Source organism: Salmonella sp. SJTUF15591 (assembly GCF_043356435.1).
Taxonomy (GTDB): Bacteria; Pseudomonadota; Gammaproteobacteria; order Enterobacterales; family Enterobacteriaceae; genus Salmonella; species Salmonella enterica.
This window is the reverse complement of the sequence record NZ_JBEUJO010000001.1, coordinates 571951-628221: the sequence shown is the minus strand read 5'-3', so window position 1 is coordinate 628221 and position 56271 is coordinate 571951. Positions and strand designations below refer to the sequence as shown.

The following is a 56271-nucleotide window of genomic DNA, read 5'->3' as shown; positions in this document are numbered from 1 at the left end:
TCGAGTTCTCCTTCATGTTCGTGGCGCCGATCCTGTACATCATTCACGCGATTCTGGCAGGTCTGGCATTCCCGATCTGTATCCTGCTGGGGATGCGTGATGGTACGTCGTTCTCCCACGGTCTGATCGACTTTATCGTGCTGTCCGGTAACAGCAGCAAATTGTGGCTGTTCCCGATTGTTGGCGCCGGTTATGCGATTGTGTACTACACCGTGTTCCGCGTGCTGATCAAAGCGCTGGATCTGAAAACGCCGGGTCGTGAAGACACTACTGATGACGCAAAAGCGGGCGCGACCAGCGAAATGGCGCCGGCTTTGGTTGCGGCGTTTGGCGGTAAAGAGAACATCACTAACCTGGATGCCTGTATCACGCGTCTGCGCGTGAGCGTAGCCGATGTAGCGAAAGTGGATCAGGCTGGCCTGAAGAAACTGGGCGCGGCAGGCGTTGTCGTCGCGGGTTCCGGCGTTCAGGCTATTTTCGGTACGAAATCCGATAACCTGAAAACGGAAATGGATGAGTACATCCGTAACAGCTAAGCAGTAATGATGTTGGGGAGAATTAAGGCAGCCATTCGGCTGCCTTTTTTAATGGCGCTTTACATGCCGCTCTCCGACAGTCTGTCAGAACTGATAATTGGCGGTGAGGCTGACGTTACGCGGCGCGCCGTAAACAATGGAACCATCAATATTGGTGTCGTAGGTTTTATCAAACAGGTTGTTGATGTTTCCCTGTACGGAGAAATTTTTCGTCACCTGATAGCGGGTAAACAGATCGACCAGCGCATAGCTGCCCTGTTCGGCGCGGAAAGTGCCGTACGGCGTCGTGGTATCTTTGTAAACCCGATTCTGCCAGTTCACGCCGCCGCCGACCGTCAGCTCCGGTATCGCCGGCAGACGATAGCGGGTGAATAACTTCACGCTGGTGCGCGGAAGATTAGGGTTCACGGCGTTACCTTCATTGTCCTCGGCAACATACCGGGTAGCCCCGAAAGTCATCTGCCAGTTATCGGTAATTGCGCCGTTTACTTCAAATTCGACGCCTTTGCTCACCGTTCCGTCAGTAGACTTCCAGGCAAACTCCCCATTACTGCCAGGGATGGGAATAGTGGTTGCCTGAGCGACGTTATTCTGCTCAATGCGGAACACGGACAACGTGGTGGTGAGGCGGCTGTTCATCCAGTCGGACTTCAGACCCGCTTCATAGTTATTACCGGTAATCGGAGCCAGATATTGACCCGCTTTGTCGCGTTTATTCTGCGGCTGAAAGATAGAGGTATAACTGGCATAAGCGGACCAGTTGTCGTTGATATCATAAATCAGCCCGGCATACGGCGTGGTATGGTTTTTCTCCATGCTGTAGGTCAGTGTATCAACACGCCAGTTGGTATAACGAGCGCCAAGAATCAGATGCAGCGGGTCGGCCAGCGAAATGCGCGTAGCGGCATACAGCGATTTCATATGCGTGGTATCGTCCTGCGCCAGATTTTGTGGCGCCCAGTGGGTTTGGGGGAAATTACCGTTAAAGGCGCTGAAGTTGCCAATGTCGTCCGGAAAGACGTTCGCCCAGGCGCTAAAATAGCGGTTATTCTGTTTACTATAACTGCCGCCAAACATCATATTGTGCTGACGGCCAAACAGCTCATAAGCGCCATCGGCAAAGAGATCTATGGCATCTACTTTGCGCTTGCCGCTGTTCCAGCCAGTACCGCCGACCACGGGGTAGCTTGCGCCATAAGGACTCACCAGCGTACCTGTCTCTTTATCGACTAACGCATCGATATACATCATTTTACTGTCGAATTTGACCTCAGTATGGGTCGCATTCAGAGTCGCCTGCCAGCTTTCGGCAAAACGCTGTTTAAGCGTGACGAAGAATTTATTTATCTCTTTGTTGTTATAAGCCCAGTCCGGGGCGGTACTACGCGCGCGGTCATAGCTATTTTTGCTGCCATCGGTGTTCCAGCGCGGCAGACCGCCCCAGGTCGGGCTGTTGACATCAATTTTTTGATATTCATAACCGGCTGAAAGGCTGGTAGTTGCACCCAGATCGGCATCGACAATTCCGGAAAAGAACGCTTTCTCACTGTTATAGCGGTCCAGCCAGGAATCATTATTCTGATAACCCGCCACGATGCGCCCACGGACATTGCCGTCCGCGGTGAGCGGACTTTGCAGATCCATGACGTAACGCTGCTTATTCCAGCTACCGTATTCTGTGGAGACGTTACCTTTGAACTCCCGACTGGTGGCGTGTTTACGGATCATATTAATTGAGGCAGAAGGATTGCCGGTTCCGGTCATCAGCCCATTCGCGCCGCGAACCACCTCCACGCGCTCATACAGCGCGGTATCCGTTAGCGCATCGCCCAGATTCCAGCGGGACTCAAAATACGTTGGAATACCGTCAACCATATAGTTGTCAATTTCAAACCCGCGCGAGTAATAGCTGATGCGATCGGAGTCAGCCTGGCTTCCACTGATTCCCAGCGTATTGGTCATCACCTCGCCCAGGGTTTGCAACTGCTGGTCTTCCATACGCTGTTGGCTGACAATACTGACCGACTGCGGGATATCGCGCTGAGTCATCGGCATTTTGGTGCCCGCTGCGGTCGTTTTCACGCTGTAATCCTGTTCTTCGCGGTTTACGGCGTCAGCGGTCGTCGCGCCTTCGACAATAACGGTATCCTCAGCCGCGAAGGCGGCAGGCATAAATGCCATCGCCATACCCATAGCTAACAGCGACGGTGCGGCGGTGGACGGAAGGTGTTTGTCCCGGCGGTATTGAATGAAAGACATCTGAAAATCCTTGCTTGTTATTGGGGTAAGTTCAGGACGTATGACGTTGAACCTTTTCATTCTTTGCTAGTTAATGCGCATAAAAATGCAAATGAGAAATATACGCATTTGTATTAAATGTGTAAAACGGTATAACCAAGGAAACTAGAAATATTTTTTAAGCGTACAAAGGCGTCATGGCAGGGGGATATGGCGGTAAGTCCAGCATGTAGTCATTTTTCGCTTAATAAATCGTGGGTTAAAGTTGAAAGAGCGTCGGTAACTCGCTCATACTCTATACTCGCAGTATGGCTCGGCGTAGCATGTGCGCTGCAAGGGCTATTATGAAAAAGGAAAACGTCGTGGCAGAAGAAACTATATTCAGCAAAATTATTCGTCGTGAAATCCCTTCGGATATCGTTTATCAGGATGAGCTGGTCACCGCCTTTCGTGATATTTCACCGCAGGCGCCGACGCATATCTTGATTATTCCCAATATCCTGATCCCAACCGTCAATGACGTGACGGCGGAACATGAACAGGCGTTAGGTCGGATGATCACCGTGGCGGCGAAAATCGCCGAACAAGAAGGCATTGCCGAAGATGGGTATCGTTTAATCATGAATACCAACCGTCATGGGGGCCAGGAGGTTTATCATATCCATATGCACCTACTGGGCGGCCGCCCGCTAGGCCCGATGCTGGCGCATAAAGGCTTGTAAGTATGATCAAAGGATGCATCGCGGTTTCTCTGGGCTTGCTGCTGCTTACCGGCTGCCGGTCACACCCTGAAATTCCGGTAAGCGACGCGCAGTCGCTGGTGATGGAGTCCACGGTTCTGGCGGCGGGCGTCACCGCAGAGCCGCCTGAACTGACGGCGTCTGATATCCAGCCATCAGCCTCTTCCCGCGTCTATAACGAAAGGCAAGAGCCCATAACCGTTCATTATCGGTTTTACTGGTATGACGCGCGGGGGCTGGAGATGCATCCGCTGGAGGCGCCGCGTAGCGTAACCATACCCGCGCGTTCGTCGGTAACGCTATTTGGCAGCGCCAATTATCTGGGGGCGCATAAGGTCAGGCTTTATCTTTATTTGTGAGGAGTGAATTTTGATGACAAAAATGCATCGCTACGCTGCCATTGCTGCGCTGGCGATATTTCTCTCCGGGTGTATGGCGCAACGTCAACCTGCGCCAGTTGAAGAGGTAAAACCAGCGCCAGAACAACCCGCGCAGCCACCACAGCCTCCTGTTGTGCCGTCTGTGCCAACCATTCCACAGCAACCGGGGCCGATCGAACATGAAGATCAAACGGGCCAGCCAGCGCCTAAGGTGCGCCACTATGACTGGAACGGCGCGATGCAACCGCTGGTCAGCAAAATGTTGCAGGCTGATGGCGTGACGGCCGGAAGCGTATTGCTTGTCGACAGCGTGAATAACCGGACGAATGGGTCGTTAAATGCGAACGAGGCAACGGAAACGTTACGTAATGCGCTGGCAAACAACGGTAAATTTACGCTGGTCTCCGTACAGCAACTCGCGATGGCAAAACAGCAGTTAGGGTTGTCTCCGCAGGATAGTCTGGGAACGCGCAGTAAAGCTATTGGCATTGCGCGCAATGTCGGGGCGCAATATGTACTTTACTCCAGCGCATCCGGTAACGTTAACGCGCCTGCATTACAGATGCAGTTAATGCTGGTGCAAACTGGCGAGATAATCTGGTCAGGTAAAGGTGCGGTCCAACAACAATAATCCCTTAACGCGCGACGAGATCCTGTCGCGCTATTTTCCCCAGTATCGTCCCGCCGTCGCCGCATCGCAGGGGCTAAGCGGCGGGAGCTGTATTATTGCTCACGATACTCACCGTATCGTGCTGCGCCGTCATCACGACCCCGACGCTCCACCAGCCCATTTTTTACGTCATCACCGCGCCTTATCCCAATTGCCGGCCAGTCTGGCGCCGCGAGCGCTTTTTTATACGCCGGGCTGGATGGCGGTAGAATATCTGCATGGTGTAGTAAATTCCGCTCTGCCAGATGCCGACGAACTGGCGGCCTTACTGTATCATTTGCATCAACAGCCGCGTTTTGGCTGGCGTATCGCGCTATCGCCACTATTGGCGCAGTACTGGTCGTGTTGCGATCCGGCAAGGCGTACGCCGTTTTGGTTGCGGCGGCTCAAACAGTTGCAAAAAAACGGTGAACCTCGCCCGCTGCGGCTCGCGCCTTTGCATATGGATGTCCATGGCGACAATATAGTATTAACGTCCGCCGGGTTGAGACTGATTGACTGGGAGTATGCCGGCGACGGCGATATTGCGTTGGAGCTGGCGGCAGTATGGGTTGAGGATGAACGCCAGCACCGACAACTGGCAGACGCTTATGCAGCGCGCGCGCGAATCGACGCCCGGCAGCTATGGCGACAGATACGATTATGGCACCCCTGGGTCATTATGCTAAAAGCAGGGTGGTTCGAATACCGCTGGCGACAAACCGGCGAGCAACAATTTATCAGGCTGGCCGATGAAACCTGGCGCCAGCTACGTATGAAAGGATAAGGAGAACAGTGTGGGCCCAGTAATGTTGAATGTCGAAGGATGTGAGCTGGATGCGGAGGAGCGCGAGATACTGGCGCATCCGCTGGTTGGCGGGCTTATTCTGTTCACGCGTAATTACCATGACCCGGAACAGCTGCGCGAATTAGTGCGCCAGATTCGGGCGGCATCGCGTAACCATCTGGTGGTGGCCGTCGATCAGGAAGGCGGGCGCGTACAGCGTTTCCGTGAAGGGTTTACCCGCCTGCCTGCGGCGCAATCTTTTTTTGCGCTACATGGGCTGGAAGAGGGGGGACGACTGGCGCAGGAGGCAGGGTGGCTGATGGCCAGCGAAATGATCGCGATGGATATTGATATCAGTTTTGCGCCAGTGCTGGACGTCGGGCATATCAGCGCGGCAATTGGCGAGCGCTCCTATCATGCCGATCCCGCAAAAGCGTTGGCAATGGCAACGCGCTTTATTGACGGCATGCATGACGCCGGGATGAAAACGACCGGTAAGCATTTCCCCGGCCACGGCGCGGTCACGGCGGACTCCCACAAAGAGACGCCGTGCGATCCACGTCCTGAAACGGACATTCGTGGTAAAGATATGTCGGTGTTCCGCACGCTGATTAGCGAGAATAAACTGGATGCGATTATGCCTGCCCACGTGATCTACCGCGCTATCGATCCGCGTCCGGCAAGCGGTTCGCCGTACTGGCTGAAAACGGTGCTGCGTCAGGAGTTAGGCTTTGACGGCGTCATTTTCTCCGACGATCTGTCGATGGAGGGCGCGGCGATTATGGGCAGCTATGCTGAGCGCGCTCAGGCGTCGCTGGATGCGGGTTGCGATATGATTCTGGTCTGCAATAATCGTAAAGGCGCAGTCAGCGTGTTGGATAATCTGTCGCCGATCAAAGCAGAACGTGTTACACGTTTGTATCATAAAGGTTCATTTTCACGCCGGGAGCTCATGGACTCAGCACGCTGGAAAACAGCCAGCGCCCAGCTCAACCAGTTACATGAACGCTGGCAGGAAGAAAAAGCAGGTCATTAACTCGAGTTTTCGTGAGGGTGCCAGATGATTATTTATTTACACGGTTTTGATTCAAATAGTCCGGGCAACCATGAAAAAGTGTTGCAATTACAGTTTATCGACCCGGATGTTCGGCTGGTAAGCTACAGTACGCGGCATCCTAAGCACGATATGCAGCATCTGCTGAAAGAAGTGGACAAAATGTTGCAGTTGAATGTGGACGAGCGCCCTTTAATCTGTGGCGTGGGGCTGGGCGGTTACTGGGCGGAGCGGATTGGCTTTTTGTGCGATATCCGTCAGGTGGTTTTTAACCCGAACCTGTTCCCCTATGAAAACATGGAGGGGAAAATCGATCGCCCGGAAGAATATGCGGACATCGCTACAAAGTGCGTGACCAACTTTCGCGAAAAAAATCGCGATCGTTGTCTGGTGATCCTCTCGCGTCATGACGAAGCGCTGGACAGCCAACGCTCAGCGCAAGCGCTTCACCCGTATTATGAAATTGTGTGGGATGAGGAACAGACTCACAAATTCAAAAATATTTCGCCGCACTTGCAACGTATCAAAGCGTTTAAAACGCTGGGGTAACGCCCCCGGCAATATGGCGTTATCAGTGACCGGATAACCAGCCTTGCGGCTGGTTTTTTTATGCTCAATTCTCGCAAACTGTCTATCTTTTCAGCATGAAAACTTGATGCACATCAATTTTGGTATGACCAATGCACCGTTCATGCTATTCTCATATCAGAAGCTTATTCTCATTAACGTAACTTGTTGTTAATTAAAGGCTATACTAATAACTTTTAATTAACAATTGGTTAATAAATTTAAGGGGGTCACGTTGACTACACCATTAAAAAAGATCGTGATTGTCGGCGGCGGCGCTGGCGGGCTGGAAATGGCAACGCAGTTAGGCCATAAACTGGGGCGCAAGAAAAAAGCGAAAATCACGCTGGTAGACAGAAATCACAGCCATCTGTGGAAACCATTGCTGCACGAAGTGGCGACTGGCTCTCTGGACGAAGGCGTGGATGCGCTGAGCTATCTGGCCCATGCGCGCAATCATGGTTTCCAGTTCCAGCTGGGGTCGGTGATGGATATCGATCGCGAAGCGAAAACCATCACTATTGCCGAGTTGCGTGATGAAAAGGGCGAACTGCTGGTGCCGGAGCGCAAAATCGCGTATGACACGCTGGTGATGGCGCTGGGCAGCACCTCTAATGATTTCAACACGCCGGGCGTGAAAGAGCACTGTATCTTCCTCGATAATCCGCATCAGGCGCGCCGTTTTCACCAGGAGATGCTGAACCTGTTCCTCAAGTATTCGGCTAACCTGGGCGCGAACGGTAAGGTCAATATCGCCATCGTTGGCGGCGGTGCGACGGGGGTTGAGCTGTCGGCTGAACTGCATAATGCGGTAAAACAGCTGCATAGCTATGGTTATAAGGGGCTGACCAACGACGCGCTGAACGTGACGTTGGTTGAGGCTGGCGAGCGTATTCTGCCTGCGTTGCCGCCGCGTATCTCCAGCGCCGCGCATAATGAATTGACCAAACTGGGCGTTCGCGTGCTGACGCAAACTATGGTCACCAGCGCCGACGAAGGCGGTCTGCATACGAAAGAAGGTGAATATATTCAGGCCGATCTGATGGTGTGGGCGGCGGGTATCAAAGCGCCAGATTTTATGAAAGAGATTGGTGGTCTGGAAACGAACCGCATTAACCAACTGGTGGTGGAACCGACGCTGCAAACCACGCGCGATCCTGATATTTATGCGATTGGCGACTGCGCTTCCTGCGCACGTCCGGAGGGAGGTTTTGTGCCGCCTCGCGCTCAGGCGGCGCATCAGATGGCTACCTGCGCGATGAATAACATTCTGGCGCAGATGAATGGCAAACCGCTGAAAGCTTACCAGTATAAAGATCATGGATCGCTGGTCTCTCTGTCCAACTTCTCTACCGTGGGTAGTCTGATGGGGAACCTGACCCGCGGTTCAATGATGATTGAAGGACGTATCGCCCGCTTCGTGTATATCTCGCTATACCGTATGCACCAGATAGCGCTGCATGGATACTTTAAAACCGGCCTGATGATGCTGGTGGGCAGTATTAACCGCGTCATTCGTCCGCGCCTGAAACTGCATTAATTTCTCTGCGCCTCACCGGCTGCTCGCGCCGGTGAGCGCTTCTCCATCTCTTGCTTCGGAGTTGTCCGAATCCTTCAGCTTTACCGCCTCATCCCGCATTTTTCATCCTCATTCCGATTGGCTTTGTTCGCATACTGGTTGCAAAATTGTTACCAATAGCAACGAAGGAGGAACTCCCGTGAATAAATCAATGTTGGCGGGTATAGGGATTGGCGTAGCGGCTGCGCTGGGTGTGGCGGCAGTGGCCAGTCTCAACGTATTTGATCGTGGTCCGCAGTATGCGCAGGTGATATCGGCTAAACCGATTAAAGAGACGGTAAAAACGCCGCGTCAGGAGTGCCGTAATGTCACGGTCACGCATCGCAGACCGGTTCAGGACGAAAACCGTATTGCCGGCTCGGTGCTTGGCGCAGTAGCAGGCGGCGTGATTGGACATCAATTTGGCGGCGGTCGTGGTAAAGATGTGGCGACGGTCGTCGGGGCGCTGGGCGGCGGTTATGCTGGCAATCAAATCCAGGGGTCAATGCAGGAAAGTGATACTTACACTACCACGCAGCAACGCTGTAAGACGGTGTATGACAAATCTGAAAAGATGCTTGGCTACGACGTGACCTACAAAATTGGCGATCAGCAGGGCAAAATCCGCATGGATAAAGACCCCGGAACGCAAATTCCCCTCGACGGCAATGGCCAACTGGTTCTGAATAACAAAGCATAAAAAAGCTGTACTCTGCAAGTTAGCCCCTCATTCGCTCAGGCTGAGGGGCTTTTTTTTATCCGAAGCCGCGTCGTTCAGGACTTGAGCAGTTCAGGCCAGATGCGCAGAGTCGTACGCGTAATTTGCATCAGTTGTTCGAAGGTGGCACCTTCACGGGCGCTGATCGACATTCCCTGTAAAATACAGTTTATATATTCTGCGAGCGCCTGCGGGTTACAGTGCGCCGGAATTTCACCGCGCTCCTGACGTTGGCGCAGAAACTGGATGAGCGTCTGTTCCTGCATGGCGTGGCGTGATTTTACCGTGCGGGCGATATCGCGCGAGGAGGCGGCCAGGGTGGCGGACGTATTAATCATAAAGCAGCCAGCCGGCGTGTCCGTACTGGTAAAGCAGGCGGCAATTTCTGTGAAGTAATCTTCCAGCGCCGATTCCACGCTTTTCTCTTCACAAAAGAGCTGGGCTTCGTGCTTTGAGGCAAAGCGAGTGATGTAGCGATCCAGGACAGCGCGAAATAATCCTTCTTTGTTAGTGAATTCCGCATAGAGAGTAGGCGCTTTCGCCCCGGTAGCCTCTACGAGATCGGCAAGCGAAGTTGCTTCATAGCCGTGCTGCCAGAAGAGAGTCATGGCCTTATCAAGCGCAGCTTCCCTGTCGAACACTTTTGGTCGGCCACGGCTTTTCTTCGCGCAACTCGTGGTATCCGTTGTCATGATGCCGTTGTACCTGTTTAAAGAGCGGTCTCTCTATTATAAAAACAAACCACTTCTGGCTCCAGAGTATTCATTAGAAAAATAAATCAATTCTATTCACATGAAAAATAACATCTTTATAAATTATATAACAATCATTATAAAAAGAAGTTGACGTGTGATGTAGATCACATCTATGATTAATTTATCGATCGTTAAGTTAATGCTTACGACACCCATTCATCTGCTAAAGGTCATCATTATGAAAAACGTAAAAACCCTCATCGCTGCTGCGGTACTGAGTTCGCTCTCATTCGCCAGCTTCGCCGCCGTTGAAGTTCAGGCAACGCCAGAAGGTCAACAGAAGTTTGGCACCATTTCCGCGAATGGCGGCACGAATCTGGGCTCGCTGGAAGATCAGCTGGCGCAAAAAGCGCAGGAGATGGGGGCGAAGTCTTTCCGTATTACCTCTGTTACCGGCCCGAATACCCTCCACGGTACGGCGGTAATCTATAAGTAAGCATTAACCCTCATTAATGCCGCTGCGATTGCCACAATAAAAAGAGAAAGCCTCGCGATGCATCGCGAGGCTTTTTTGTCAGTCAGCTATTCACGCTTACAGCGACTGCGGTTTCGCCTCTGATTGACGGGTTACATCCACCGGCATTCCGGAGCGCACTTCCATAACATGTTCCATCACCGCGGCGTCGGTCTGCGGCGCGTCCTTAAAGGCCTGCATCGGGCCATTCAGCACAATCGGCAGCACCTGCGGATCGTCGCCTATATTTTTAGACAGCGGCTGATGAACTTCCACCAGTCGCACGCCGCCTGGCTCCACCGAGGCTTTAATCGGCGTATTGATAATATTCACTTTGGTTCCCGGCGTGACCTGACGGAACAATGTCTCTATATCACCGTCGCGCAGACGGATACAGCCGGAACTGACGCGCATACCAATGCCAAAATCGGCATTCGTGCCATGTAACAGATAGACGCCGCCGTAGGCCGCTAAACGAATCGCGTGATGCCCCATTGGGTTATCGGGACCGGCAGGCACCACGGCGGGGAGATCGATGCCTTGCGCTTTATAACGGGCGCGAATATTGGCGGTCGGCGTCCAGGTTGGATTGGCGCGTTTATCCGAAATGGTCGTCACCATCGTTGGCGTCAGGGTATCGCCGCCCAGTTGGCCAATCCCGATAGGGTAGACCGTGACCGTATTTTTCCCCGGTTGATAATAGTAAAGCCGTAATTCCGCGAGGTTAATGACGATACCTTCACGTGGCGCGTCCGGTAGCAGCGTTTGCAGCGGAATCGTCAGCACGCTGCCTGCGCGTGGCACGTAAGGATCAATGCCAGGGTTGGCCTGTAACAGGGCTAAAAAGCCCACGTTATATTTTTTGGCGATCGCCTCCAGCGAGCCGCCGTCGTCTTCAACGACATGGAATTTATTTTCTCCCACCAGTCGACTGCCGGGGGGCGGAAGAGGCCACGTATTCGCCTGCGCGGGAAGGGCAAGCATGATGGTCGCGGTAAGCGCAAACAACGCCCACCAGCGAGAGAGTCGCGTATTGTTGAACATTATAATAAACCCATGATTATTATGTGGTTATTTTTATAAAAGAGGAAATAAGAATTATGGCGGCTGGCTGTGTCTGGAACTGCAGGGAAGTGCAAAGAATTTGTAAAGATTAGGCCGGACGCAGAGTAATGACGCCCGGCCTGACGCTTATGCAATAGCGTTTTCTTCCAGTTGCTGCATGAACTGGCGTACCCAGTCTATACGCGTTTTACGTTCGCTTAAATCCTGAATAAACTTGAGGCGCGTCGGGCCATCCAGACGGAAATGCTGCGGCTGTTTTTGCAGCAACCCGATAAGCCAGGCGGGGTCAACGTGGTTTTTCTCGGCGAACTCAATCGTTCCGCCTTTCTCGTTACCCTCCAGTTTTCGGATGCCGAGCTTTTGCGCCTGTTGGCGCAGGCGGGCGATATCCAGCAGATTACGCGCCGGATCGGGCAGCAGGCCGAAGCGATCGATCAATTCCACTTTGATCTCTTCCAGCTCGTTTTCGTTCTTCGCGCTGGCAATGCGTTTATAGAATGACAGCCGGGTATTAACATCCGGAATAAAATCATCCGGCAGTAACGACGGCATTCGCAGCTCGACTTCCGTTTGCTGACTGGTGAGATCTTCCAGCGAGGGTTCGCGACCTGCTTTCAGCGCATCGACGGCGTTTTCCAGCAGTTCCATGTAGAGTGAGAAGCCAATGGTTTCCATTGAGCCGCTTTGCTCTTCGCCAAGCAGTTCGCCCGCGCCGCGGATCTCCAGATCGTGGGTCGCCAGCGCAAACCCGGCGCCTAAATCCTCCAGCGACGCAATCGCCTCCAGCCGTTTTTGCGCATCGGTGGTCATGGCCTTAGGATGTGGCGTCAACAGCCAGGCGTAGGCCTGGTGGTGCGAGCGCCCAACGCGGCCACGCAGCTGGTGCAACTGCGCGAGGCCGAAATGATCCGCGCGTTCAATGATGATCGTGTTCGCGGTGGGGATATCAATCCCCGTTTCGATAATGGTAGTACACACCAGCACGTTAAAACGTTGATGGTGGAAATCGTTCATGACCCGTTCCAGCTCACGTTCGCGCATCTGCCCGTGGCCTATAGCGATTCGCGCTTCCGGCACCAGTTCCGCCAGCCGCTCTGCGGCTTTCTGAATATTTTCGACGTCATTGTACAAATAGTAAACCTGACCGCCGCGCAGGATTTCACGCAGAATCGCTTCCCTTACTACCAGGCTATCATACTCGCGGACAAAGGTTTTTACCGCCAGACGACGGGCAGGGGGGGTGGCGATAATGGAGAGATCGCGCATACCGCTCATCGCCATATTCAGCGTCCGCGGGATCGGCGTCGCCGTGAGCGTCAGAATATCGACATCGGCGCGCATCGCCTTAATTCGCTCTTTGTGGCGCACGCCGAAACGGTGCTCTTCATCGACAATCAGCAGGCCGAGGTCGCGCAGCTTCACATCGCTTTGTAGCAGTTTATGCGTACCGATCAGAATATCGATCTTACCCTCGGCGGCTTCCGCCAGGATTTGTGTCTGCTCTTTGGCGCTGCGAAAGCGGGACAGCATCTCAATGCGTACCGGCCAGTTGGCGAAACGGTCGCGGAAGTTATCATAGTGTTGCTGCGCCAGCAGCGTGGTCGGCACCAGTACCGCTACTTGTTTATGGTTTTCCACTGCCAGGAACGCGGCGCGCATCGCCACTTCGGTTTTGCCGAAGCCGACGTCGCCGCACACCAGCCTGTCCATCGCCAGCGGTTGGCACATATCGCTCAATACGGCGTTAATCGCCTGTGCCTGATCGGGCGTCGTTTCAAACGGGAAGCTGTCGCAGAATAACTGATACTGCTCACGATCATGCTTAAAGGCAAAACCCTCTTTTGCCGCCCGTTGCGCATAAATATCCAACAGTTCCGCTGCGACATCGCGCACTTTTTCCGCCGCTTTCTGCCGGGCGCGCGACCAGGCGTCGCCGCCCAGTTTATGCAGCGGCGCACTTTCTTCCGCGCCGCCGGCATAGCGGCTAATCAGATGCAATGAGGAAACCGGCACATACAGTTTGGCGTCATTGGCGTAGGTGAGCATCAGATACTCACCCTTGATGCCGCCAGCCTCCAGCGTGGTCATGCCGGCATAGCGTCCGACGCCGTGCTCCAGATGCACTACCGGTTGACCGACGTGGAGCTCCGCCAGGTTACGAATCAACGTATCCGGGTTGATCGTACGACGGGAATCCAGGCGGCGACGCGCGACCCGTTCACCCAGGAGATCGCTTTCACAAATCAGCGCCAGATTGCGTTGGGTGTCGATAAAGCCATGTTCTGCGGCGCCAATCATCAGATAGCGTCCCGCATCCTGCGCCTCGTCCAGGCGTAATATCCGCTTCGGCGCGATTTTTATGCGGGCCAGGAGCTCCCCCAGTGCTTCGCGGCGTCCTTCGCTTTCTACCGAAAAAATCACCGGACCGCTGAAAGATTCGAGGAACTTACGCAGCGCGTCCAGCGGCGCTTTCTGCTGTGCCTGGATAGCCAAATCCGGTAATTTCTGGAAACCGAGATTGGTATTGGCGGCTTTTTCCAGCAGATGGTCGGTTTTAAGCTGGAGGCGAGGCCAGCGTTTAAGCTCGGAAAAGAGCTCATCTACCCGTAGCCAGAGGGCTTCCGGCGGCAAAAGCGGGCGCATAGGATCGACGCCGCGATTTTCAAAACGCGCCAGCGTATCGGCCTGAAAGCGTTCGGCGCTGGTTTCCAGCGAGCCGGTATTCACCACCAGAGTATTGGCGGGGAAGTAGCTAAATAATGGCGGTAACGGTTCGCTGAAAAAGAGCGGCTGCCAGTATTCGATCCCGGCGGGCAGGGTGCCTTTGCTAACCTGCTGATAGATGTGCTCGGCGTCGCGTTTTACCTCAAAGGTATCGCGCCACTGGCTACGGAAAAGCTCAATAGCGGCTTTGTCGGTAGGAAATTCGTGCGCGGGCAACAAATTGATGGCCTCGACCTCCTCCAGCGTACGTTGGGTATCCGCGTCAAACAGACGCAGGCTGTCGATTTCATCATCAAAAAAGTCGAGGCGATAAGGTTGTTCGCTGCCCATCGGAAAGAGATCCAACAGCGCGCCGCGCGTCGCGTATTCGCCATGCTCCATCACCTGATCGACATGCCGATAACCGGCGCTGTCAAGCTGCGCGCGCAGAGCGTCGCGGGACAGCCGCTGGCCTTTTTTCATCACCAGCGCATGACCATGCAGATAGCTATGCGGACAAACGCGCTGCATCAGGGTGTTTACCGGTACAATCAAGACGCCGCGCTGCATCGACGGCAACTGGTAGAGCGTGGACAGGCGCGAAGAGATAATTTCCTGATGCGGGGAGAAGCTGTCATACGGTAGCGTTTCCCAGTCCGCCAGGTTCATCACCATCTGATCGGTAAACTGGCGGATTTCATCATGCAATCGCAGAGCATTTTGCATGTCAGGCGCTATGAGTACCACCGGACCGGCATGGCGTTCAGCTATCTCCGCCACCAGCGTAGCGCAGGCGGCGCCGGTAAGTTCGCCCAACTGGCGCTGATCGCCCGCTTTTGTCGGCAGCGTGTAACGTTGTTTTTCAGGCATAACGGTTGTCAGTATCTCTTTTTGTTTTACGCCGCACTCTACGCGTCACCCTTCAGGCTGCTTCATGGTTGGCTGCACGCCAGGACAGCATGAAGGACTCAGGTATTCAGGGGCATATGACTGATAAGCAATGTTCTTTATTATCCGCGATCGTTGTTTATTAGCAAATTGAATCCGCCGGATAACACGCCGAACAGGTAAAGTATGAACATGTAAGTGACTTGATTTGTCGGCCTTTTTCAGAATAACGCTGACGAACTCTTACGGTTCAGACATTTACGCATTCCGCTTTCGCTTATATACTCGGGACTTTGCTAACAGCAACCAGACGGATTACATGTATCAACCTGTCGCTCTATTCATCGGCCTGCGTTACATGCGCGGGCGTGCAGCAGATCGCTTCGGTCGCTTCGTTTCCTGGCTTTCCACTATCGGCATTACCCTGGGGGTGATGGCGCTGGTCACGGTATTGTCGGTGATGAACGGTTTTGAGCGCGAACTGCAAAATAACATTCTTGGTTTGATGCCTCAGGCCATCCTCTCTGCTGAACATGGTTCTCTTAACCCGAATCAGATGCCGGAAAAAGCGGTGAATCTGCAAGGCGTTAACCGTATTGCGCCGCTGACGACGGGCGATGTCGTACTGCAAAGCGCGCGTAGCGTTGCGGTTGGCGTGATGTTGGGTATCGATCCGGCGCAAAAAGATCCGTTAACGCCGTATCTGGTCAATGTGAAGCAAAGCGAATTACAGCCGGGTAAGTATAATGTCATCCTCGGCGAGCAGCTCGCCGGACAGTTAGGGGTCAACCGCGGCGATCAGATTCGGCTAATGGTGCCATCTGCCAGCCAGTTTACGCCAATGGGACGTCTGCCCAGCCAGCGTCTGTTTACGGTGATTGGCACATTTGCCGCCAATAGCGAGGTCGATGGCTATGAAATGCTGGTCAATATTCAGGACGCGTCGCGTTTAATGCGCTATCCGGCAGGCAATATTACCGGCTGGCGTCTGTGGCTGGATGAACCTCTGCAAGTCGATACCCTCAGCCAACAGACGCTGCCGCAAGGCACTAAGTGGCAGGACTGGCGCGAACGTAAAGGCGAGTTGTTCCAGGCTGTGCGCATGGAAAAGAACATGATGGGATTGTTGCTGAGCCTCATCGTGGCGGTCGCGGCTTTTAACATTATTACTTCGTTGGGTCTGATGGTCATGGAGAAGCAGGGCGAAGTGGCGATTTTACAAACTCAAGGGCTGACGCCGCGACAAATTATGATGGTCTTTATGGTGCAGGGCGCCAGCGCCGGGATTATCGGCGCGCTGTTGGGCGCCGCGCTGGGCGCATTGCTTGCCAGCCAACTGAATAACCTGATGCCGATCATCGGCGCGTTTCTGGATGGCGCTGCGTTGCCCGTGGCGATAGAGCCGTTACAGGTGATCGTTATCGCGCTGGTGGCAATGGCCATCGCGCTGCTTTCTACGCTTTATCCTTCCTGGCGCGCTGCCGCCACTCAACCCGCTGAGGCTTTACGTTATGAATAAGATCCTGTTGCAATGCGACAACCTGTGCAAACGCTATCAGGAAGGCACCGTACAAACCGACGTGTTGCACGATGTCAGCTTCAGTATCGGCGAAGGCGAAATGATGGCGATCGTCGGCAGTTCCGGTTCGGGTAAAAGTACGTTGCTGCATCTGTTAGGCGGGCTGGATACGCCTACCTCCGGCGATGTGATTTTTAGCGGCCAGCCGATGAGCAAACTCTCTTCTGCGGCAAAAGCGGAATTACGTAACCAGAAACTGGGGTTTATCTATCAGTTTCATCATCTCCTGCCGGATTTTACGGCGCTGGAAAACGTGGCGATGCCATTATTGATTGGCAAAAAGAAACCGGCGGAGATTGACGCTCGGGCGCGAGAAATGTTGCATGCTGTAGGGCTGGAGCATCGCGCAACCCATCGACCTTCGGAACTTTCCGGCGGTGAGCGCCAGCGTGTCGCGATAGCGCGCGCGTTGGTGAATAACCCGCGTCTGGTACTGGCGGATGAGCCGACCGGTAATCTGGATGCGCGTAATGCCGACAGTATTTTTGAGCTTCTGGGCGAGTTAAATCGTCTGCAGGGAACCGCGTTTCTGGTTGTGACTCACGATTTGCAACTGGCGAAACGTATGAGCCGCCAGCTTGAGATGCGCGATGGCCGCCTGACGGCGGAACTGAGCCTGATGGGGGCTGAGTAATGGCGTCGCCTTTATCATTGTTAATTGGCTTGCGTTTCAGCCGTGGACGGCGGCGCGGCGGTATGGTTTCGCTCATTTCCGTCATTTCTACCATCGGTATCGCGCTGGGCGTGGCGGTATTGATTGTCGGTTTAAGCGCGATGAACGGTTTCGAACGCGAGTTGAATAACCGTATTCTGGCGGTGGTTCCGCACGGGGAGATTGAAGCGGTCAATCAGCCGTGGACCAACTGGCGTGAAGCGCTGGCAAAAGTGCAGAAGGTGCCGGGCATTGCCGCCGCCGCGCCGTATATCAATTTTACCGGCCTGGTAGAGAGCGGGGCGAATTTGCGCGCCATTCAGGTTAAAGGCGTCGACCCTAAGCAAGAGCAGCAGCTTAGCGCGTTACCGTCATTTGTGCAAAATCACGCCTGGGATCATTTCAAAGCGGGCGAACAGCAGATCATTATCGGCAAAGGCGTCGCCGATGCGCTGAACGTGAAACAGGGCGACTGGGTGTCCATCATGATCCCCAATGCGAATGCCGACCATAAGCTGCTCCAGCCCAAACGCGTGCGTTTGCATGTCATCGGGATTCTGCAACTGAGCGGCCAGCTCGATCACAGCTTCGCCATGATCCCGCTTGAGGATGCGCAGCAGTATCTGGATATGGGGTCCAGCGTTTCCGGTATCGCGCTTAAAGTCCACGACGTGTTTAATGCGAACAAACTGGTGCGTGACGCGGGTGAAGTGACTAACAGCTATGTCTACATTAAGAGCTGGATCGGCACCTACGGCTATATGTATCGCGATATACAGATGATTCGCGCCATTATGTATCTGGCGATGATTCTGGTGATCGGCGTGGCCTGTTTTAATATCGTTTCCACCTTAGTGATGGCGGTAAAAGACAAAAGCGGCGACATTGCGGTATTAAGAACGCTGGGGGCGAAAGATGGTTTGATTCGTGCCATTTTCGTCTGGTACGGACTACTGGCGGGCTTGCTGGGCAGCTTGATTGGCGTGGCGATCGGCGTTGTCGTTTCGCTTCAGCTTACCGCCATTATTAATGGGATTGAAAAGGCGATCGGGCATCAGTTTTTGTCCGGCGATATCTATTTTATCGACTTCCTGCCATCCGAATTACATTGGCTGGACGTTGTTTACGTACTGGTCACGGCGTTGTTGTTAAGCTTACTTGCGAGCTGGTATCCGGCGCGGCGGGCGAGCAACATTGACCCTGCGCGAGTATTGAGCGGCCAGTAATCGCGGAATATAAAAACAAGGAGCGGTGATGTATTACGGGTTTGACATTGGCGGAACAAAGATTGCGTTAGGCGTATTTGACTCAACGCGGCGGCTGCAGTGGGAAAAACGGGTTCCCACGCCCCATACCAGCTATAGCGCCTTTTTAGACGCCGTGTGCGAGCTGGTCGCGGAAGCCGACCAGCGATTTGGCGTAAAAGGGTCGGTAGGGATTGGCATACCCGGTATGCCGGAAACCGAAGACGGCACGCTGTACGCCGCGAATGTCCCGGCAGCCAGCGGTAAGCCGTTGCGCGCCGATCTCAGCGCCCGACTGGATCGCGATGTGCGTCTGGACAATGACGCTAACTGTTTTGCCTTGTCCGAAGCCTGGGATGATGAATTCACGCAATACCCTTTGGTTATGGGGCTTATCCTCGGCACCGGCGTCGGCGGCGGTCTGGTGCTAAACGGGAAGCCGATTACTGGTCAGAGCTATATCACCGGCGAGTTTGGTCATATGCGTTTGCCGGTTGACGCGCTAACGTTGATGGGGTTTGATTTTCCTCTCCGCCGTTGTGGATGCGGCCAGATGGGCTGCATTGAGAATTATCTGTCCGGGCGCGGGTTTGCGTGGCTATATCAGCATTATTATGATCAATCGCTGCAGGCGCCGGAGATTATCGCGTTGTGGGAGCAGGGTGATAAGCAGGCGCACGCGCATGTTGAGCGCTATCTGGATTTACTGGCGGTTTGTCTGGGGAATATACTGACGATTGTCGATCCCGATTTATTGGTGATCGGCGGCGGACTATCGAACTTTACGGCAATAACAACGCAACTGGCGGAAAGACTGCCGCGCCATCTCCTCCCTGTTGCCCGCGCGCCGCGCATTGAGCGTGCGCGGCATGGGGATGCAGGTGGGATGCGCGGTGCTGCTTTTTTACATCTTACCGACTAATCAAAAAAAGAGGTTGTTATGCAGTCGCGTCGGTTTCATCGATTAAGCCGCTTTCGTAAAAATAAACGTCTGTTGCGTGAACGTCTGCGCCAGCGGATCTTTTTCAGAGACAGAGTGGTGCCGGAAATGATGGAAAACCCAAGAGTATTAGTCCTTACAGGTGCAGGAATTTCTGCAGAGTCTGGTATTCGTACGTTTCGCGCGGCGGATGGCCTTTGGGAAGAGCATCGGGTTGAAGATGTGGCCACGCCGGAAGGATTCGCCCGTAATCCGGGACTGGTGCAGACATTTTATAATGCCCGCCGTCAGCAGCTTCAACAGCCGGAAATACAACCCAATGCGGCGCATCTGGCGTTAGCGAAGCTTGAAGAAGCGCTTGGCGATCGCTTTTTGCTGGTGACGCAAAACATCGACAATTTGCATGAACGCGCGGGCAATCGCAACATCATTCATATGCATGGCGAGCTGTTGAAGGTGCGCTGTTCGCAAAGCGGCCAGATTCTGGAATGGAACGGCGATGTGATGCCGGAAGATAAATGTCACTGCTGTCAGTTCCCGGCGCCGCTACGTCCGCACGTGGTGTGGTTTGGCGAGATGCCGCTTGGCATGGATGAAATTTATATGGCGCTGTCGATGGCGGATATTTTTATCGCCATTGGCACATCCGGTCATGTCTATCCGGCTGCGGGGTTTGTGCATGAAGCAAAACTGCACGGCGCACATACGGTGGAACTGAATCTTGAGCCAAGCCAGGTCGGCAGCGAGTTTGAAGAGAAGCACTACGGCCCGGCAAGCCAGGTTGTGCCGGAATTTGTTGATAAATTCCTGAAAGGGCTGTAGTGCTGTTTGCCCGGTAACGCCTTATCCGGCCTACATTTCACGTTACGTTCATCTGTAGGCCCGACAGGCGCTTTAGCTGAATTAGCGTCCTGCTTTTAGCTTCTGATAATATTCTTCATAAATGGCGCTGGCGTCGCCGACATCGTTTTGCCACTCGCCTTTGCTGATGGTTTGCGCATCCGGATAGAGCGACTTATCATTGGCGACCTCCGGGCTTAACAGCTTACGCGCCGCCAGGTTGGGGGTAGGGTAGCCGATGGTTTCTGCCACCTCTTTCGCGACGTCAGGACGCAGCAGGAAGTTGATTAGCTTCAGTGCACCCTCTTTATTCTTCGCATTCGCCGGAATAGCCAGGCTATCCATCCAGAAAATACCGCCTTCCTTCGGCCAGACGACCTCCAGCGGCGTGCCAGCCTGACGAGCAACGAAGGCCGAACCGTTCCACACCATACCCAGGTTGACTTCCCCTTCCATATATGGATTCGCCGGATTATCGGAGTTGAAGGCCGCTACGTTCGGCATCAGTTTTTTCAACTCTTCATATGCCGCTTCGATCTCTTTCGGATCGGTAGTGTTACCGGAATAACCTAGCTTGCGCAGCGCCATCTGGAAAACTTCTCGCGCATCGTCGGTTAAAAGCAGGCTGTTTTTATATTCCGGTTTCCACAAGTCAGCCCAGCTGGTAATGGTTTTTGGATCGATAGCATCGCTGTTCACGCCAATCGCCGTTGCGCCCCAGATATACGGAACAGAATAATCGTTGTTGGGGTCAAACGGTTTGTTGAGCATTTCCGGATCGAGGTTGTGGAAATTGGTTAATTTCGACTTATCGATCTTCTGGATCATGCCTTCTTTGCGCATTTTGTCGACATAGTATGTAGAAGGAACAACCAGGTCATACGCGCCATCTTTATAGGTTTTGAGTTTGGCATACATGGTTTCGTTCGACTCGTAGGTCGAATAAATCACCTTAATGCCTGTCTCTTTAGTGAACTGTTCCAGCAGGCCCGGCGGTACATACTCAGTCCAGTTATAGAAATAGAGCGTGTCGTTGTCGGAGGCATGAGCGGCACTCATACCCAGCGCCAGGGCACCCGCCGCGAGCAGGTGGCGTGACCATTTTTTCATTTAACGTCCCCTGAATTACGGGCCTTATCGGCCCTTGGTTTTATCACGAGCAATAAGCTGGCTGGCAATGACCATTACCAGAGACAGCACCAATAAAACGGTCGCCAGCGCGTTCACTTCTGGTGAAACGCCGACTTTTACCATGGAATAAATCTTTAAGGGTAAAATTTCATAGCCCGGCCCGGTGACAAACGACGAGACCACTACATCGTCCATCGACAACGTAAAGCTCAGCAACCAGCCCGCCGCCACCGCCGGCATCGCCAGCGGCAGAATGATTTTGCGTAAAATCGTTACCTCACTGGCCCCCAGGTCTTTTGCGGCTTCCAGCATTCTGACATCAAAGCCTTTCAGGCGCGAATAGACCGTGACGACCACAAACGGCAGGCTAAAGGTGATGTGCGAGAACAGCAACGACCAAAAGCCCAGTTGAATGCCGAGTAACATAAACAGCACCAGCAGGGAGATCGCCATCACGATATCCGGCGACATCATCACCACAAACAGCATCCCGCTGACGAATGGCTTCCCGCGAAAGCGGTAGCGATAAAGCGCCACCGCGGTTAACGAGCCAATCAACGTGGCGAAGGTCGCTGAAAAAATCGCCATCGTCAGTGAATGTTGAGCGGCCTGCAACAGACTGTCGTTATTGACCAGGAGTTCGTACCATTTAGTGGTAAAGCCCTGCCAGTTAATGCCGAACCGCGAACTGTTGAAGGAGTTCACGATCAGAATAATGATGGGAATATACAGATACGCATAGATGGCAGTCATGAAACCGCCACGGAGCAGCCGACCGATCATTCAAGTTCCACCTTCTTATTCAGAGGATGGGGGGCTTTTAGAGTATTGAAAATGATCAATTTTTTCTCTTCTCCAAAATCTCTCCAAAACGTCTCGCGGTTATCAGCAGCCAGGAAGAAGCAAGCTGCCGCTTGAAGCCGCGAATTTTACAACAAATTGCCAGACGAGCGGGAAAAAAAGGCCATTTAAATGACTATTCTCATCCGATCCGGTCATATGCGGCATTATTGCGCCAGGCAAGAGGTTACTCTGTAGGCAAACAGGAAGTACGTGAGTAAACCCTGAACGTGACGTCTGAGAAAGCGTCGTCTGATTTTATAAAAAACAACATAAGCAGCCGCTTTGTTGTTCTGAGCGAACGTGTAGCGTGGTTAACTGTTCTTCCGCCATTTTTTGTATAGCCTGGGGGTCTATTCTAAAAATGGCGTGAAAAACCTTATCAGAGATGGCTTCGATTATCTCAGCTAACATACTTTGGCTGGTGCTGGGATCCGTTACGAGGAACGCCTGAAACGTCTTATCCGCCAGTAAAACCTCTTTTACCATTTTTTCAATAGGTATGTGGGTATGCGGTGGTGGTATTTCAAGCTGTTTTAATCCACACATCGCCATTGTTTCTAAAAATGCGTTTTGCTGAGTACTTTCGGATATATTCGCATGCTGTAAAATGCGCGTTGTCTTTTCAATCCCAGACTGAATTTTCGCTGCCAGGTAGGTTACCTTTACTTGCGTTTTCCACTCATCTAAATGTCCTTTTCTCAATTCAGAATATAAATACCCCTCTATGTTGTCTAATGAAACCGATAATGTCGGCGCGCCAGCAAGATTGAGACATAATGTCGAAGGGAGGGGGTAATCTGCGATGTCGCTATATCTTCTATTAATCATGGCCGTCATTTGTGGATGCGATTTTAAAATATCCGGGCGATCTTTCATTAAAAAATAGACCTTCCCCATGACTTCACAGCTAAAGGTATCGGTATTTTGAGTGATACGTAACAATTCGTTCTCTTCGTTTTGATCCATGATACGAAGAATCATGATGGCATCATTTTCATGAGGATTATGAACCTGAAATCTATCTCTTTGCGATGCGCAGGCTAATGCCTTCAACTCAAAAAAAATCTCTGTAAGCCGCTCTCGTGTGGGGGTGCAATCGGCAAACAACATCTCATTTAGACAACGGTCCGCTTTTGCTTTGCCAGTAGAAAAAAAGAGGTCTTTAATTTTTTCCCATAAAACTTTGCAACATGTTTCTTTCGTATTCCCTGGGGGATTGATAAGTATTTCGCTTTTTAAAAAACCATTCCCTATAGTAATCGGCATAATAATCTCACTTAAACTGGAGTAAAAATGACTACATAATTGATTAAATCGACCCTTTTTATCTCAACTGCGGGCGCATCAGATGTAATATAATATTTAAAAGAGACTGGCAATCAGTATAAAACCTGAGAGCTTCGCGTATAAACGCATTACTGTCTGTGATAGCGTCGCTACAGGTAAAAATAAAAGAAGGCCTGGCGCGGATGATGTTGTAGATTTGCAATACTGGCGGCAACTGCTTTCATGCGTTTTTTATGTCGGAGGCATGAAGTTTACCCTTGAATAAACTTCATGCCTGAATGCACGTGGATTTGTTAGCGTTGCGCAATTAATCGCTTATATCACTCACCTTCTTATTCAACAAGCGGGAAGCCCGCCAGTAAATCAACAGCATGAGTCCCATCACAATGGTCAGCGTAATGCTGGTCGCCGCGCCAAACGGCCAGTCGCGAATATTCAGGAACTGTACCTTAATGACGTTACCAATCAGCAGGTTTTTCGCGCCACCCATTAAATCGGAGACGTAGAACAGGCCCATTGCCGGTAGCATCACGAGCAGGCAACCGGCGACAATGCCCGGCATGGTTAATGGAATAATGATGCGGATGAACGTTTGCATTTTACTGGCGCCGAGATCGCGTGCGGCCTCCAGTAGTGGTTTGTCGAGCTTCTCAATGCTGGAGTAGAGCGGCATGACCATAAACGGCAGCAAAATGTAAACCAGGCCGATAATAACGGCGCTCGGGGTGAACATGATGCGAATCGGTGTATCAATCACGCCCAGCCACAGCAGGAATTCATTGAGATAGCCTTTAGTGCTCAGGAATATTTTCAGCCCATAGATGCGGATCAGTGAGTTGGTCCAGAAAGGAACGATCAGCAAAAACAGCAATAACGGACGTATCTTTTCCGGTAACTTCGCCAGGAACCAGGCAAAAGGATAGCCCAGCACCAGGCAGGAGAGGGTGGCGATCAGCGCCATATTCAGAGAGTGCAGGAGCACTTCAAAATAGAGCGGATCGAGCAGGCGTGCGTAGTTATCCAGCGTAAAGACCATCTTGACGAAACTGGCGTCGTCACGGGTCAGAAAGCTGGTGCCAATGATCATCAGGTTGGGCAGAAAAACAAACAACACAAGCCAACCGACGATAGTGACAATCACTACATTCTGGAATTTACTTGTGTTCTTCATCAGCCAGTACGACCTCCCAGCTTTCTACCCAACTAATGGCCATTTTTTGGTCAAGTGAATGGTCGAAGTCAGGATCGTCTTCGTTGAAGAATTCGCTGACCATCACCATTTTGCCATTTTCCAGTTCAACCACCGACTCCAGCGTCATACCTTTATAATTGCGCTCGCGCACGTAGCCGATAAGCCCTTCGATGTGGTTATCATCGTTGATCTCTTCGACGCGTAGATCTTCCGGTCGCAGCAGGACGTTCAGTTTTTGGCCTGGTTCGACAGCGAAATTGACGTATATATTGCACTCCCGACCTTCTACGCTGGCGCGGACGCGCTGTTCATCAAGCCGTTCAATGACGGTTGCGTCAAAGCGGTTAATTTCGCCGATAAAACCGGCGACAAACAGGTTTTTTGGCTCTTCATAGATTTCACGCGGCGTGCCGTCTTGCTCAATCACGCCATTACGCATTACCACGATACGATCGGACATGGTGAGCGCTTCTTCCTGATCGTGAGTGACAAAAACAAACGTGATACCGAGTTTACGCTGTAATGCTTTAAGCTCGTTCTGCATTTGTTTGCGCAATTTATAGTCCAGCGCGGAGAGCGATTCATCCAGTAATAACAGGCGAGGTTTATTCACCACCGCGCGAGCGATAGCCACACGCTGCTGCTGTCCGCCAGAAAGCTGGTGCGGTTTACGTTGTGCAAACTCTTCAAGCTGCACCATACGCAGCGCATCGGTCACGCGGGGCGCTATCTCGGCGGCTGGCGTTTTTTGCATTCGTAAGCCAAACGCGACATTTTCAAACACCGTCATATGCGGAAATAAAGCGTAGCTTTGAAATACGGTATTTACATAACGATTTTCGGCGGGAACGTGGGTGATATCCTGGTTATCCAACATGATATGCCCGGCATCAACGGTTTCCAGGCCGGCAATCAGGCGAAGAACGGTTGTTTTACCGCAGCCGGAAGGGCCAAGCAGCGTGAGGAATTCGCCATTGTTAATGGTCAAATCCAGTTGCGAAATGACCTCTTTGCCATCGAAACTTTTGCTAATTCCAGACAAAAGCACCAGCGGTGAAAGCGAACGCGGTTGATTATTCAATTTCTTACTCTGTCCCATGTAAACGCAACGGATGGCTGACCGCTGCGGGGTTTGTGGTTAACCACCTTAATCACTCTTAATGAGGGCGGTCATTCTACGGCAAACCACTGTAATCGCCAATCCTTGTTGCGAATTACTGACTTAGCTTTATAGTCAGAAAGCGTGTCAAAGTGAAATATTCTTGTTTGCAGGGATAAAAGTGACCTGACGCAATATTTGTCTTTTCTTGCTTATTAATAATGTTGTCACGAAAAGTGAGGGTGACTGCATGGATAAACTACTTGAGCGTTTTTTACACTACGTATCGCTGGATACCCAATCAAAGTCGGGTGTTCGGCAGGTTCCCAGCACTGAGGGGCAGTGGAAGTTACTACGTTTGCTCAAACAGCAGCTCGAAGAGATGGGGCTGGTTAACATTACATTAAGTGAAAAAGGGACGTTGATGGCGACGCTCCCGGCCAATGTTGAGGGGGATATTCCCGCCATTGGTTTTATCTCCCATGTGGATACCTCTCCGGATTTCAGCGGTAAAAACGTTAACCCGCAGATTGTCGAGAATTATCGCGGCGGCGATATAGCATTAGGGATTGGCGATGAGGTGTTGTCACCCGTGATGTTCCCGGTACTGCATCAATTACTGGGACAGACGCTGATTACTACCGATGGTAAGACATTGCTGGGCGCGGACGATAAAGCCGGCGTTGCGGAGATCATGACCGCGCTGGCGGTGCTGAAAGGTAATCCTATTCCCCACGGCGACATTAAAGTGGCGTTTACGCCTGACGAAGAGGTAGGGAAAGGCGCGAAGCACTTCGATGTTGGGGCCTTTGGCGCGCAGTGGGCCTATACGGTCGACGGCGGCGGCGTGGGCGAACTGGAGTTTGAAAACTTCAATGCCGCCTCGGTGAATATCAAAATCGTCGGCAATAACGTGCATCCCGGTACGGCGAAAGGCGTGATGGTCAATGCGCTGTCGTTGGCGGCGAGGATTCACGCGGAAGTGCCGGCGGATGAAGCGCCTGAAACCACCGAAGGTTACGAAGGGTTTTATCATCTGGCCAGCATGAAAGGCACCGTTGACCGGGCCGAAATGCACTACATCATTCGCGATTTCGACCGTAAGCAGTTTGAAGCGCGTAAACGCAAAATGATGGAGATTGCCAAAAAAGTCGGTAAGGGGCTGCATCCGGACTGCTATATCGAACTGGTGATTGAAGACAGTTATTACAATATGCGCGAAAAAGTGGTTGAGCATTCGCATATTCTCGATATCGCCCAGCAGGCCATGCGCGACTGTCATATTACGCCGGAGATGAAACCGATTCGCGGCGGTACAGATGGGGCGCAACTGTCGTTTATGGGCTTGCCGTGTCCTAATCTCTTTACCGGCGGATATAACTATCATGGTAAACATGAGTTTGTGACGCTGGAGGGGATGGAAAAAGCGGTACAGGTGATTGTGCGTATCGCGGAGCTGACGGCGAAGCGCGGCCAGTAGCGAATGTTACGCATTGTGGTGAAGCGTTTTATTATTTATGGCGGGATATTTTCCGCCATAAATTTTTCTGCCTGGAGCGCCGAATATACGCCTTCCTGGTCCCAGCGCCAGCAACAATCTGCAGCATGTTTTATGACCGGCGATGAAACCTGCATGACGTTTATTGATGATGCGGTGAGGCTGGCCTCGCGGCAATATGGCAAACGCTCAATACAGCTTGTTCGTAGCCTGCTATTACAAAGCGATATTTATCAATGGCTGGGTAAACCTGAATTAACGCCGCAAATGCTGCTGCGAGCGCGGGCAATCATGAAAACATTTCCGGCGGGCACTTATCCGGGCGATCGGGCCGATATGTTTGAACACCTTGCGGCCTTTAATGTTTACAGTGACGATCGCCATATAGAGTATTCATCTACAGAGCAGTGGCGATACGAGATCAAGGTTGATTACCGTCAGCGGATAGCCTGGCAAGAGCAGGCATTAACGTGGCGTCTTAAAGACAAAAAGGCATCGACGGAAGCATTGGTTTATACCTTAAACAGGATGCGCGACGCTTATTCTGATGCGCTGGAAGAGCGGGATGTCGAATGTGATAGTGCGCGTAAAGCCTATTATTTGGCGAAGATAGACGCAACGGAGCGGCAGTGGCTGAACGTTATTTTACGGGATAAAACCTGGGATAATCGTGAGCGCGTCGCCTCTTTTTTGCAGCAGAAAGCGGATATTGCTTATAATGCAGGGCATATTAGCGAGGCGATTAATGTGCTAAGTCAGGCGCTAAAAATTGAGCAAACGCTTTATGGCGCCGAATTCGGCGAAATGACGGTTGACAGCAATAATCTTGCTGGCTTTTATGCACAGGGCCATCATTATAAGGAAGCGAAAGATCTCTACCTTAAACTTATCGCGTATTACCAGAGCCGTTTAACGCCAATGGCGACGGTAATATCACGATTACGCTTTTATTTGCCCGAAAACATCGACCTGGACAGTACCTCCCTCTATCTCCCATTGCTGGAAGAATATAAACGTCGGCAGTCCGACGTATCCATGGTGTTGTATGGTATTTCGCTGCTTTATCAGAATAATCAACAGCTTGAACAAGCAAAAGACTTTGCGGAACGCGCCTTTACGCTTGATGCCGTAGCTTATCCAGCAAAGATGCAGTATGAACGATTACAGCAACTGGCTAATATTGCCGAAGGTCTTGGCGATAACGTACTGGCGCGGCGCTATCGGCAAATGTCATTTCGCCATCGAATGGCCCACTCGATTTATCCGGGCGATCCGCAATATAACGATTTCGCCAAACCTGGCGGCGATCGTTGTGGATAGTTTGCGTCAGCCCGGCGGTCGCCGGGCATTGCGATGTTCTTATCCTTCGAAGAACCAATACCCGCTATTCACCAGCGCCGCCAGCATCGCGAGGAAGGACGGGTCTTCCAGCGCATCGCCGAAGTTTTCAGCGGTCAGTGCAATATGACTGGCGAGCGCCTCCAGAGCGGGGCGATGCGGAGAGTCTATTTTTTCGCCATTCGCATAGACCTCATCGCCGATACGCAATACGCGAAGCCCGCCGAGACGTACTAATACCTCGCCTTGCTTTAAGGCATCGTAAATTTCATCAGGCTGATACGGCGGCTCCGGCGGCGCAATATCCAGTTCGTGGCGTGACTGAGAGAGAAACTCGCCAAGCCACTGTTGGAAATGCGCGGGTTGATTGATCAAATCGAGCATCATATTACGCAGTTTATCCATCTCCTGCGGCAGGATATCCGCCGGATGCTTGCGGGACGGCATATCCGGATCGCTGTAGTATGTATTGCCCAACTCCCGTTGCAGGACGTAATCGGCAAAACCGCTGATCAGCTCACGGCTATTGGGCGCGCGAAAACCGACCGAATAGTTCATGGCGTTTTCCAGCGCATAGCCTTCATGCGGGAATCCTGGCGGAATATACAGAATGTCGCCCGGCTCCAGCTCTTCATCAATAATGGCCTCGAACGGATCGACTTGTAACAGGTCGGGATGTGGGCAGTGCTGACGCATTTGCAGCTTTTCGCCCACGCGCCAGCGACGGCGACCGGTTCCCTGGATAATAAACACATCATACTGATCCAGATGCGGGCCAACGCCGCCGCCGGGAACGGAAAAGGAGATCATCAGATCGTCGATACGCCAGTCCGGCAGAGCGCGGAACGGGCGCATCAAGGCGGCGGTGGGTTCATGCCAGTGGTTTACCGCCTGTACCAGCAGCGACCAGTTGCTCTCACCCAGATGATCGTAGCTTTCGAAAGGGCCATGGCTGACCTGCCATTTGCCATCCTGATGGCTAACGAGTCGGCTGTCGATTTCGCTTTCCATCGCCAGCCCCGCCAGCTCATCCGGCGAGAGCGGATCGATAAAGTTGCTAAACCCACGTTTTAAGACCACCGGGCGTTTTTGCCAGTGGCGTTCAAGAAAGTCGGGCCAGTTAAGAGTTAATTGGTATTCCATGTTAAGTATCCGCAGGCTGGTATCTGACACCGATTATAACGGATGCTTAACGAGATGCGTGGAAGAACGCGCAGAAATGTTTATTCCTCTTTCTGTGTGGGATGCTGTCGGCCAAAAACGACCTCCATACGGGCGCCGCCGAGCAGACTGTCGCTGGCAATGATCTGCCCGGCGTATTGTTCCGTAATCTCGCGCGTGACAGCCAGCCCCACGCCTTGTCCTGGTCGTAGGGTATCGGCGCGCTGACCGCGATCAAACACCAGGGAACGTTTGCTGTGGGGAATGCCTGGGCCGTCATCTTCGACGAAAATATGCAAATGATCGTCGGTCTGGCGAGCCGAAATCTCGACAAACTCCAGGCAATATTTACAAGCGTTGTCCAGTACGTTGCCCATTACTTCGACAAAGTCGTTTTGCTCGCCGACAAAACTGATCTCTGGTGAAATATCCATACTGATATTCACCCCTTTACGCTGATAAACTTTATTGAGCGCGGAGATCAGGTTATCTAACAACGGCGCGACGGGATGCAGTTCGCGGCTTAACAATACGCCGCTACCGCGCATACTGGCGCGATGCAGATAATAGCCGATCTGCTGGGAAATCCGGCTGATCTGTTCCAGCATCACCGGTTCAGCTTTGCTGACGCTCATCTTTTCGTTGCGTAAAGAGCGTAACGTACTCTGCAAAACCGCGAGCGGCGTTTTTAAACTGTGCGTCAGGTCGGTCAGGGTCGTGCGGTATTTGTTATAACGTTCACGCTCGCTTTTGAGCAGTTGATTAAGGTTGCGCACAAGGCTGGTCAGCTCACGCGTCGTCTCCGGATTGAGCATTTCGCGGTGATGATCTTCAAGCTCGCGGACTTCCCGCGCCAGCGCCTCGATAGGGCGTAAGCTCCACCAGGCGGCGATCCACAGTAAAGGAATGACTAACAGTAAATTGGCGGCCAGCACGTATACGAACCAGCTCCACACCATATAGGAGCGTTTTAGTTCTATCGGAATGGTATCGACCACCACGATGGTTAACTGCGGCATCCGCGCCGTGGCAGGATAAATATTTACCGCTACCGAGTGGGTCATCTCGGCATCATCGTCATCTTCACGTACTTCTTTGAGTTTTTCCTGCGCGGAATGATCCTCGCTCAACAGCGTGCTGGTGGCGTCTACGTTGGTTTCAATTTCATGGAAGCCGTTCGTTTTTAACCATTCCGGTTGAATGCTTTTAATCAGCCAGGGGATGTTGCGCTGCGTCCATAATAATTTGCCCGTTTCATCGTAAATCAGCGTCATGGTCGGGCTTTGCATGTCCAGATTTTCAGGCAGTTCAACGCTGATTTTATTATTTTCCCATTTGGCGAGGGTATAAAACAGGTTGCTTTCGCCGCGCAGCAGACGAAAGGTGGTTTTATCAAAACTTACGCTATAGCCGACCAGCGCCACTATGCCATATGCCAGAGAAAGCACCAGCACGACGCCGGCTGTCGCCAGCAAAAAACGAACCCGCAGCGACAGCGGCAGAAAATGGCGAGCAAATTTATTCATTATCGCAGTTCAAAAAGATATCCTTGTCCGCGTACGGTGGTAATGACATCGTGCGGATACTGGGCCTGTATTTTTTTCCGCAGACGCCCCATGAGAACATCAATGGTATGACTTTCCCGCAGTTCCGCATCCGGATACAGTTGAAGCATCAGCGAATCCTTGCTAACCACTTTACCGTTGTTACGGATAAGCGTTTCCATAATGGTGTATTCGAACGCCGTGAGTTTGATGACCTCTTCATTGACGGATAATTCCCGGCGTGAGAGATCCACCTGGAAAGGCGGGATGTTGATCACCTGGGAGGCCAGACCGCTATTACGGCGCATTAACGCCTGCATACGCGCCATTACCTCTTCGATGTGGAATGGCTTCGTCACGTAGTCATCTGCCCCGGAGCTGAGAACCTCGACTTTATCCTGCCAGCCTTCGCGCGCGGTTAACACCAGAACCGGCAGTGAAACATCACTGCTGCGCCAGCGGCGTATTAAGGAAAGGCCGTCTTCATCCGGCAGACCTAAATCGACAATAGCGATATCCGGAAGGTGTTCATTAAGGTAGTAATCAGCTTCCCTGGCATCTTCTGCGGCATCGACCTGGTGACCTGAATCCTGGAGCTGAACCTTCAGGTGGTGGCGTAATAATGCATTATCCTCTACAACCAGTACGCGCATCATCTCTTCTCCCTTGTGTTAACAATAAGAACAGTCTAGCGTTGATTATGGTGCTTTGGGGATAAACAGTTAATAAACCAGACAAATAGTCACCCTCTTTCTGAAGAAAAGAGGGTGAGGCAGGCATTATTTAAGTTCGTCGACCAGAGTCACCGCGCGACCGATATAATTTGCCGGCGTCATGGCTTTAAGGCGCGTTTTTTCTGCTTCCGGCAGGGCCAGACTATCAATAAACTGTTTCATTCCTTCGGCATCGACACGCTTGCCACGGGTCAACTCTTTCAGTTTTTCATATGGTTTTTCAATACCATAGCGGCGCATGACGGTCTGGATCGGCTCGGCTAATACTTCCCAGTTGTGATCCAGTTCGTCAAGCAGATGATCGCGGTTTACTTCCAGCTTGCTGACGCCCTTCAGGGTGGACTGATAAGCGATAAGCGCATAGCCGATGCCGACACCCAGGTTACGCAGGACGGTTGAGTCGGTCAGATCGCGCTGCCAGCGGGAAACCGGCAGTTTGTTTGCCAGATGGTGCAACACTGCATTAGACAGACCGAGGTTGCCTTCTGAGTTTTCAAAGTCAATGGGGTTAACTTTATGCGGCATGGTAGAAGAACCGATCTCCCCGGCGATGGTTTTCTGTTTGAAATGGTTCAACGCAATATAGCCCCAGACATCGCGATCGAAATCGATCAGGATGGTGTTAAAGCGCGCGATACAGTCAAACAGTTCCGCAATATAATCATGCGGTTCAATCTGGGTGGTGTAAGGGTTCCACTGGATGCCCAGCGAGGTGACGAACTCTTCGCTGAACTGATGCCAGTCAACTTCCGGATAGGCGGCGATATGCGCGTTATAGTTGCCTACGGCGCCGTTGATTTTACCGAGGATCTCCACCTGGTTGAGCTGGCGGAACTGACGCTCCATACGATACGCCACGTTCGCCATCTCTTTACCCAGAGTGGAAGGCGTTGCCGGCTGGCCGTGGGTGCGGGAGAGCAGAGGAATGTCGCGATACTGCGTGGCGAGATCTTTAACCGCGTTAATCACCTGACGCCAGTAAGGCAGGATCACTTCATCGCGCGCGGTTTTGAGCATTAACGCGTGCGACAGGTTGTTAATGTCCTCAGAAGTGCAGGCAAAGTGGATAAATTCGGAAACGTCATGTAGCGCCGGGATCGCGGCGACTTTTTCTTTCAGAAAATACTCAACCGCTTTCACATCGTGATTCGTGGTGCGCTCAATGGTTTTAATGCGCGCGGCATCTTCTTCATTGAAGTTTGCCACAAGCGTATCCAGGTAACCGTTTGCGTCGGCAGCAAAAGCAGGAACTTCCTTGATCGCTGCGTGCGCGGCTAATTTCTGCAGCCAACGTACTTCGACTTGTACACGAAATTTCAGCAAACCGTATTCGCTAAAAATTCCGCGCAGCGCGCTGACTTTATCGCCGTAGCGTCCATCGACAGGGGAAACGGCGGTCAGTGAGGATAATTCCATAGATCATAACTCCGGGGTTAAATGAGCAAGAATTTGTTTTGCCTGAGTCGTCAGGCGATGACGAGAAAACATAAGTTGTAGGCGACCACCGCCTACCTGATGCCAGAGCACGGCTGCACGGATGCCTGCCAGTAGCGAGGCGCGGACTTTGGCCTGCACCTGCGGACTTTGCAGAACGGCCGGGGAGCCCGTCACCTGAATGCGCGGGCCCAATGGGCTAATCACATCCACGTAGATGCCCGCCATGGCGCTCATTAACGTGTCTGACTGTAAATCAAAATGATCAAGCTGGCGCTGCAGGCCGTTAATGCGATCGCCTAACGTATTCAATGCGCCTTTGGCGGATGACAGCTTGCGCTCCAGCACCATCAGGCTAAGCGTATAACGCGTCAGTTCGGCGTTAAGTCCTTGTCGGCTGCTGGCATTCAGCACGCCGAGCAGTGTTTCCAGACCAAGACGCAGGTTAGCTTCGCTGCCGCCGAACACGCCCAGAGTAGAACTGGGATTCATATCAATGACACTGTTGAGTGAAACGTGCAACGCGTCGGCATCACAGTGCCCCTGGTGCGCCAGTTGTTGCACCAGGCGTGCCGACTGGCAAATGCCAGACAGCGCGAGGGTGATGTCATAATAATTCTTTGCCACAATCACTGCTTCCTTGTATCAAATAAAATACACTTCATCTTTTAAGCCGCTTTGAGGCGACTTGAATGGTGTTGTGTATTGAATAATCAGACCGTCAGCGGCAGTCGCTGCTCGATAATGCCGCCGCCCAGGCAGACTTCGCCGCTGTAAAAGACAGCGGACTGGCCCGGCGTAACGGCGGCAACCGGCTCGTCAAAAATGACCTCGATACGATCGTCATCCAGCGCGTTAATCGTGCACGGAATATCGGTCTGGCGGTAGCGGGTTTTTACCGTACAGCGCAGGGTGCCGGTGAACGGTTCGCGATCGACCCAATGTAGCTGCTGGGCGATGAGGCCTACCGACATCAGACGTGGGTGCTCATGCCCCTGGGCGACAATTAACACATTGTTTTCAACGTCTTTATCCACCACATACCAGGGGTCTTCGCTACCGTCTTTGGTGCCGCCGATTCCCAGCCCTTTACGCTGACCGAGCGTATGATACATCAGACCCTGATGCTCGCCGATTTCATCGCCGTCAACGGTAATGATTTTCCCCGGCTGCGCAGGCAGATAGCGCCCTAAAAAGTCGCGGAATTTGCGCTCGCCGATAAAGCAGATACCGGTAGAATCTTTTTTCTTTGCGGTTACCAGCCCCAGATCTTCGGCGATTTTACGCACCTGCGGTTTTTCCAGCTCGCCAACCGGGAACAGACTTTGCGCAATCTGCTCATGGCCAAGCGTATAGAGGAAGTAGCTCTGATCTTTGTTACCGTCGAGCCCGCGCAACAACCGGCTTTTGCCGTTTACATCCGCGCGACGGACGTAGTGACCGGTGGCGATATAGTCGGCGCCTAAATCTTCTGCGGCAAATTCAAGGAAGGCTTTAAATTTGATCTCTTTATTGCACAGAATATCCGGATTCGGCGTACGGCCCGCTTTGTACTCTTCAAGGAACAGTTCAAAGACGTTATCCCAATATTCTGCGGCAAAATTAACGGTATGCAGTTCAATGCCAAGCTTGTCGCACACGGCCTGCGCGTCAGCCAGATCGGCTGCCGCGGTACAGTATTCCTCACCATCGTCCTCTTCCCAGTTCTTCATGAACAGGCCTTCTACCTGATAACCCTGTTGTTGCAACAGCCAGGCGGAAACGGAGGAGTCGACACCGCCGGACATGCCGACGATCACTTTTTTTGGGCTTTCTGACATTGGAATACTCGCGACATTGAACTTCAAGGCGGCGTATTCTACCACGCAGCCCTTTACTTGACACCCTCTGTAAACGGCCAGTTAAATTCGCCCACTATAGATAAGGGGTAACATTGTCCCGTTTGATAACTGCGAATGCTTTCAGCCACCAGCGGAGAACGTAAATTCGGCGCGTTCAGAATCTCGTCGGCGCTCACCCAATGGCAGCAATCGATGTCATTGTCATGGGGGTTGGTCGCGCAAATATGATCAAGCTTGATAGCGAATAAAAAGCGCAGGAACGGGGTTTTATCCGGCGCAATCCACTGATGCATACGGATAAAATACTGTGGTTGCGCCGTGATGCCAGTCTCTTCCCACAGTTCTCGCGCGGCGGCCTGCGCCAGCGTTTCATCTGCCTCCAGGTGTCCGGCAGGTTGATTCCATAACGATTTACCGTTGATGGTCTCTTCCACCACCAGAAATTTATCTTCGGCATGTACGATGCAGGCAACGGTCACGTGCGGCTTGAACATAGGCATCCTTATTACAGCGGTTTATCAATGTGGTCATAGATCGCGTCAAGCTGTTTCAGACGCTCGTTATAAGCTTTTGTCAGGCAGGTGACGTCGGCCTTGCACTGCTGACGCTGTTTAAGCCAGCTCTGCTGGGCGTCCTGCAGGGCGCCGCGACTGCCCATCGCGAACAACCCTTTCAGAAACTGATATTTGGTGTGCATTTCCACGTCTTTATCATTCAGCGTCAGGTGCGCGCAGATAGCCTTTTCATCCGCAGCCTGCGCTTTCTGGCAGTCGAAGCTGGCCGCATTGACGGATAACGGTGTTAATAAAGCAAAAGCAATGAGAAGCCGTTTCATCTGTCTTTCTCCTGTGCGATCTCGCGCCACTGTCCATTATCGAGGCCGTTGAGCGTGTAGTCGCCCATGCTGTAACGAATTAATCGTAGAGTGGGATGACCGACATGCGCTGTCATGCGTCTTACCTGCCGGTTGCGGCCTTCATATAAGGTGACTTTTAGCCAACTGGTGGGAATATTCTTCCGTTCGCGAATCGGCGGGGTGCGCGGCCACAGCCAGTCAGGCTCCGCGACAATCTCAATACCGGCAGGCAGGGTAGGGCCATCGTTGAGCGTGACGCCAGTACGAAGCGCCTGCAGCGCTGCATTATCCGGGATGCCTTCTACCTGAACATAGTAAATCTTGCCGGTGCGTTTGCCCGGTTGCGTGAGGCGCGCCTGCAGCGCGCCGTCATTAGTCAGCACCAAAAGCCCTTCGCTGTCGCGGTCCAGGCGGCCTGCGGCATAAACGCCTTGCACAGGAATAAAATCTTTTAACGTGCGGCGACCTGCTTCATCCGTGAACTGCGGCAACACATCGTAAGGTTTATTGAACAAAACCACGCGTTTTGGCTGGTTTTCTTTCCGTGATTTAGATGCTTGTCGTGAGCTGAATCGCTTAACGTAGTGATTTCTAAAAGAAGTTTTTTGCATGGTGTTTTCAGAACTTATTAATTGCCGCATTATAGCGCAATAATGAGTGTCTTTCATGGCGGCAAACAATAGGGTAGTATTGACATGCTCATTACAAAACATTAACAAAAAATTGCTCTAACGCAGTCGTGCAGCAGGACGCCATTGCACATGCAGCGCGATGACAGACGAGCAAACCAGAAGCGCTCGAAGGAGAGGTGAATGGAAAGCAAAGTAGTTGTTCCGGTGGAAGGTAAGAAGATCACCCTGCAAAACGGCAAACTCAACGTTCCTGAGAATCCGATTATCCCGTTTATTGAAGGCGATGGTATCGGTGTTGATGTCACTCCAGCCATGCTTAAAGTGGTCGATGCCGCCGTCGAGAAAGCCTATAAAGGCGAGCGTAAAATTTCCTGGATGGAAATTTACACCGGAGAAAAATCCACACAGGTTTACGGCCAGGATGTCTGGCTTCCCGCTGAAACCCTTGATTTAATTCGTGATTACCGCGTAGCGATTAAAGGTCCGTTGACCACGCCGGTTGGCGGCGGTATCCGCTCTCTGAACGTTGCCCTGCGTCAGGAGCTTGACCTGTACGTTTGTCTGCGTCCCGTTCGTTACTATCAGGGCACGCCAAGTCCGGTGAAACATCCGGAGCTGACCGATATGGTCATCTTCCGTGAAAACTCTGAAGATATCTACGCCGGAATTGAATGGAAAGCTGACTCTGCAGACGCTGAGAAAGTGATCAAGTTCCTGCGCGAAGAGATGGGCGTGAAGAAAATTCGCTTCCCGGAGCACTGCGGTATCGGTATCAAACCGTGTTCTGAAGAAGGCACTAAACGTCTGGTTCGCGCGGCGATTGAATACGCTATTACCAACGATCGCGATTCCGTTACGCTGGTACATAAAGGCAATATCATGAAGTTCACCGAAGGCGCGTTTAAAGACTGGGGCTACCAGTTGGCGCGCGACGAGTTCGGCGGTGAGCTTATTGACGGCGGTCCGTGGCTGAAAATTAAGAACCCGAACACGGGTAAAGAGATCGTGATTAAAGACGTTATCGCCGATGCGTTCCTGCAACAGATCCTGTTGCGTCCGGCGGAGTACGACGTTATCGCCTGTATGAACCTGAACGGTGACTATATTTCCGATGCCCTGGCGGCTCAGGTTGGCGGTATCGGTATTGCACCGGGTGCGAATATCGGCGACGAATGCGCGTTGTTTGAAGCGACTCACGGGACTGCGCCGAAATATGCGGGCCAGGATAAAGTCAACCCAGGCTCCATTATTCTGTCTGCGGAGATGATGCTGCGCCACATGCAGTGGTTCGAAGCCGCAGACCTGATTGTTAAAGGTATGGAAGGCGCGATTGCCGCGAAGACCGTGACCTATGACTTTGAACGCCTGATGGAAGGCGCTAAGCTGCTGAAATGTAGTGAGTTTGGCGACGCGATTATCGAAAACATGTAATCCAGTTTTTGGGTTAAACAAGAACGGGAGCCGAAGGGTTCCCGTTTTTATTACCTTCTTAAAGTTCTTCCCCAAAACTTTCCCCAAAACGTTTCCCCAAAACCCTTATGATTTCACCCTGTTTTTGTGTTGACGATCACCCAATCTTTTCCTCTGTCATCATTATATTTGTCTGTCATTTTTCTTGATTTATGGCCGAGTAATTTTTGCGTGTCGACACCTTGTTCTCTGTACAAGCGTTCTGATAATGATCTCTGTTCGTGAAAAGTGGGTGGGGATCCCTTATCCCATTTCAGTCCACTTCTGTCACGTGCTTTTTTGAATGTTGAAGTTAAAGAACTGGTTGAAACCTGATCACCGCGGTTTGCTTGTGAGGTGGTATGTCTGAAATGCACAAGATATTTACTGATGACTGCATCCCGGCATTTAGATACAACGTCCCGAAGAGTTAAACCCAGGGCTTCACATTTCAAGTCCAATGGTATCGCTAAACGCGATCCTGTTTTTTCCTGTTCGACATGGAGCATATCGTCCCATATGTCTTTAAACTTCATGTTACAGATATCGCCCAAACGCTGACCTGTTATTATCGCGAGCAACATTCCACACTGGAGGTACGGTTCTTGCTTTTCGGCAGCTTCATAAATAGTTTTCCACTCTTCCAGAGAAAGACGCTGACGAGTGACTCTGTTTCTCGGCTGCTTGGTCGCCAGGGCAGGGTTATAGCCTGGAGGGACATGACCGTTATGTTGCGCTTCTTTGAATACATCAATCAAAACCATGCGAACAACTTGCGCCATACGATTATGGCCTTCAGCCTTAACTGCATCCGTTATCTCAGAGATATCCAATGCGGAAATATCTTTCAAATATTGCATACCGCAATGTTCGCGAAATAACCTGACTGGTTTTGCTTTCTGTCGATAAGAATTAGGTCTGAGTTCACGGTGTTTTAACCGTTCGTCCTGAATTTCAATATACTTATCAATCCACTCAGTGACAGTAATGTCCGTTCTTCTGCCTTTCATTCTGGCAAGACGGTCGTTAACACTAAGAACCTGCCTGGTTCTTTGTTCTGCAATGATCGTGTTCGCTTCGGATGCAACCTTTTTAGCTTCCACTTCATCAGTACCCAAGCTGTGAAAGCGTCCGGAAACAGGATGTTTATATTGCCAATAAATCTTGCCCGTCCGCTTATCTAGCTTGCAGTATAGATTCGGAATTGAAATTTTGTGAGAACGTGGTCTAGCAGCCATCTGCAATAATCCGTTGTAATCTTGGACTGGCGTTTGCCGGAATTTTCGGTTCGGCAAGCGTACCAACAAATCGAGCATTACGGTCTACCATCCAGTAACGACCTACTTTAACAGCTGGAGGTATCATCATTTTGCCTTTAGCGTATTTCTTAAGGATACGCTCACTTGGTGCTTGCGCTCCGAACTCCTCATTGGCCCAGTCGAGTAAGGAGATCATTCGTGACATTTATTTTTCTCCACAAAGCCCGGCTGCACCCGGGCTGTAACATCAAATATCAGTGCTGGTGGTCGGTATTGATATCAGCCGCCTTCAACGCGCTCCCACCAACGTCTTGATCTGATTGCCTTCACTACAGACTCTTTATCTTTTTATGCAGCACATTGGCGTAGCTCCATCAGTTCATTAAAGCGGGCCATAAACAGGCCGAAAGCCTGACTGGGGCGAAGTGGGTAGATTTCGAATAAATCTGTCGGGGGGATACCTTCCAGTATTACCCAGGGAATACTGTCATCAATATCCAGATCGCGGCGTTCAGTTGCCAGCATGGTCAGATCTGCATACTTCACTACGCTGGCTTCTTCCAGTGGCAAGCCAAACTTAAAGCGGATCAGTTGATCGGTACGTTTCTCAATCTCGCGATAATCAGGCAGTAACGCTTTTAATGGGGCAGGGATATCCTGGCAATACGCTTCGGCTGCGTCGTGCATCAGGGCTTCAAAGGCAAACTCCGGTGATACAAGCTGGCTGCACAGTACGGAATGCTGCGCCACGCTATAAAACTCAGGGAGATGTCCGGAGAAGCGGCAAATATTGGAAAGCGCCACGGCGATATCTTCAATATCAATGTCGTCAATAGTTGCGCTGAGATAATCAAATTGTTTACCTGAAAGTGTTTGAATAAAACTCATCGTTGGTTCTCCTTATAATTTATTTCGCGCTGCACCGCGTGAATTTTGGTTGTGCGAATCCCTCGCCGAGTGGCGATAATTAACAGAATTACGCTTCAATAAATCCCCGCGGCGCCGGGGATTTAATGCAGAGCAATTACGCTTTAAAGTTACCGATGAACGTTTCTACTGATTCACCGTCGAATTTGCTGATCAGCAGGTCGCGGAATTCATTGGCGATCGCTTCTTCCTGCGCTTCCAGTTGTACGATACGCAGAACAAAGCGAGGTTCATCACCGGTCAGCAGGCTGTTGCGGAGGCTGAACACACGTTCACCGAGACCCTCATACGGAACACATTTGAACTCAAAAGCCACCGGCATAACGTCTTTGCTGCTGGCCTCAATGCTTTGCATAAGGGATTTCTTACCGCTGAAATCGCCATCTTCATGATCCTGCTGGGTTGCCTGTTGGATCGTAATGCGGCGAACAGCCTGGGCAGCCTGTGAAATCTGCATTGTGTTACCGTCAGCATCGAACGCCAGGAGATAATCGCTCCAGTCTTCAAGCCATTCGGCGATCTGTTTTTGTTTCAGGCGTTCCCCGTTGATCTGGAGCAGGGCGCGGAATGGTGCAGTCTGTTTCAGCGTGATAGAAGCAACGTTGTCTGCATGACCGGGGTTATCCAGCGTACCAATATTGAAAACTGAGCGAGCTGTCATATGGTCAGCATCAATAAAGCAGCGTGCTTTTTCGGTTGCACTGGCATAGCCCTTTGAATAACGGACAAAGTCTTCAATGCTGGTGGTAGTCATGGCGCCGCGGAAGCGGAAACGCTCCAGAGCAAAGCGTTCGAGGCTTTCAACACCTGTCCCGGCAGGCAATAATGCTGTCGGGCAAGCCAGCCCCTGAATATCGTTCAGGTGATAGCCAGAAAGAACCAGGTCTTTTACCTGCTGAAAAGTGCCGCTGTCTAACTGAGACATAAAAATTCCTTATTAACTAATGATCGAAGTGGTGGCAGTGAATTGGTTAGCTGCGGTTCACTGAGCCGCTTTAAGCTTTCCGTCAGTAGTGCCTTTAATACTGAACAGTTGACCCTGATCTTCCTGCAGTATGGTGAGCTTTCCGCCCTTGTTAACCCACATTGGGGTTTCTGTTGTGTCCTCTTCTGACGCTTTACCGCGTGGCGTCGGAGTGCTGTACTGCAGCTTGTGTTTAATTTTGACGCGCTTCTCTTCGACTGAATTTCCCATGCGCTCAAAATCAAAGGTGAGCACTACCTTGCCTTTATTGCCGTTATTCAGAACGCCTAATCCGACAGTATTCAGCGCTGCCGCGATTTTGTTCATGAACACGCCGGCATCCAGTTCGCCCAGAAAGTCGGGCACTACGGTCATGCGGTCATCATTCATCGTTAACCCCTCAAGATGGCGGTTGCCACCGCCAGTTGGTTTCTCCACAAAACAGAAAAGAGCACCTGCTGTAACAGCTTTCCGGGTGGATTGGGTAATGAGCCCGTCGCGCGGAGATGCTCTTTTCTGTTGTGTAAAAAGGCCGGCGTCACGGCAGAACACTGTCGCCTTCCTCCTGTTGTTGGAAGAGCCGGACGCCGACAAGACTTCACACAGCAATAACGTTGTGGTGCCGGGTGCCTCCCGGTATCTGGCGAAGGTTGCACGCCAGACGGGTGCTTAACTACAGAGGATCGACTATCAGCTTCAACCTTACCCGCGCGCGCTGAGCCGCATTCACCACAACGATAAGAGTTCTCTCTCTTACAGAAGCGCTTTACCGCGCGGAAAAACTCTTATCTGTTGCTCTCCTGAAAAAGCTGGCGGTTTCCGCTAACGTAATGGAACGGGCCGCCAGAATATCGCTTGCACTGGCTACAGGTATCTTCGGGCGGGGCACCGATGACCAGTCGGTACAACCCCTACGGTATTTACACTCCGACGCCGTGGGTTAAACGGCTCCGTGTTGTCGGCTGAGTTATCTGTTGCTGGTGGTCAACCCAGTTCCGCAACCCCTCCCGAAGACACCTGTCAGCGAATCATCCGGTCATTCGTATGCCACCGGCGGCTACTTCGTGGGCGTCCTGCCTGTTCGCTGCTCTATGAGTGCAAATTACATTTAATTTGCACATTGCGCAAGTAAAAAATTGCGATATATGCAATTTTGGGTCAAAAAAAAAGCCACCATAATGGTGGCCTTGTCGACGCTTTCTATTAATTGTGTCGTTTGAGTGACTGCGTCTGGCTTATCAGAACCTTGCCAAAAACGCCGAACCTGCACTCGTTGTCTTTGGTAATACTCCATTCCCTGTAGTTAGTGTTATCAGATATCACCAATAATTTATCGGGGATCATCTGCAGTCTTTTTACGTATATTTTATCATCAAAGCCAAAGACATAGATGCCATCACCATCGAACTGGTTGATGCTTATATCGACAAAAATAAGATCTCCCGGTTCAATTGTTGGCGCCATGCTGTCACCGCGCACGTTAATCACTTTAAGCTCAGCGGCAGGGCGCCCGCCAAACATAGCTAATGCTTTGTCCTTGTTATATTCGATAGCATGGATTACATCGATAACATCACCGCCCTGAATGAGTCCATTACCGGCGCTTGCACTGACATCCAGTATCTCGATACGGAACAAATCCTTCACGTTAGCTGAATCCTTCCTCATATCACTGTGTTTACATACAGTATTACCTTTTGAGTCTGAGGTAAAGAGTTCTGCTATATCAACACCTAAGCAGTCAGCCAGCCTAGAAAGTGTTTGTTCGGTGAATTGCTTTTGCTTGCCAGTCTCCAGACGAGAGATGTTTGCGGCATCCACGCCGATGGCTTCTGCTAGCTCAGCAATTTTCATGTTCTTCGCGCGGCGAAGTTGTCTGACACGGTTTCCTATATTCATGCGTTCATTACATTAATTTTTTGCGCATTGTGCAAATCAACTTGCGCAAGTTTGCTGTATGAAATAACATGCGACATACGCAAAAGAAGGAGGTTTTATGCAATCACCATTGAGAAAATTGCGGAAATCGCATGGTTATACGTTACAGCACGTCGCTAAAGGGGTTCAGGTTGATCCTGCAACATTAAGCCGGGTTGAAAGATGCGAGCAGGCTCCTTCAACAGAGCTTGCTGAGCGCCTGGCTCAATTTTACGCCGGAGAAATTAGCGAGATGCAAATTTTGTATCCAAACAGATATCAGCTTAGTGATTCGGCGATTTGACCGCTACCACAGCAGAAGGAGTAGATCCGTGGGACATGAACCTGAATGGAAAGTTGAAAAGCAGCCCCGCTGGCTGGTGGCTGCGATTAAAAAGACGATTTCCAGTCTGCATGGCGGTTATGAAGAAGCTGCGGAATGGCTGGATGTCACCAAAGATGCTCTGTTTAACCGCCTGCGTACTGGTGGTGATCAGATCTTCCCGATTGGGTGGGCGCTGGTACTGCAACGTGCCGGAGGAACCTATCACCTGGCACATTCAGTAGCCAGGGCATCAGGTGGCGTTTTTGTTCCGCTGGCAGATATGGAAGAAGTGGATAACGCAGATATTAATCAGCGCCTGCTGGAAGCGATTGAGCAGATCACCAGTTATTCCCAGCAAATCAGGGTAGCTATCGAAGATGGCGTTATTGAGCCACATGAAAAAGCCGTGATTGATGAGGAGTTGTATCAGGCGATCGCAAAGCTGCAACAGCATTCGACACTGGTATACAGAGTTTTTTGCGCGCCAGAAAAGGGTGACGCCCGCGAGTGTGCAGCTCCGGGCGCCGTGGCGTCAAATTTTATGGAGAAAACCAACGCATGAACAGTTTAACGGTAAATAACCGTTTGTCGCAACAACCGGGGATGTATGAGTACCGGCCGTTGCGTCATGAATGCAGATTACCAAATAGCCTGGTCGTGCGTAACCACAGGGAACACAGCCTGACCGTGGGGGATGACTCGTGCAGGAACTTAACCGCTGGTTTCGTGATGGAAGGGGTCTTTATGTCCATGTCATTCGCTGGGAACCAGAAACTGAGCGCGTTATCTATCTGCGCAAGGGCTATCCGCATGAGTGTTTTAGCCCTTTGTGGAAATTCAGGCGTGATTTTGTTGAGTGTGAAGCGCCAGGAACACATTGATTCTGCAATTCCGGGACGTTACACTGTTCAGGCACCTCATAAAGCGGGTGCCGGGATTGGCGTCCTGGAATTGCATACGGCGACAATGGGCGCGTTAGCGTCTTTTTTGTTGCTACAGCTCAGCTATACCCAAATTATGGTGGGCTGGGTGGGGGCACCGAAAGGTGCGCCGGTTTCCGTATGCGCCGGTTACGCCAACCCTGCTCAGTTCACCACCAGCGAAATTGGCGTTTCCGGTGGTGGAAGTTATCCATTGCATACGGAGGCTGCCATCATGGCTACGATCCCTGCCTTAGTACAACCTGAACTTTGCATTATTGCAGGCAAAGTTGTTACTTCTTCTCTGGCTGTTGCTAGTTATTTCGGCAAACAACACAAAAATGTCATTCAAAAAATTGCGTCTCTTGAATGCTCTGCCGAATTTACTGAGCTGAATTTTCAGCTCAGTGAGTACATCGACGCATCAGGCCGCAAACTACCTTGCTATCAAATAACCCGCGACGGCTTTGCTTTCCTTGCTATGGGCTTTACGGGCAAACGCGCCGCCCAATTCAAAGAGGCATACATCAATGCCTTTAACCAGATGGAGAAACAACTTTCAACTCCATCGGGGCTGAGCGATGCAGCACATAATGCCAGCGTTCTATATTCCTACATTTCATCCATTCATCAGGTCTGGTTACAGCAGCTTTATCCCATGCTGGAAAAAGCGGAATCTCCGCTGGCTGTCAGCCTGTACGACCGCATCAATGACGCTGCGGCGCTTGCGAGCCTTATCAATATGACACTGAACCGTTCAGAGGTAAGGGGGCGCAAATGATCCGGAATATTTTTAAACGGTTCACCAGCCAACGTTTTCATTGCCCTCGTCCAGGACAGTGGTACAGCACACCAGAAGGGTACGTTCTACGTATTAGCCTGGTCGATCGCGAATGTCAGAAGGTTGTCTGTGAGCCTCTTGGGCGTAATTACCTCGTCAACATGCCTCTTATTGCCTTTCGTTCCGGCAAAAACATGAAGCATCTCGGAGGTGCTGCATGAGCACTAAATTAACAGGCTATGTATGGGATGCCTGTGCAGCTTCGGGAATGAAATTATCCAGTGTGGCTATCATGGCTCGTCTGGCTGATTTCAGCAATGACGAAGGGGTCTGCTGGCCATCCATTGAGACAATTTCTCGTCAGCTTGGGGCCGGGGTAAGTACAGTCAGAACGGCGATAGCAAAACTGGAAGCTGACGGCTGGTTATCACGTAAAGCCAGACGTCAGGGAAACCGTAATGCCTCCAATGTTTATCAGCTAAATGTGGCAAAGCTGCAGGCGGCTGCATTTGCTCACCTGTCAGATCCTGACCAGTCAAAATCTGACCCATCAGAATCTGACGCATCAAAATCTGACCCATCAAAATCTGACCCATCAAAATCTGACCCGTCGAAATCTGGCAAAAACGGCGGTTTTGACCCGTCAGAATCTGGCGGGGATCCGTCAGTAAAATCAAAACAAGATCCACAAGTTAATAAAACCCCTTCTTGTCCGGACGCTTCGCAACCGGACCAGCAGATGACAGACCAGGAGTTTTTAACCCGTCATCCGGATGCCGCTGTGTTGAGCCCTAAAAAGCGTCAGTGGGGAACGCAGGACGATTTGACCTGTGCTCAGTGGATCTGGAAAAAAATCATCGCCCTGTATGAACAGGCCGCGGAGAGTGACGGCGAGCTGGTTCGTCCGAAGGAACCTAACTGGACCGTCTGGGCAAATGAAATTCGCCTGATGTGTGCTCAGGACGGGCGTACCCACAAACAGATCTGCGAAATGTACAGCCGGGTCAGCCGTGATCCGTTCTGGTGCCGTAACATTCTCAGCCCCTCAAAGCTCCGGGAAAAGTGGGATGAATTGTCACTGCGTTTGTCCGCACCCATCGGCGGACGTTTCGAAAACCGTGAAGATCCGATGTTCAAATCCAGCTACGGGAATGTGGATTACAGCCAGATCCCGACAGGGTTCAGGGGGTGATATGAGTCTTATGGGAGACGTTCAGAAATTCATTGAATCCCATCCGGGATGTACTTCCAGCGATATAGCGAATGCTTTTGCAGATTTCCCGCGTAAAAGCGTCCTGCAGTCGGCAAGTAAGTTACGCCAGTGCGGGCGTGTTGCTCATCGCTTTGAAGGTAAAACTCGCAGGCATTTTGCTCTTGAGACAGACATACAGCCGGATCAGGAGCCAGATATCGGGACTAAACCTGTGCGGAGCTGTTATGTCGGAACCAACGACCCGCAGGTGATTATGCATCTGATACGTCAGGCAGAAACACTGGAGTCGGGAGGGTTGTTCCGTCGTGCAGCTACGGTATGGATGGAGGCATTCCGGGAGAGTCATATCCCGTCGGAACGTAGCGCCTTTCTGGCGCGCCGTGAACGGTGTTTGCGGAAGAGCAGAAAGTATGTTGCATCAGGTAGTGAGTGGTATCTGTCAGGGAATTATGTGGGGTCTTAATGAGCAATAAATATTGCCAGGCGCTGGCAGAACTGCGCAGCAAATCAGCACATGAACTGAAAGAAGTCGGCGATCAGTGGCGGACACCAGACCTGCTTTTTTGGGGCATTAATGCGATGTTCGGTCCCCTAACGCTGGATCTCTTTGCTGACGACGATAACGCTAAGTGCCCTGTGTGGTACACCGCCGATGATAACGCGCTGGTACAAGATTGGGCTGAAATGCTGGAGTCAATCGGCGGGGCCGCATTCGGTAATCCACCCTATAGCCGCTCTCAGTACCACGAGAAGCAGGCGATCACCGGCATGACCCACATCATGGATCACACAATGGCGATGCGTGAAAAGGGTGGGCGTTACGTGTTCTTCATTAAAGCAGCGACAAGTGAAACGTGGTGGCCGGAAGACGCTGACCACATCATGTTTATCCGCGGTCGTATTGGTTTCGATCTCCCAGTGTGGTTTGTTCCTGCGGACAATAAGCAGAAACCCACTGGTGCTTTCTTTGCTGGCGCCATTGCAATCTTCGATAAATCCTGGCGCGGCGAGCATTTCAGCTACATCAGCCGTACCGAACTGGAAGAAAAAGGGAAGGCGTTCATGTCGCTGGTCACATTTGCCGCTTGCAAGGCCCAGCAGGCAGAAACAGTACAGCCACCTGCGCCGCTGACATTACCAGAAGTTGAATCGCGTATTTGGCCTCTCGAGGTTGGCCTGGTGTTTAACCAGGTGGAAGGCGTTGATGTATTGAGCGAGGCCCAGCAGAACAAACTGAAAGCCAACATCAATCAACTCTGGCTGGAGCGGACGGCCACCAGCGAAATTATCGCAATTGCCCGTGGCCTTGTTGGCAGCATGCAGGGGGTAACCCATGCGTGAGATTATCGTAGATAACTTTGCTGGTGGCGGTGGCGCATCAACGGGTATTGAATTGGCGATCGGGCGCAGCGTGGATATTGCGATCAACCACGACGAAAACGCCATTGCGATGCACAAGACGAACCACCCGGACACACTGCATTATTGTGAATCCGTATTTGACGTGGATCCGGTAGCCGCCACCGGAGGTAATCCAGTCGGCCTGGCGTGGTTTAGCCCGGACTGCCGACACTTCTCGAAGGCAAAAGGCGCTAAGCCTGTGAAAAAAGAGATACGCGGTCTTGCCTGGATTGTTCTGCGTTGGGCACTGGCGAAGCGACCACGTGTGATGATGCTGGAGAACGTGGAAGAGTTTAAAACGTGGGGACCGCTGCTGGCAGATGAAATGCGTCCGGATCCTGCCCGCACTGGCGAAACATTCAATGCATTTGTCGGCATGCTTTCCACTGGCATTCCTGCTGATCACCCGGCACTGGCTGAGGTTTGTGAGTTCCTGTCTATCGAAAGAGGTAGCGAGCAGGCGCAAAAGCTGGTGGATGGGCTCGGATATGATGTTGATTATCGCGAACTACGCGCGTGTGATTACGGCGCGCCGACGATCCGCAAGCGCTTCTTCATGGTTATGCGTTGCGATGGTCAACAGATTCGCTGGCCAGAACCTACTCACGGTGATCCGAAATCACTGGAAGTGCAAAGCGGTCGGCGTGCACCGTGGAGAACAGCCGCGGAGTGTATTGACTGGTCAATACCGTGTCCAAGTATTTTTGGGCGTAAGAAGCCGCTTGCTGACAATACACTGAAACGTATAGCTCGAGGGATACAGCGGTTTGTTCTAGATAATCCAACGCCTTTTATCGTGAAGTGTAACCATACCAGTAATCGTTCAAATTATGATTGTTTCCGTGGACAGGGACTGGACGAACCACTGCAGACCATTACTAAAACTCATGATTATGCATTGGTAACGCCATTTATTGCTGGAAATGGTGGAAGTGAATACCAGGCTAAGCCGCGCCCACTTGATAAACCCGCGCATACCATTTTGAGGCAGTCCCGCGCCTGTCTGGTTGCACCGGTTATCGCACGTCAGTTCGGGGCTAGCGTTGGTCATTGTGCAGATGAACCGAGTGCGACAATTACAGCTGGTGGTGGCGGTAAATCACAACTTGTTACAGCATTTCTTGCAAAACACTTCGGCGGCAACTATTCCGGCCCCGGAGCAGCAATGGATGCTCCAGCCCATACGGTCACGACAACAGATCACCATGCGGTTGTCACTTCTCATCTTGTTCATCTTCGGGGCACATGCAGAGATGGTTTAAAAGTGGATCAGCCCGTACCGACAATCACTGCTGGTGGAATGCACCTCGGTGAAGTACGCGCCTTCCTGATGAAGTACTACGGGAACGAGAAAAGCGGAGTATCACTGTCGGAGCCTTTGGGAACAGTCACTACTAATGATCGCTTTGGACTGGTTACAGTCGAAGGTTGCAACTACCAAATCGTTGATATCGGGATGCGTATGTTACAGCCCCATGAGCTGTATCGCGCGCAGGGATTTCCGGACTGGTACGTAATTGATCAGGATTTCCGGGGAAATCGTTATGCGAAGGACAAGCAAGTTGCTCGTTGTGGTAATGCTGTTCCGCCTCCATTTGCTGAGGCACTGGTGCGCGCCAATTTGCCTGAGTTATGTGTTAACAAGCGGGAGCAAGCAGCATGATGAATTTAACTACTCGCCAGCAACATGTTCTGGATACCTTGATCAATTATCAGCGTAAGCATGGTTTTCCCCCTACAAATACCGAATTGGCAGAGCTGCTGGGATGCAGCTCTCCTAATGCTGCAGTAGACCATCTTAGGGCATTGGAGAAAAAGGGAGTGATTACGATAACCCGAGGTGTGTCGAGGGGTATCTGTATCAACACATATAACGATGACGCAGAAACTCTAGCACTGATAAAAGCACTTGTTACTGATGAAGCTGACGCCAGAGAACGGGCCATCACATTTCTTCAGGGAAAGGGGATAACGCTATGAAATTGGCCCTGCCATTTCCACCGAGCGTAAACACTTACTGGCGTCATCCCAACAAAGGGCCGTTTGCCGGAAAGAGCCTGATAAGTGTGGCGGGACGCAAATTTCGGAGCGCAACGTGTGCCGCCATCATTGAGCAACTTCGCCGACTGCCGAAACCGACATCAACCCATGCAGCGGTAGAAATCATCCTGTATCCGCCAGATAAGCGGATCAGGGATTTGGACAATTATAACAAAGCGCTGTTCGACGCACTGACCCACGCAGGAGTCTGGGAGGACGACAGCCAGGTAAAGAGAATGCTGGTGGAGTGGGGACCAGTTTTCCCGAAGGGGAAGGTAGAAATCACGATCACGAAATTTGAAACAAGGGCGGGTGCAGCCGCCTGAAAATGGAGAAAGAAGCATGAATAATTTAATGGTCATTGATGGTATCGAAGTTCGCCGCGACGCTCATGGGCGCTATTGTCTTAACGATTTACACCGGGCTGCGGGTGGAGAGCAGAAATACCGTCCGAAGTACTGGCTTGATAATAAGCAAACCCGTGAGCTGATTGAGCAACTTTTCACCGAGGGCGGAATTCCACCCTCGGAACAAAATCAATCCGTTAGCTTTTTTCAGGGCGGTAGTGATACCCAAAATTTGGGTATCGCTCCAGTAAATACTGTTCGCGGTGGTGCTGAACAAGGTACATACGTATGCAAAGAACTGGTGTTTGCTTATGCAATGTGGATCAGCCCATCTTTCCATCTCAAGGTAATCCGCACGTTCGATCGGATTACCAGTGCGCCACAAACATCTTCTGGTATGGCTGCCGATAAGATGCAGGCGGGGGTGATTCTGCTGGGTTTTATGCGCAAAGAGTTAAACCTGTCCAATTCATCGGTACTGGGCGCGTGCCAGAAACTCCAGGAGGCAGTGGGACTACCTAATCTGGCGCCACAATATGCCATTGATGCTCCGGCTGGCGCGCTGGATGGTTCAAGCCGCCCGACGCTGGCACTGAGCGCGCTGTTAAAACAGCATGGTATCCGGATGACGGCTAATCAGGCGTACCAGCAGTTAGCGAAGCTGGGTGTTGTTGAACATCGTGAACGTTACAGTCGTTCCGCGATTAACGGCATTAAAAAATTTTGGTCGCTGACGGCGAAAGGCTGCATGTTCGGCAAAAACATCACCAGCCCGGCAAACCCTCGCGAGACGCAACCGCATTTCTTCGAATCCAAATTCCCTGAGCTGCTGAAGCTGCTCGATACCGTTCATTGAGGTGATCGTGAGAGCGTTACTGACCCCTGAAATTGCTCCTCGTATGGGCGTTGTATTGTTCAGGCCGGGATCGGAACTGATGCCCCTGTTTATGCAGGGGCGTGTTCTGCTTGAACCAGAGCCGAAACAATATTCATCTTTCGCCTGCGGCGCGGTCCCGGCGGTATCACAGCCGCTGGCGGATGATCCTGCTGTTCGTGATGTGTTCCGTAATGAGTCGGTTATTTATCGTGCTGGTGGTCTGGCTAGTCTGGAAAGCTGGCTACTCCGGGGGAATGGCTGTCAGTGGCCGCATTCAGACTGGCACAGCGAACAGATGACAACCATGCGCCACGCCCCGGGGGCAATCCGACTGTGCTGGCACTGCGATAACCTGCTGCGCGAACAGTTTACGGAACGGCTGAAATCAATAGCTGTGGAGAACACGACAAAATGGGTTTTATCGGTTGTTTGTCGTGATCTGGGTTTTGACGATATGCACGCAGTTACTCTCCCGGAACTGTGCTGGTGGATGGTACGCAATGACCTGGCAGAAGTCTTGCCGGAGAGCGCTGCGAGAGAAGCATTAAGGATGCCAAAGGCAATTGTCCAGTCAGCTACCCGTGAAAGTGAAATTGTTCCCTCAGTGCCGGCCACCAGCATTGTACAGGATAAGGCGAAAAAGGTACTGGCGCTCAGGGTTGATCCGGAATCGCCGGAAAGCTTCATGTTACGTCCGAAACGCCGTCGATGGGTCAATGAGAGATATACCCGCTGGGTTAAATCCCAGCCGTGCGCCTGCTGCGGGAAGCAGGCGGATGATCCGCACCACCTGATAGGCCACGGTCAGGGAGGGATGGGAACAAAGGCGCATGACCTCTTTGTGCTGCCGTTGTGCAGAACGCATCATAATGAGTTACATGCGGACACCGTGGCATTCGAAGAGAAATACGGCTCTCAACTGGAGTTGATATTTCGTTTTATCGATCGCGCGCTGGCAATTGGCGCGCTGGCGTAAATGGAGAACGCTTAATGATTAATCCTTCTGAAGTTGGTAAGTCTGGTGAAATGGTTCGCCTCCGAACTCTTGAAAGTATCTGGATACAAGGCAAGCTTCGAATGTGGGGGCGCTGGTCATATATTGGTGGTGGTAGTGGTGGGAATATGTTTAACCAGCTTCTGTCATCCGGGAAGATAACTAAAACCGCTATTAACGACGCTCTTCGTCGGATGAAAAAATCTGGCATCACTAAGCCAGAGCTGGAGGCCTTTCTTCGTGAAATACTCGACAGCAAAAATAAGTCAGGATTAGCATTTTGTTCTGACGAGGAGGGATTGAAAATAGACGGTGTTATTGGCACCACTCTGGTTAGAGAAGGTCATTCAGGGCTTTACAGCATCATAGTGAATCGATATCGCCTGCGTAAGAGCAAACGCCTTATGGCTGAAGAACTACAGGTAAAACACCCGGAATGGTGTTATATGACTTGCCGCCGACGTATTGACTCCTGGCTAAGTCTTGCCGAATCCATGCTATACGCGCCAATGTGTGACAAATTTGGCACAAATAGCGACAGATTTTACTTGAAAAGTGAGCCAGTAAATGATTGAATTGTGATAGGCTCGGGACGGTAAAGCGAACTGAGCAACACACACAAGCCCGCCACTGAGCGGGTTTTTTTATGCCCGTAAACTGGGGTAGTGTGTTTTTTAATTTTATCCAGCGAGACGTAAAGTATAACTGAGTTATGGTTAGCACCCGGTTTAACACATTAGGTGGCTTGCCTGATAGTTTCTGTAGGAGGGTGTATGATAAAAAAAGTAATATTATTTTTAGCGTTTTTTTCTGGTTACGCAAGTGCCGTTGATTTTGTATATCGTGTTGACTCGAGACCTCCGGATGTGATTTTTCGTGATGGTTTTAGTTCTCATGGTAATAACAGGAATCTTCAGCAACATATCAGAGGTGACTCGTGTTCCGCCGGTAGTCGGGACAGTAACTATATTGCGACTACCTCAGATATTAATGAGACTTATAACATAGCACGGGTATATTACTCCAGAACAACATTTAGCGGCAGGTTGTACAGATACAGAATCCGTGCAGACAATAGTTTCTACAGCCTTCCGCCGTCTGTCGCTTATATTGAGTCACGTGGTATCCAGTTTAGTCATTTTGAGCGAGTGATGATGCGGTTGCAAAGTGAGTATGTAGCCGTAAATTCTATCCCAATTGAAAATATCCAGGAAGCAGTTGAGCTTGTTTACGACAGAAATACAAGTCAGGTAAGAGACGGATCTGGAACATCAAATTCCCGTTATTTACGCGTGAGTACACAATCAAATCCTGGGGTAATACCCAACTTACCAGTACCACAGGTAAGTACCCGGGAAAGGATTAGTGCATTTGGTACCTTAATCAGTGCTTGTTTTTCAATGAGAGGAGTGCGCAGGGATGATGCACGTAGTAATTATAATTACTATGAAATGGAGTTTTATGACGCACGGGGAGTTTTAACGGAATTATTGAACTGATGATGGCATAAAAACATTTTCTTTTTTGTATGTGAGTGTCGTTGGCAGTAAAAAAAAGGAGTGTAGTGATAATCATTGCATTCAGTTGCTCTGTGTTTTTATATGTCATGGTAAATATTGTTGGAGTGAATTATGAAAAATAAATTAAATGTTTTGGCTCTTACTCTTGCGTCGTTATCCAGTGTTTGTTATGCAAACATGGCTGATTATAATACGTATCAGAGTAATGTTCAGATTAACAATCTGTCTCATGGCGTGTATAAGTCAGGGGGTAAGGACAGTCAGTTTTTTTGTATCGGACTGAATAATGAGAGTCAAATACCTAATGCCAATACCATGTGTAAAATGGATGTGTTCGGAACTCATAAACAGGGGTTTGATAACATGCTGGCGACAGCACGGTATTATTATACAACAGGGGAGAAAGTAAGAATATATTATAAAGAGAATGTCTGGGCTGACAGAAATTTTACAGCAGGATTCTCTGGTAATGAATTAATTGCGATAACTACTTGTAGTTCAATAGATTATTGTATGGGGCCTACGTTGCCAAACTAAATATTTCTGGGTATTAAACGCTATAAAGAACAGTCTAAATCTTGTTGGCGAGACGATTGTGTCTGAACCTTTATCAGGCTCCTGTACGGCTGTGGCGCTCTGTGGGGCGACTGTATTCGGGCTGTGTACTGGAACGGATTTCGGGATTGTATTTGGAGCATTTGCGGGAACGTTGTTCGTGGCAACAATGCCGCAGATACTGTCACCCCAAAGCACTCCTTCAAGCTTCTGACAATTGTGGGTGGTTTGTTTGATGGAGTGCCTCTTAAGATTAGAACTCTCACCATAAAGGCTGCGCGTTTACGTGGCCTTTTTCGTATTCAGGCTCACGGGAATCATCCGCTACGTGCTTTGTTGATAAATCCAGCCCATGAAGCCTTCCCCCTTTGATCACACACTGAGCTATCGGTGGTGAGGCTGTGACTGGAAAGAGCAGCCTGTACAACAGGATTTGAGTTGTGGTTTCTTGCACCGCGGCATTTTCTGCTTCGCCATATACTATTTGCTTTGTTTTGCGGAGGTGTGAATGAAAGAAGGGTATTACTGGATTCAGCATAACGGTGTTGTTCAGGTGGCATACTATACGAACGACACAGTTGACGATCTGGAATCAGGACAGCTTATTGTCGGTGTCTGGCATCTGACAAGAGGCGATGATATCTGCCATAACGGCGAAGCAGAAGTACTTTCCGGACCATTACAATCACCAGTTTAAATGATTTCAACCTTATCAGGGCAGCCATCAGGCAGCCTTTTTTATTTTTCCCCTCATAACTGAGAGGACCCACACAACCAGAGGGGGATGAATGTCCGAACCTGTATCCAGTGCGACAGTGTTGGCTGGTGGATTAATGGGGGCCAGTGTATTCGGTCTGGCAACCGGAACCGATTATGGTGTGGTATTCGGTGCTTTTGCCGGCGCGGTGTTTTATGTCGCCACGGCAACCAACATCGGACGCATCAGGCTGGTTGCTTATTTTATTACATCATTTATTGTGGGAGTGCTTGGCGCCGGGCTGATAGGTACTAAGCTTGCGGCAATAACGCATTATGAAAAACCACTGGATGCTCTTGGCGCAGTGATTATTTCTGCAATGTGTATAAAGTTTCTCACTTTTCTTAACAGTCAGGATCTGAACAGCCTGTTCAGTATTCTTTCTCGTATCAGGGGAGGGGGATCAAATGGTAGCAAATGACCCTTCTGCAGTTCTGAATGCCGTAATTTGTGGGGTAATAGTAATCGTTCTGATGTTTTACCGACGCGGTGATGCGACACACCGCCCCCTGATTTCGTTACTGGCCTATGTCATGGTGCTGGTATATGCCAGCGTCCCTTTCCGGTTTGTTTTTGGTTTATATGAATCATCCCACTGGCTGGTGGTGATGGTGAATATCCTTATCTGCGCCGCTGTGCTGTGGGCTCGCGGTAATGTGGCGCGTCTGGTTGATGCACTGAGGCACTGATGAATCAACAACAATTTCAGCAGGCGGCTGGTATTAGCGCCGGGATTTCTGCGCGCTGGTATCCGCATATTACGGCGGCAATGAGCGAATTCGGTATTACTGCGCCATTGGATCAGGCCATGTTCATTGCACAAACGGGACATGAATCAGCAGGATTTACTGTTCTGAAGGAAAGCTTCAATTATTCGGTGGAGGCACTGAAAAATACGTTTGGTAAACGCCTGACGACTTATCAGTGCGAAATGCTGGGGCGTATTGATGGTCGCCAGGTTGCCCACCAGCCACAAATAGCCAATCTGGTTTATGGCGGCCGCATGGGCAACAAAGACGCCGGAGATGGCTGGAAGTATCGTGGGCGTGGGCTTATCCAGATTACTGGGCTGGAGAATTACACCAGAT

The 56271-nt window shown here is 51.2% G+C and carries 61 protein-coding genes and 2 pseudogenes (2 of these 63 cut by a window edge); 39 read left to right on the top strand and 24 right to left on the bottom strand.

Annotated elements, in window-relative coordinates; genetic code table 11:
• Positions 1-536 carry the final stretch of a PTS glucose transporter subunit IIBC gene (ptsG, locus tag ABVM99_RS03180; protein WP_000475705.1) on the top strand. 898 nt of this gene lie to the left of the window's left edge, so only the last 536 of its 1434 coding nucleotides appear in the window; the start codon falls outside the window, past its left edge; the stop codon is at positions 534-536.
• A gap of 84 nt (positions 537-620) precedes the next feature.
• On the opposite strand, the gene fhuE is transcribed toward ptsG, so the two are convergent.
• Positions 621-2795, bottom strand: coding sequence for a ferric-rhodotorulic acid/ferric-coprogen receptor FhuE (gene fhuE / locus ABVM99_RS03175; RefSeq protein WP_020839417.1), 2175 nt, complete (start codon positions 2793-2795; stop codon positions 621-623).
• A 341-nt stretch (positions 2796-3136) separates the two neighbouring features.
• On the opposite strand from fhuE, the gene hinT reads away from it, so the two are divergent.
• The 8 genes from hinT to ABVM99_RS03135 all read left to right on the top strand — a co-directional run bounded on the left by hinT (position 3137) and on the right by ABVM99_RS03135 (position 9209).
• Positions 3137-3496 carry a purine nucleoside phosphoramidase gene (gene hinT / locus ABVM99_RS03170; RefSeq protein ID WP_001532068.1) on the top strand — a complete coding sequence of 120 codons (360 nt, stop codon included), beginning with the start codon at positions 3137-3139 and terminating at the stop codon, positions 3494-3496.
• A 2-nt stretch (positions 3497-3498) separates the two neighbouring features.
• Positions 3499-3873, top strand: a complete 375-nt coding sequence (locus ABVM99_RS03165; protein ID WP_000589563.1) for a YcfL family protein — start codon at positions 3499-3501, stop codon at positions 3871-3873.
• Between the two features lie 13 nt (positions 3874-3886).
• Positions 3887-4525 (top strand): penicillin-binding protein activator LpoB, encoded by a 639-nt coding sequence (gene lpoB, locus ABVM99_RS03160; protein WP_000164355.1) that lies wholly within the window; start codon positions 3887-3889, stop codon positions 4523-4525.
• On the top strand, positions 4506-5330 hold the full coding sequence (thiK, locus tag ABVM99_RS03155) for a thiamine kinase (protein ID WP_001257320.1): 825 nt from the start codon (positions 4506-4508) through the stop codon (positions 5328-5330). Before lpoB ends, thiK begins: the two co-directional genes overlap by 20 nt.
• A 10-nt stretch (positions 5331-5340) precedes the next feature.
• Positions 5341-6366: a beta-N-acetylhexosaminidase gene (nagZ, locus tag ABVM99_RS03150; RefSeq protein WP_000529340.1), complete on the top strand. Its 1026-nt coding sequence runs from the start codon at positions 5341-5343 to the stop codon at positions 6364-6366.
• A gap of 24 nt (positions 6367-6390) precedes the next feature.
• Entirely contained in the window at positions 6391-6933 is a 543-nt protein-coding gene (gene ycfP / locus ABVM99_RS03145) for an alpha/beta hydrolase YcfP (protein WP_000587945.1), read from the top strand.
• 253 nt (positions 6934-7186) lie between these two features.
• On the top strand, positions 7187-8491 hold the full coding sequence (gene ndh, locus ABVM99_RS03140) for an NADH-quinone dehydrogenase (protein WP_000211053.1): 1305 nt from the start codon (positions 7187-7189) through the stop codon (positions 8489-8491).
• Between the two features lie 178 nt (positions 8492-8669).
• Positions 8670-9209, top strand: a complete 540-nt coding sequence (locus ABVM99_RS03135) for a glycine zipper 2TM domain-containing protein (protein WP_001043449.1) — start codon at positions 8670-8672, stop codon at positions 9207-9209.
• Positions 9210-9283: 74 nt separating this feature from the next.
• Here ABVM99_RS03135 and comR read toward each other — a convergent pair whose 3' ends face one another.
• Positions 9284-9919 (bottom strand): TetR family copper-responsive transcriptional repressor ComR, encoded by a 636-nt coding sequence (gene comR / locus ABVM99_RS03130; RefSeq protein ID WP_000205986.1) that lies wholly within the window; start codon positions 9917-9919, stop codon positions 9284-9286.
• Between the two features lie 241 nt (positions 9920-10160).
• Here comR and bhsA point away from each other — a divergent pair, with 241 nt between their 5' ends.
• Positions 10161-10418, top strand: a complete 258-nt coding sequence (bhsA, locus tag ABVM99_RS03125; protein ID WP_000800159.1) for a multiple stress resistance protein BhsA — start codon at positions 10161-10163, stop codon at positions 10416-10418.
• A 96-nt stretch (positions 10419-10514) separates the two neighbouring features.
• Here bhsA and ABVM99_RS03120 read toward each other — a convergent pair whose 3' ends face one another.
• Together ABVM99_RS03120 and mfd are read right to left on the bottom strand one after the other, a co-directional pair.
• Positions 10515-11480 carry a L,D-transpeptidase family protein gene (locus tag ABVM99_RS03120; RefSeq protein ID WP_023233933.1) on the bottom strand — a complete coding sequence of 322 codons (966 nt, stop codon included), beginning with the start codon at positions 11478-11480 and terminating at the stop codon, positions 10515-10517.
• A 147-nt stretch (positions 11481-11627) separates the two neighbouring features.
• Positions 11628-15074 carry a transcription-repair coupling factor gene (gene mfd, locus ABVM99_RS03115; RefSeq protein ID WP_023260211.1) on the bottom strand — a complete coding sequence of 1149 codons (3447 nt, stop codon included), beginning with the start codon at positions 15072-15074 and terminating at the stop codon, positions 11628-11630.
• Positions 15075-15411: 337 nt separating this feature from the next.
• Here mfd and lolC point away from each other — a divergent pair, with 337 nt between their 5' ends.
• Genes lolC through cobB form a run of 5 tightly spaced genes read left to right on the top strand, consistent with a single transcriptional unit; the run spans position 15412 to position 20329 of the window.
• Entirely contained in the window at positions 15412-16611 is a 1200-nt protein-coding gene (lolC, locus tag ABVM99_RS03110) for a lipoprotein-releasing ABC transporter permease subunit LolC (RefSeq protein WP_001518787.1), read from the top strand.
• A complete protein-coding gene (lolD, locus tag ABVM99_RS03105; RefSeq protein ID WP_001033714.1) occupies positions 16604-17305 on the top strand; it encodes a lipoprotein-releasing ABC transporter ATP-binding protein LolD in 702 nt (233 codons plus the stop codon). Before lolC ends, lolD begins: the two co-directional genes overlap by 8 nt.
• A complete protein-coding gene (gene lolE, locus ABVM99_RS03100; RefSeq protein WP_000168091.1) occupies positions 17305-18549 on the top strand; it encodes a lipoprotein-releasing ABC transporter permease subunit LolE in 1245 nt (414 codons plus the stop codon). The genes lolD and lolE overlap by 1 nt, the downstream gene beginning before the upstream one ends.
• A gap of 28 nt (positions 18550-18577) precedes the next feature.
• The gene (nagK, locus tag ABVM99_RS03095) at positions 18578-19489 is read left to right on the top strand and encodes an N-acetylglucosamine kinase (protein WP_052938205.1); all 912 of its coding nucleotides are present in this window, start codon (positions 18578-18580) and stop codon (positions 19487-19489) included.
• Between the two features lie 18 nt (positions 19490-19507).
• Positions 19508-20329, top strand: a complete 822-nt coding sequence (cobB, locus tag ABVM99_RS03090) for a Sir2 family NAD+-dependent deacetylase (protein ID WP_001191856.1) — start codon at positions 19508-19510, stop codon at positions 20327-20329.
• Positions 20330-20410: 81 nt separating this feature from the next.
• Here cobB and potD read toward each other — a convergent pair whose 3' ends face one another.
• The 5 genes from potD to potA all read right to left on the bottom strand — a co-directional run bounded on the left by potD (position 20411) and on the right by potA (position 25899).
• Positions 20411-21457 (bottom strand): spermidine/putrescine ABC transporter substrate-binding protein PotD, encoded by a 1047-nt coding sequence (gene potD, locus ABVM99_RS03085; RefSeq protein WP_000759329.1) that lies wholly within the window; start codon positions 21455-21457, stop codon positions 20411-20413.
• Positions 21458-21481: 24 nt separating this feature from the next.
• Complete coding sequence (potC, locus tag ABVM99_RS03080; protein WP_000580299.1) at positions 21482-22261, bottom strand: spermidine/putrescine ABC transporter permease PotC; 780 nt, start codon at positions 22259-22261, stop codon at positions 21482-21484.
• 315 nt (positions 22262-22576) lie between these two features.
• Positions 22577-23587 (bottom strand): SPI-2 type III secretion system effector SifA, encoded by a 1011-nt coding sequence (gene sifA, locus ABVM99_RS03075; protein ID WP_023195337.1) that lies wholly within the window; start codon positions 23585-23587, stop codon positions 22577-22579.
• Positions 23588-23915: 328 nt separating this feature from the next.
• A complete protein-coding gene (potB, locus tag ABVM99_RS03070; protein ID WP_000799391.1) occupies positions 23916-24779 on the bottom strand; it encodes a spermidine/putrescine ABC transporter permease PotB in 864 nt (287 codons plus the stop codon).
• Positions 24763-25899, bottom strand: coding sequence for a spermidine/putrescine ABC transporter ATP-binding protein PotA (potA, locus tag ABVM99_RS03065; protein ID WP_000531607.1), 1137 nt, complete (start codon positions 25897-25899; stop codon positions 24763-24765). The genes potB and potA overlap by 17 nt, the downstream gene beginning before the upstream one ends.
• 250 nt (positions 25900-26149) lie before the next feature.
• Here potA and pepT point away from each other — a divergent pair, with 250 nt between their 5' ends.
• Positions 26150-27379 carry a peptidase T gene (gene pepT, locus ABVM99_RS03060; RefSeq protein ID WP_052938204.1) on the top strand — a complete coding sequence of 410 codons (1230 nt, stop codon included), beginning with the start codon at positions 26150-26152 and terminating at the stop codon, positions 27377-27379.
• 3 nt (positions 27380-27382) lie between these two features.
• The gene (locus ABVM99_RS03055; protein WP_052938203.1) at positions 27383-28717 is read left to right on the top strand and encodes a hypothetical protein; all 1335 of its coding nucleotides are present in this window, start codon (positions 27383-27385) and stop codon (positions 28715-28717) included.
• A gap of 39 nt (positions 28718-28756) precedes the next feature.
• Here the strand turns inward: ABVM99_RS03055 and roxA are convergent, their stop codons facing one another.
• From roxA to rluE, 9 genes are all read right to left on the bottom strand, one after another.
• Positions 28757-29878: a [50S ribosomal protein L16]-arginine 3-hydroxylase gene (gene roxA, locus ABVM99_RS03050; RefSeq protein WP_000456514.1), complete on the bottom strand. Its 1122-nt coding sequence runs from the start codon at positions 29876-29878 to the stop codon at positions 28757-28759.
• An 80-nt stretch (positions 29879-29958) separates the two neighbouring features.
• A complete protein-coding gene (phoQ, locus tag ABVM99_RS03045; protein ID WP_023195416.1) occupies positions 29959-31422 on the bottom strand; it encodes a two-component system sensor histidine kinase PhoQ in 1464 nt (487 codons plus the stop codon).
• Positions 31422-32093: a two-component system response regulator PhoP gene (gene phoP / locus ABVM99_RS03040; protein WP_001537766.1), complete on the bottom strand. Its 672-nt coding sequence runs from the start codon at positions 32091-32093 to the stop codon at positions 31422-31424. The genes phoQ and phoP overlap by 1 nt, the downstream gene beginning before the upstream one ends.
• A 126-nt stretch (positions 32094-32219) precedes the next feature.
• On the bottom strand, positions 32220-33590 hold the full coding sequence (gene purB / locus ABVM99_RS03035) for an adenylosuccinate lyase (RefSeq protein ID WP_000423763.1): 1371 nt from the start codon (positions 33588-33590) through the stop codon (positions 32220-32222).
• Positions 33591-33593: 3 nt separating this feature from the next.
• Positions 33594-34235, bottom strand: a complete 642-nt coding sequence (hflD, locus tag ABVM99_RS03030; RefSeq protein WP_001519653.1) for a high frequency lysogenization protein HflD — start codon at positions 34233-34235, stop codon at positions 33594-33596.
• Between the two features lie 86 nt (positions 34236-34321).
• A complete protein-coding gene (gene mnmA, locus ABVM99_RS03025; protein ID WP_000004540.1) occupies positions 34322-35428 on the bottom strand; it encodes a tRNA 2-thiouridine(34) synthase MnmA in 1107 nt (368 codons plus the stop codon).
• Positions 35429-35481: 53 nt separating this feature from the next.
• On the bottom strand, positions 35482-35943 hold the full coding sequence (locus ABVM99_RS03020; RefSeq protein WP_000476071.1) for an NUDIX hydrolase: 462 nt from the start codon (positions 35941-35943) through the stop codon (positions 35482-35484).
• A gap of 11 nt (positions 35944-35954) precedes the next feature.
• Positions 35955-36284, bottom strand: a complete 330-nt coding sequence (locus ABVM99_RS03015; RefSeq protein WP_000825956.1) for a lysozyme inhibitor LprI family protein — start codon at positions 36282-36284, stop codon at positions 35955-35957.
• Positions 36281-36946: a 23S rRNA pseudouridine(2457) synthase RluE gene (gene rluE / locus ABVM99_RS03010; protein ID WP_001249412.1), complete on the bottom strand. Its 666-nt coding sequence runs from the start codon at positions 36944-36946 to the stop codon at positions 36281-36283. The genes ABVM99_RS03015 and rluE overlap by 4 nt, the downstream gene beginning before the upstream one ends.
• A 171-nt stretch (positions 36947-37117) precedes the next feature.
• Here rluE and icd point away from each other — a divergent pair, with 171 nt between their 5' ends.
• Entirely contained in the window at positions 37118-38368 is a 1251-nt protein-coding gene (gene icd / locus ABVM99_RS03005; protein ID WP_023195415.1) for an NADP-dependent isocitrate dehydrogenase, read from the top strand.
• Between the two features lie 113 nt (positions 38369-38481).
• On the opposite strand, the gene ABVM99_RS03000 is transcribed toward icd, so the two are convergent.
• From ABVM99_RS03000 to ABVM99_RS02975, 6 genes are all read right to left on the bottom strand, one after another.
• The gene (locus tag ABVM99_RS03000) at positions 38482-39624 is read right to left on the bottom strand and encodes a site-specific integrase (protein WP_000741325.1); all 1143 of its coding nucleotides are present in this window, start codon (positions 39622-39624) and stop codon (positions 38482-38484) included.
• Complete coding sequence (locus tag ABVM99_RS02995; protein WP_000089142.1) at positions 39614-39850, bottom strand: excisionase; 237 nt, start codon at positions 39848-39850, stop codon at positions 39614-39616. Before ABVM99_RS02995 ends, ABVM99_RS03000 begins: the two co-directional genes overlap by 11 nt.
• Before the next feature lie 143 nt (positions 39851-39993).
• Entirely contained in the window at positions 39994-40533 is a 540-nt protein-coding gene (locus ABVM99_RS02990; RefSeq protein WP_000008352.1) for a hypothetical protein, read from the bottom strand.
• A gap of 136 nt (positions 40534-40669) precedes the next feature.
• Entirely contained in the window at positions 40670-41497 is an 828-nt protein-coding gene (locus ABVM99_RS02985; protein ID WP_023195414.1) for a YfdQ family protein, read from the bottom strand.
• 57 nt (positions 41498-41554) lie between these two features.
• A complete protein-coding gene (locus ABVM99_RS02980; protein WP_000997190.1) occupies positions 41555-41926 on the bottom strand; it encodes a hypothetical protein in 372 nt (123 codons plus the stop codon).
• Between the two features lie 813 nt (positions 41927-42739).
• A complete protein-coding gene (locus tag ABVM99_RS02975) occupies positions 42740-43435 on the bottom strand; it encodes a helix-turn-helix transcriptional regulator (RefSeq protein ID WP_001020640.1) in 696 nt (231 codons plus the stop codon).
• A 97-nt stretch (positions 43436-43532) separates the two neighbouring features.
• On the opposite strand from ABVM99_RS02975, the gene ABVM99_RS02970 reads away from it, so the two are divergent.
• The 21 genes and pseudogenes from ABVM99_RS02970 to ABVM99_RS02870 form a co-directional block, all read left to right on the top strand.
• Entirely contained in the window at positions 43533-43757 is a 225-nt protein-coding gene (locus ABVM99_RS02970) for a helix-turn-helix transcriptional regulator (RefSeq protein WP_001191666.1), read from the top strand.
• A 28-nt stretch (positions 43758-43785) separates the two neighbouring features.
• Positions 43786-44340, top strand: coding sequence for a YmfL family putative regulatory protein (locus ABVM99_RS02965; protein ID WP_000509731.1), 555 nt, complete (start codon positions 43786-43788; stop codon positions 44338-44340).
• 139 nt (positions 44341-44479) lie between these two features.
• Positions 44480-44575 (top strand): annotated as a pseudogene (locus ABVM99_RS02960) (DUF4222 domain-containing protein); the annotation flags it as partial.
• Positions 44529-45479, top strand: a complete 951-nt coding sequence (locus tag ABVM99_RS02955) for a Rha family transcriptional regulator (protein ID WP_327265649.1) — start codon at positions 44529-44531, stop codon at positions 45477-45479. The pseudogene ABVM99_RS02960 and the gene ABVM99_RS02955, both read left to right, overlap by 47 nt.
• Positions 45476-45700 carry a hypothetical protein gene (locus tag ABVM99_RS02950; RefSeq protein WP_024145495.1) on the top strand — a complete coding sequence of 75 codons (225 nt, stop codon included), beginning with the start codon at positions 45476-45478 and terminating at the stop codon, positions 45698-45700. The genes ABVM99_RS02955 and ABVM99_RS02950 overlap by 4 nt, the downstream gene beginning before the upstream one ends.
• A complete protein-coding gene (locus ABVM99_RS02945) occupies positions 45697-46671 on the top strand; it encodes a helix-turn-helix domain-containing protein (protein WP_024160494.1) in 975 nt (324 codons plus the stop codon). The genes ABVM99_RS02950 and ABVM99_RS02945 overlap by 4 nt, the downstream gene beginning before the upstream one ends.
• 1 nt (position 46672) lies before the next feature.
• Positions 46673-47155: a PerC family transcriptional regulator gene (locus ABVM99_RS02940; protein ID WP_001669427.1), complete on the top strand. Its 483-nt coding sequence runs from the start codon at positions 46673-46675 to the stop codon at positions 47153-47155.
• On the top strand, positions 47155-48033 hold the full coding sequence (locus ABVM99_RS02935) for a phage N-6-adenine-methyltransferase (RefSeq protein WP_023195411.1): 879 nt from the start codon (positions 47155-47157) through the stop codon (positions 48031-48033). Before ABVM99_RS02940 ends, ABVM99_RS02935 begins: the two co-directional genes overlap by 1 nt.
• The gene (locus tag ABVM99_RS02930) at positions 48026-49756 is read left to right on the top strand and encodes a DNA cytosine methyltransferase (protein ID WP_023195410.1); all 1731 of its coding nucleotides are present in this window, start codon (positions 48026-48028) and stop codon (positions 49754-49756) included. The genes ABVM99_RS02935 and ABVM99_RS02930 overlap by 8 nt, the downstream gene beginning before the upstream one ends.
• Positions 49753-50073 (top strand): LexA family transcriptional regulator, encoded by a 321-nt coding sequence (locus tag ABVM99_RS02925; protein ID WP_023195409.1) that lies wholly within the window; start codon positions 49753-49755, stop codon positions 50071-50073. Before ABVM99_RS02930 ends, ABVM99_RS02925 begins: the two co-directional genes overlap by 4 nt.
• Positions 50070-50459 (top strand): RusA family crossover junction endodeoxyribonuclease, encoded by a 390-nt coding sequence (locus ABVM99_RS02920; RefSeq protein WP_023195408.1) that lies wholly within the window; start codon positions 50070-50072, stop codon positions 50457-50459. The genes ABVM99_RS02925 and ABVM99_RS02920 overlap by 4 nt, the downstream gene beginning before the upstream one ends.
• Before the next feature lie 16 nt (positions 50460-50475).
• Positions 50476-51336 carry a KilA-N domain-containing protein gene (locus tag ABVM99_RS02915; protein ID WP_023195407.1) on the top strand — a complete coding sequence of 287 codons (861 nt, stop codon included), beginning with the start codon at positions 50476-50478 and terminating at the stop codon, positions 51334-51336.
• A 7-nt stretch (positions 51337-51343) separates the two neighbouring features.
• Complete coding sequence (locus tag ABVM99_RS02910; protein WP_024145493.1) at positions 51344-52333, top strand: DUF968 domain-containing protein; 990 nt, start codon at positions 51344-51346, stop codon at positions 52331-52333.
• Between the two features lie 14 nt (positions 52334-52347).
• Complete coding sequence (locus ABVM99_RS02905; RefSeq protein WP_023195405.1) at positions 52348-52926, top strand: DUF1133 family protein; 579 nt, start codon at positions 52348-52350, stop codon at positions 52924-52926.
• A 198-nt stretch (positions 52927-53124) separates the two neighbouring features.
• Positions 53125-53850, top strand: a complete 726-nt coding sequence (gene artA, locus ABVM99_RS02900; RefSeq protein WP_023195404.1) for a toxin ADP-ribosyltransferase subunit ArtA — start codon at positions 53125-53127, stop codon at positions 53848-53850.
• Between the two features lie 132 nt (positions 53851-53982).
• Positions 53983-54408 (top strand): subtilase family AB5 toxin binding subunit, encoded by a 426-nt coding sequence (locus ABVM99_RS02895; protein WP_023195403.1) that lies wholly within the window; start codon positions 53983-53985, stop codon positions 54406-54408.
• A 58-nt stretch (positions 54409-54466) separates the two neighbouring features.
• Positions 54467-54637 (top strand): annotated as a pseudogene (locus tag ABVM99_RS02890) (putative holin); the annotation flags it as partial.
• A gap of 297 nt (positions 54638-54934) precedes the next feature.
• Positions 54935-55123: a hypothetical protein gene (locus ABVM99_RS02885; protein ID WP_000658039.1), complete on the top strand. Its 189-nt coding sequence runs from the start codon at positions 54935-54937 to the stop codon at positions 55121-55123.
• A 91-nt stretch (positions 55124-55214) separates the two neighbouring features.
• Positions 55215-55604, top strand: coding sequence for a phage holin family protein (locus tag ABVM99_RS02880; RefSeq protein ID WP_001294873.1), 390 nt, complete (start codon positions 55215-55217; stop codon positions 55602-55604).
• Positions 55591-55872, top strand: coding sequence for a phage holin family protein (locus ABVM99_RS02875; RefSeq protein ID WP_000226307.1), 282 nt, complete (start codon positions 55591-55593; stop codon positions 55870-55872). The genes ABVM99_RS02880 and ABVM99_RS02875 overlap by 14 nt, the downstream gene beginning before the upstream one ends.
• Positions 55872-56271 carry the 5' portion of a glycoside hydrolase family 19 protein gene (locus tag ABVM99_RS02870; protein ID WP_023195402.1) on the top strand. The gene runs 215 nt beyond the window's last position, so only the first 400 of its 615 coding nucleotides appear in the window; it begins with the start codon at positions 55872-55874; its stop codon lies beyond the right edge, outside the window. Before ABVM99_RS02875 ends, ABVM99_RS02870 begins: the two co-directional genes overlap by 1 nt.

What these genes read in the sequence shown, in the direction of transcription:
- ABVM99_RS02905 (WP_023195405.1), top strand. Translation starts at nt 52,348, where the DNA reads ATGATTAATCCTTCTGAAGTTGGTAAGTCTGGTGAAATGGTTCGCCTC.
- potB (WP_000799391.1), bottom strand. Translation starts at nt 24,779, where the DNA reads ATGAAGAACACAAGTAAATTCCAGAATGTAGTGATTGTCACTATCGTC.
- lolE (WP_000168091.1), top strand. Translation starts at nt 17,305, where the DNA reads ATGGCGTCGCCTTTATCATTGTTAATTGGCTTGCGTTTCAGCCGTGGA.
- roxA (WP_000456514.1), bottom strand. Translation starts at nt 29,878, where the DNA reads ATGGAATACCAATTAACTCTTAACTGGCCCGACTTTCTTGAACGCCAC.
- cobB (WP_001191856.1), top strand. Translation starts at nt 19,508, where the DNA reads ATGCAGTCGCGTCGGTTTCATCGATTAAGCCGCTTTCGTAAAAATAAA.
- ABVM99_RS03000 (WP_000741325.1), bottom strand. Translation starts at nt 39,624, where the DNA reads ATGGCTGCTAGACCACGTTCTCACAAAATTTCAATTCCGAATCTATAC.
- ABVM99_RS02880 (WP_001294873.1), top strand. Translation starts at nt 55,215, where the DNA reads ATGTCCGAACCTGTATCCAGTGCGACAGTGTTGGCTGGTGGATTAATG.
- ABVM99_RS03020 (WP_000476071.1), bottom strand. Translation starts at nt 35,943, where the DNA reads ATGTTCAAGCCGCACGTGACCGTTGCCTGCATCGTACATGCCGAAGAT.
- rluE (WP_001249412.1), bottom strand. Translation starts at nt 36,946, where the DNA reads ATGCGGCAATTAATAAGTTCTGAAAACACCATGCAAAAAACTTCTTTT.
- ABVM99_RS02940 (WP_001669427.1), top strand. Translation starts at nt 46,673, where the DNA reads ATGAGTCTTATGGGAGACGTTCAGAAATTCATTGAATCCCATCCGGGA.
- phoP (WP_001537766.1), bottom strand. Translation starts at nt 32,093, where the DNA reads ATGCGCGTACTGGTTGTAGAGGATAATGCATTATTACGCCACCACCTG.
- ABVM99_RS02935 (WP_023195411.1), top strand. Translation starts at nt 47,155, where the DNA reads ATGAGCAATAAATATTGCCAGGCGCTGGCAGAACTGCGCAGCAAATCA.
- lolC (WP_001518787.1), top strand. Translation starts at nt 15,412, where the DNA reads ATGTATCAACCTGTCGCTCTATTCATCGGCCTGCGTTACATGCGCGGG.
- comR (WP_000205986.1), bottom strand. Translation starts at nt 9,919, where the DNA reads ATGACAACGGATACCACGAGTTGCGCGAAGAAAAGCCGTGGCCGACCA.
- lolD (WP_001033714.1), top strand. Translation starts at nt 16,604, where the DNA reads ATGAATAAGATCCTGTTGCAATGCGACAACCTGTGCAAACGCTATCAG.
- purB (WP_000423763.1), bottom strand. Translation starts at nt 33,590, where the DNA reads ATGGAATTATCCTCACTGACCGCCGTTTCCCCTGTCGATGGACGCTAC.
- ABVM99_RS03120 (WP_023233933.1), bottom strand. Translation starts at nt 11,480, where the DNA reads ATGTTCAACAATACGCGACTCTCTCGCTGGTGGGCGTTGTTTGCGCTT.
- icd (WP_023195415.1), top strand. Translation starts at nt 37,118, where the DNA reads ATGGAAAGCAAAGTAGTTGTTCCGGTGGAAGGTAAGAAGATCACCCTG.
- ABVM99_RS02920 (WP_023195408.1), top strand. Translation starts at nt 50,070, where the DNA reads ATGAAATTGGCCCTGCCATTTCCACCGAGCGTAAACACTTACTGGCGT.
- artA (WP_023195404.1), top strand. Translation starts at nt 53,125, where the DNA reads ATGATAAAAAAAGTAATATTATTTTTAGCGTTTTTTTCTGGTTACGCA.
- potA (WP_000531607.1), bottom strand. Translation starts at nt 25,899, where the DNA reads ATGGGACAGAGTAAGAAATTGAATAATCAACCGCGTTCGCTTTCACCG.
- ABVM99_RS02875 (WP_000226307.1), top strand. Translation starts at nt 55,591, where the DNA reads ATGGTAGCAAATGACCCTTCTGCAGTTCTGAATGCCGTAATTTGTGGG.
- mnmA (WP_000004540.1), bottom strand. Translation starts at nt 35,428, where the DNA reads ATGTCAGAAAGCCCAAAAAAAGTGATCGTCGGCATGTCCGGCGGTGTC.
- lpoB (WP_000164355.1), top strand. Translation starts at nt 3,887, where the DNA reads ATGACAAAAATGCATCGCTACGCTGCCATTGCTGCGCTGGCGATATTT.
- ABVM99_RS02930 (WP_023195410.1), top strand. Translation starts at nt 48,026, where the DNA reads ATGCGTGAGATTATCGTAGATAACTTTGCTGGTGGCGGTGGCGCATCA.
- potC (WP_000580299.1), bottom strand. Translation starts at nt 22,261, where the DNA reads ATGATCGGTCGGCTGCTCCGTGGCGGTTTCATGACTGCCATCTATGCG.
- ABVM99_RS02995 (WP_000089142.1), bottom strand. Translation starts at nt 39,850, where the DNA reads ATGTCACGAATGATCTCCTTACTCGACTGGGCCAATGAGGAGTTCGGA.
- ABVM99_RS02915 (WP_023195407.1), top strand. Translation starts at nt 50,476, where the DNA reads ATGAATAATTTAATGGTCATTGATGGTATCGAAGTTCGCCGCGACGCT.
- ABVM99_RS02885 (WP_000658039.1), top strand. Translation starts at nt 54,935, where the DNA reads ATGAAAGAAGGGTATTACTGGATTCAGCATAACGGTGTTGTTCAGGTG.
- ABVM99_RS02945 (WP_024160494.1), top strand. Translation starts at nt 45,697, where the DNA reads ATGAGCACTAAATTAACAGGCTATGTATGGGATGCCTGTGCAGCTTCG.
- ABVM99_RS02895 (WP_023195403.1), top strand. Translation starts at nt 53,983, where the DNA reads ATGAAAAATAAATTAAATGTTTTGGCTCTTACTCTTGCGTCGTTATCC.
- pepT (WP_052938204.1), top strand. Translation starts at nt 26,150, where the DNA reads ATGGATAAACTACTTGAGCGTTTTTTACACTACGTATCGCTGGATACC.
- ABVM99_RS02970 (WP_001191666.1), top strand. Translation starts at nt 43,533, where the DNA reads ATGCAATCACCATTGAGAAAATTGCGGAAATCGCATGGTTATACGTTA.
- potD (WP_000759329.1), bottom strand. Translation starts at nt 21,457, where the DNA reads ATGAAAAAATGGTCACGCCACCTGCTCGCGGCGGGTGCCCTGGCGCTG.
- ABVM99_RS02955 (WP_327265649.1), top strand. Translation starts at nt 44,529, where the DNA reads ATGTCATTCGCTGGGAACCAGAAACTGAGCGCGTTATCTATCTGCGCA.
- ycfP (WP_000587945.1), top strand. Translation starts at nt 6,391, where the DNA reads ATGATTATTTATTTACACGGTTTTGATTCAAATAGTCCGGGCAACCAT.
- ABVM99_RS02980 (WP_000997190.1), bottom strand. Translation starts at nt 41,926, where the DNA reads ATGAATGATGACCGCATGACCGTAGTGCCCGACTTTCTGGGCGAACTG.
- ABVM99_RS03055 (WP_052938203.1), top strand. Translation starts at nt 27,383, where the DNA reads ATGTTACGCATTGTGGTGAAGCGTTTTATTATTTATGGCGGGATATTT.
- fhuE (WP_020839417.1), bottom strand. Translation starts at nt 2,795, where the DNA reads ATGTCTTTCATTCAATACCGCCGGGACAAACACCTTCCGTCCACCGCC.
- bhsA (WP_000800159.1), top strand. Translation starts at nt 10,161, where the DNA reads ATGAAAAACGTAAAAACCCTCATCGCTGCTGCGGTACTGAGTTCGCTC.
- sifA (WP_023195337.1), bottom strand. Translation starts at nt 23,587, where the DNA reads ATGCCGATTACTATAGGGAATGGTTTTTTAAAAAGCGAAATACTTATC.
- ABVM99_RS02925 (WP_023195409.1), top strand. Translation starts at nt 49,753, where the DNA reads ATGATGAATTTAACTACTCGCCAGCAACATGTTCTGGATACCTTGATC.
- ABVM99_RS03165 (WP_000589563.1), top strand. Translation starts at nt 3,499, where the DNA reads ATGATCAAAGGATGCATCGCGGTTTCTCTGGGCTTGCTGCTGCTTACC.
- phoQ (WP_023195416.1), bottom strand. Translation starts at nt 31,422, where the DNA reads ATGAATAAATTTGCTCGCCATTTTCTGCCGCTGTCGCTGCGGGTTCGT.
- ABVM99_RS03015 (WP_000825956.1), bottom strand. Translation starts at nt 36,284, where the DNA reads ATGAAACGGCTTCTCATTGCTTTTGCTTTATTAACACCGTTATCCGTC.
- ABVM99_RS02975 (WP_001020640.1), bottom strand. Translation starts at nt 43,435, where the DNA reads ATGAATATAGGAAACCGTGTCAGACAACTTCGCCGCGCGAAGAACATG.
- mfd (WP_023260211.1), bottom strand. Translation starts at nt 15,074, where the DNA reads ATGCCTGAAAAACAACGTTACACGCTGCCGACAAAAGCGGGCGATCAG.
- ABVM99_RS02990 (WP_000008352.1), bottom strand. Translation starts at nt 40,533, where the DNA reads ATGAGTTTTATTCAAACACTTTCAGGTAAACAATTTGATTATCTCAGC.
- ABVM99_RS02985 (WP_023195414.1), bottom strand. Translation starts at nt 41,497, where the DNA reads ATGTCTCAGTTAGACAGCGGCACTTTTCAGCAGGTAAAAGACCTGGTT.
- nagK (WP_052938205.1), top strand. Translation starts at nt 18,578, where the DNA reads ATGTATTACGGGTTTGACATTGGCGGAACAAAGATTGCGTTAGGCGTA.
- ABVM99_RS02950 (WP_024145495.1), top strand. Translation starts at nt 45,476, where the DNA reads ATGATCCGGAATATTTTTAAACGGTTCACCAGCCAACGTTTTCATTGC.